Annotated in this window: 47 protein-coding genes, 1 tRNA gene and 2 pseudogenes (2 of these 50 only partly in view); 24 read left to right on the forward strand and 26 right to left on the reverse strand. The window is 42.2% G+C overall.

Going from position 1 to position 57671, the window contains the following annotated elements; translation table 11 throughout:
• Window positions 1–2121 carry the 3' portion of a T9SS type B sorting domain-containing protein gene (locus LRS05_RS04900; RefSeq protein ID WP_257867292.1) on the forward strand. It extends 1086 nt beyond the left edge of the window, so only the last 2121 of its 3207 coding nucleotides appear in the window; the start codon falls outside the window, past its left edge; it ends in the stop codon at window positions 2119–2121.
• Between the two features lie 292 nt (window positions 2122–2413).
• The gene (locus tag LRS05_RS04905; RefSeq protein ID WP_257867293.1) at window positions 2414–3745 is read left to right on the forward strand and encodes a sigma-54 dependent transcriptional regulator; all 1332 of its coding nucleotides are present in this window, start codon (window positions 2414–2416) and stop codon (window positions 3743–3745) included.
• Here LRS05_RS04905 and LRS05_RS04910 read toward each other — a convergent pair.
• The 3 genes from LRS05_RS04910 to LRS05_RS04920 all read right to left on the reverse strand — a co-directional run bounded on the left by LRS05_RS04910 (window position 3742) and on the right by LRS05_RS04920 (window position 7849).
• Window positions 3742–6132 (reverse strand): ATP-binding protein, encoded by a 2391-nt coding sequence (locus LRS05_RS04910; RefSeq protein ID WP_257867294.1) that lies wholly within the window; start codon window positions 6130–6132, stop codon window positions 3742–3744. The genes LRS05_RS04905 and LRS05_RS04910 overlap by 4 nt on opposite strands.
• Before the next feature lie 61 nt (window positions 6133–6193).
• A complete protein-coding gene (locus tag LRS05_RS04915; RefSeq protein ID WP_257867295.1) occupies window positions 6194–6535 on the reverse strand; it encodes a helix-turn-helix domain-containing protein in 342 nt (113 codons plus the stop codon).
• 171 nt (window positions 6536–6706) lie between these two features.
• Entirely contained in the window at window positions 6707–7849 is a 1143-nt protein-coding gene (locus LRS05_RS04920) for an acyl-CoA dehydrogenase (RefSeq protein WP_257867296.1), read from the reverse strand.
• A gap of 93 nt (window positions 7850–7942) precedes the next feature.
• Here LRS05_RS04920 and LRS05_RS04925 point away from each other — a divergent pair, with 93 nt between their 5' ends.
• Window positions 7943–9007: an anhydro-N-acetylmuramic acid kinase gene (locus LRS05_RS04925; protein ID WP_308224822.1), complete on the forward strand. Its 1065-nt coding sequence runs from the start codon at window positions 7943–7945 to the stop codon at window positions 9005–9007.
• On the opposite strand, the gene LRS05_RS04930 is transcribed toward LRS05_RS04925, so the two are convergent.
• Entirely contained in the window at window positions 9004–9675 is a 672-nt protein-coding gene (locus LRS05_RS04930) for a response regulator (protein WP_257867298.1), read from the reverse strand. The two genes, LRS05_RS04925 and LRS05_RS04930, sit on opposite strands and share 4 nt — an antisense overlap.
• Window positions 9676–9780: 105 nt before the next feature.
• On the opposite strand from LRS05_RS04930, the gene LRS05_RS04935 reads away from it, so the two are divergent.
• The 6 genes from LRS05_RS04935 (at window position 9781) to LRS05_RS04960 (ending at window position 15694) form a co-directional block, all read left to right on the forward strand.
• Entirely contained in the window at window positions 9781–10536 is a 756-nt protein-coding gene (locus LRS05_RS04935) for a LytTR family DNA-binding domain-containing protein (RefSeq protein WP_257867299.1), read from the forward strand.
• A 187-nt stretch (window positions 10537–10723) separates the two neighbouring features.
• Window positions 10724–10888 carry a hypothetical protein gene (locus LRS05_RS04940; protein WP_257867300.1) on the forward strand — a complete coding sequence of 55 codons (165 nt, stop codon included), beginning with the start codon at window positions 10724–10726 and terminating at the stop codon, window positions 10886–10888.
• Window positions 10889–10955: 67 nt separating this feature from the next.
• The gene (locus LRS05_RS04945) at window positions 10956–12998 is read left to right on the forward strand and encodes a tetratricopeptide repeat-containing sensor histidine kinase (protein ID WP_257867301.1); all 2043 of its coding nucleotides are present in this window, start codon (window positions 10956–10958) and stop codon (window positions 12996–12998) included.
• Between the two features lie 69 nt (window positions 12999–13067).
• Window positions 13068–14294, forward strand: coding sequence for a Glu/Leu/Phe/Val dehydrogenase dimerization domain-containing protein (locus LRS05_RS04950; RefSeq protein WP_257867302.1), 1227 nt, complete (start codon window positions 13068–13070; stop codon window positions 14292–14294).
• A 49-nt stretch (window positions 14295–14343) separates the two neighbouring features.
• On the forward strand, window positions 14344–15558 hold the full coding sequence (locus tag LRS05_RS04955) for a folylpolyglutamate synthase/dihydrofolate synthase family protein (protein ID WP_257867303.1): 1215 nt from the start codon (window positions 14344–14346) through the stop codon (window positions 15556–15558).
• A gap of 58 nt (window positions 15559–15616) precedes the next feature.
• A tRNA-Val gene (locus LRS05_RS04960) sits at window positions 15617–15694 on the forward strand.
• 303 nt (window positions 15695–15997) lie between these two features.
• Here the strand turns inward: LRS05_RS04960 and murF are convergent.
• Together murF and gldJ are read right to left on the reverse strand one after the other, a co-directional pair.
• Window positions 15998–17284 carry a UDP-N-acetylmuramoyl-tripeptide--D-alanyl-D-alanine ligase gene (murF, locus tag LRS05_RS04965; RefSeq protein ID WP_257867304.1) on the reverse strand — a complete coding sequence of 429 codons (1287 nt, stop codon included), beginning with the start codon at window positions 17282–17284 and terminating at the stop codon, window positions 15998–16000.
• A gap of 67 nt (window positions 17285–17351) precedes the next feature.
• Complete coding sequence (gldJ, locus tag LRS05_RS04970) at window positions 17352–19016, reverse strand: gliding motility lipoprotein GldJ (RefSeq protein WP_257867305.1); 1665 nt, start codon at window positions 19014–19016, stop codon at window positions 17352–17354.
• A 206-nt stretch (window positions 19017–19222) separates the two neighbouring features.
• On the opposite strand from gldJ, the gene porU reads away from it, so the two are divergent.
• From porU to LRS05_RS04995, 5 genes are all read left to right on the forward strand, one after another.
• Window positions 19223–23059 carry a type IX secretion system sortase PorU gene (gene porU / locus LRS05_RS04975; RefSeq protein ID WP_257867306.1) on the forward strand — a complete coding sequence of 1279 codons (3837 nt, stop codon included), beginning with the start codon at window positions 19223–19225 and terminating at the stop codon, window positions 23057–23059.
• Window positions 23060–23100: 41 nt separating this feature from the next.
• On the forward strand, window positions 23101–24282 hold the full coding sequence (gene porV, locus LRS05_RS04980; RefSeq protein WP_257867307.1) for a type IX secretion system outer membrane channel protein PorV: 1182 nt from the start codon (window positions 23101–23103) through the stop codon (window positions 24280–24282).
• 3 nt (window positions 24283–24285) lie between these two features.
• The gene (gene cdd, locus LRS05_RS04985) at window positions 24286–24768 is read left to right on the forward strand and encodes a cytidine deaminase (protein ID WP_257867308.1); all 483 of its coding nucleotides are present in this window, start codon (window positions 24286–24288) and stop codon (window positions 24766–24768) included.
• Window positions 24769–24962: 194 nt separating this feature from the next.
• Window positions 24963–25964, forward strand: coding sequence for a pyruvate dehydrogenase (acetyl-transferring) E1 component subunit alpha (gene pdhA, locus LRS05_RS04990; RefSeq protein ID WP_257867309.1), 1002 nt, complete (start codon window positions 24963–24965; stop codon window positions 25962–25964).
• Window positions 25965–25967: 3 nt separating this feature from the next.
• Complete coding sequence (locus LRS05_RS04995; protein ID WP_257867310.1) at window positions 25968–27653, forward strand: pyruvate dehydrogenase complex dihydrolipoamide acetyltransferase; 1686 nt, start codon at window positions 25968–25970, stop codon at window positions 27651–27653.
• A 64-nt stretch (window positions 27654–27717) separates the two neighbouring features.
• Here LRS05_RS04995 and gldA read toward each other — a convergent pair whose 3' ends face one another.
• From gldA to LRS05_RS05035, 8 genes are all read right to left on the reverse strand, one after another.
• Complete coding sequence (gene gldA / locus LRS05_RS05000) at window positions 27718–28617, reverse strand: gliding motility-associated ABC transporter ATP-binding subunit GldA (RefSeq protein WP_257867311.1); 900 nt, start codon at window positions 28615–28617, stop codon at window positions 27718–27720.
• A gap of 104 nt (window positions 28618–28721) precedes the next feature.
• Window positions 28722–29771: a tRNA preQ1(34) S-adenosylmethionine ribosyltransferase-isomerase QueA gene (gene queA, locus LRS05_RS05005; RefSeq protein ID WP_257867312.1), complete on the reverse strand. Its 1050-nt coding sequence runs from the start codon at window positions 29769–29771 to the stop codon at window positions 28722–28724.
• Between the two features lie 98 nt (window positions 29772–29869).
• A complete protein-coding gene (locus LRS05_RS05010) occupies window positions 29870–31114 on the reverse strand; it encodes a 3-phosphoshikimate 1-carboxyvinyltransferase (protein WP_257867313.1) in 1245 nt (414 codons plus the stop codon).
• Window positions 31115–31441, reverse strand: a complete 327-nt coding sequence (locus LRS05_RS05015) for a nucleotide pyrophosphohydrolase (RefSeq protein WP_257867314.1) — start codon at window positions 31439–31441, stop codon at window positions 31115–31117. It lies immediately after the preceding gene.
• Entirely contained in the window at window positions 31441–31893 is a 453-nt protein-coding gene (dtd, locus tag LRS05_RS05020; RefSeq protein ID WP_257867315.1) for a D-aminoacyl-tRNA deacylase, read from the reverse strand. Before dtd ends, LRS05_RS05015 begins: the two co-directional genes overlap by 1 nt.
• Window positions 31893–32861, reverse strand: coding sequence for a ribosome small subunit-dependent GTPase A (rsgA, locus tag LRS05_RS05025; RefSeq protein WP_257867316.1), 969 nt, complete (start codon window positions 32859–32861; stop codon window positions 31893–31895). Before rsgA ends, dtd begins: the two co-directional genes overlap by 1 nt.
• Window positions 32862–32877: 16 nt before the next feature.
• A complete protein-coding gene (locus LRS05_RS05030; RefSeq protein WP_257869234.1) occupies window positions 32878–33963 on the reverse strand; it encodes a bifunctional 3-deoxy-7-phosphoheptulonate synthase/chorismate mutase type II in 1086 nt (361 codons plus the stop codon).
• 79 nt (window positions 33964–34042) lie between these two features.
• A complete protein-coding gene (locus LRS05_RS05035; RefSeq protein WP_257867317.1) occupies window positions 34043–34774 on the reverse strand; it encodes an SIMPL domain-containing protein in 732 nt (243 codons plus the stop codon).
• Between the two features lie 86 nt (window positions 34775–34860).
• On the opposite strand from LRS05_RS05035, the gene kynU reads away from it, so the two are divergent.
• The 4 genes and pseudogenes from kynU (at window position 34861) to LRS05_RS17595 (ending at window position 38125) form a co-directional block, all read left to right on the forward strand.
• A complete protein-coding gene (kynU, locus tag LRS05_RS05040; protein WP_257867318.1) occupies window positions 34861–36138 on the forward strand; it encodes a kynureninase in 1278 nt (425 codons plus the stop codon).
• 77 nt (window positions 36139–36215) lie between these two features.
• A pseudogene (locus tag LRS05_RS05045) lies at window positions 36216–37302 on the forward strand (agmatinase family protein).
• A complete protein-coding gene (locus tag LRS05_RS05050) occupies window positions 37303–37944 on the forward strand; it encodes a zinc-dependent peptidase (RefSeq protein WP_257867319.1) in 642 nt (213 codons plus the stop codon).
• Between the two features lie 22 nt (window positions 37945–37966).
• On the forward strand, window positions 37967–38125 hold the full coding sequence (locus tag LRS05_RS17595; RefSeq protein ID WP_374707785.1) for a zinc-dependent peptidase: 159 nt from the start codon (window positions 37967–37969) through the stop codon (window positions 38123–38125).
• 47 nt (window positions 38126–38172) lie between these two features.
• Here the strand turns inward: LRS05_RS17595 and LRS05_RS05055 are convergent, their stop codons facing one another.
• The 6 genes from LRS05_RS05055 to LRS05_RS05080 form a co-directional block, all read right to left on the reverse strand.
• Window positions 38173–38676, reverse strand: coding sequence for a DinB family protein (locus LRS05_RS05055; protein ID WP_257867320.1), 504 nt, complete (start codon window positions 38674–38676; stop codon window positions 38173–38175).
• 41 nt (window positions 38677–38717) lie between these two features.
• The gene (locus tag LRS05_RS05060; RefSeq protein ID WP_257867321.1) at window positions 38718–39149 is read right to left on the reverse strand and encodes a VOC family protein; all 432 of its coding nucleotides are present in this window, start codon (window positions 39147–39149) and stop codon (window positions 38718–38720) included.
• Window positions 39150–39170: 21 nt separating this feature from the next.
• Window positions 39171–39704, reverse strand: coding sequence for an SRPBCC family protein (locus tag LRS05_RS05065; RefSeq protein ID WP_257867322.1), 534 nt, complete (start codon window positions 39702–39704; stop codon window positions 39171–39173).
• A 12-nt stretch (window positions 39705–39716) separates the two neighbouring features.
• Window positions 39717–40277 (reverse strand): dihydrofolate reductase family protein, encoded by a 561-nt coding sequence (locus LRS05_RS05070; RefSeq protein ID WP_257867323.1) that lies wholly within the window; start codon window positions 40275–40277, stop codon window positions 39717–39719.
• Window positions 40278–40294: 17 nt separating this feature from the next.
• Window positions 40295–40714, reverse strand: a complete 420-nt coding sequence (locus tag LRS05_RS05075; RefSeq protein ID WP_257867324.1) for a DoxX family protein — start codon at window positions 40712–40714, stop codon at window positions 40295–40297.
• Between the two features lie 78 nt (window positions 40715–40792).
• Window positions 40793–41296: a hypothetical protein gene (locus LRS05_RS05080; protein ID WP_257867325.1), complete on the reverse strand. Its 504-nt coding sequence runs from the start codon at window positions 41294–41296 to the stop codon at window positions 40793–40795.
• Between the two features lie 145 nt (window positions 41297–41441).
• On the opposite strand from LRS05_RS05080, the gene LRS05_RS05085 reads away from it, so the two are divergent.
• Entirely contained in the window at window positions 41442–42395 is a 954-nt protein-coding gene (locus LRS05_RS05085) for a GlxA family transcriptional regulator (protein WP_257867326.1), read from the forward strand.
• Between the two features lie 102 nt (window positions 42396–42497).
• Here the strand turns inward: LRS05_RS05085 and LRS05_RS05090 are convergent, their stop codons facing one another.
• On the reverse strand, window positions 42498–43196 hold the full coding sequence (locus LRS05_RS05090) for a response regulator transcription factor (protein ID WP_257867327.1): 699 nt from the start codon (window positions 43194–43196) through the stop codon (window positions 42498–42500).
• Window positions 43193–44536, reverse strand: a complete 1344-nt coding sequence (locus LRS05_RS05095; protein WP_257867328.1) for a sensor histidine kinase KdpD — start codon at window positions 44534–44536, stop codon at window positions 43193–43195. Before LRS05_RS05095 ends, LRS05_RS05090 begins: the two co-directional genes overlap by 4 nt.
• 257 nt (window positions 44537–44793) lie before the next feature.
• Between LRS05_RS05095 and LRS05_RS05100 the strand changes: the two genes are divergently transcribed.
• Complete coding sequence (locus tag LRS05_RS05100) at window positions 44794–46797, forward strand: outer membrane beta-barrel protein (RefSeq protein WP_257867329.1); 2004 nt, start codon at window positions 44794–44796, stop codon at window positions 46795–46797.
• 7 nt (window positions 46798–46804) lie between these two features.
• Window positions 46805–47191: an outer membrane beta-barrel family protein gene (locus tag LRS05_RS05105; RefSeq protein ID WP_257867330.1), complete on the forward strand. Its 387-nt coding sequence runs from the start codon at window positions 46805–46807 to the stop codon at window positions 47189–47191.
• Here LRS05_RS05105 and LRS05_RS05110 read toward each other — a convergent pair.
• Together LRS05_RS05110 and LRS05_RS05115 are read right to left on the reverse strand one after the other, a co-directional pair.
• Window positions 47188–47634, reverse strand: a complete 447-nt coding sequence (locus tag LRS05_RS05110) for a hypothetical protein (protein WP_257867331.1) — start codon at window positions 47632–47634, stop codon at window positions 47188–47190. The two genes, LRS05_RS05105 and LRS05_RS05110, sit on opposite strands and share 4 nt — an antisense overlap.
• Complete coding sequence (locus LRS05_RS05115) at window positions 47631–49871, reverse strand: TonB-dependent receptor (protein WP_257867332.1); 2241 nt, start codon at window positions 49869–49871, stop codon at window positions 47631–47633. Before LRS05_RS05115 ends, LRS05_RS05110 begins: the two co-directional genes overlap by 4 nt.
• 201 nt (window positions 49872–50072) lie before the next feature.
• Between LRS05_RS05115 and LRS05_RS05120 the strand changes: the two genes are divergently transcribed.
• The 3 genes and pseudogenes from LRS05_RS05120 (at window position 50073) to LRS05_RS05130 (ending at window position 55539) form a co-directional block, all read left to right on the forward strand.
• Window positions 50073–51137, forward strand: coding sequence for an efflux RND transporter periplasmic adaptor subunit (locus LRS05_RS05120; protein WP_257867333.1), 1065 nt, complete (start codon window positions 50073–50075; stop codon window positions 51135–51137).
• Window positions 51137–54215 (forward strand): annotated as a pseudogene (locus LRS05_RS05125) (efflux RND transporter permease subunit). Before LRS05_RS05120 ends, LRS05_RS05125 begins: the two are co-directional and overlap by 1 nt.
• Window position 54216: 1 nt before the next feature.
• The gene (locus tag LRS05_RS05130; RefSeq protein ID WP_257867334.1) at window positions 54217–55539 is read left to right on the forward strand and encodes a TolC family protein; all 1323 of its coding nucleotides are present in this window, start codon (window positions 54217–54219) and stop codon (window positions 55537–55539) included.
• Between the two features lie 102 nt (window positions 55540–55641).
• Here LRS05_RS05130 and LRS05_RS05135 read toward each other — a convergent pair whose 3' ends face one another.
• Together LRS05_RS05135 and rpe are read right to left on the reverse strand one after the other, a co-directional pair.
• Window positions 55642–57084: a glycoside hydrolase family 30 beta sandwich domain-containing protein gene (locus tag LRS05_RS05135; protein ID WP_257867335.1), complete on the reverse strand. Its 1443-nt coding sequence runs from the start codon at window positions 57082–57084 to the stop codon at window positions 55642–55644.
• Between the two features lie 9 nt (window positions 57085–57093).
• On the reverse strand, window positions 57094–57671 hold the 3' portion of the coding sequence (rpe, locus tag LRS05_RS05140; RefSeq protein WP_257867336.1) for a ribulose-phosphate 3-epimerase. It continues 85 nt past the right edge of the window; only the last 578 of its 663 coding nucleotides appear in the window; its start codon lies off the right edge, out of view — the gene reads right to left on this strand; it ends in the stop codon at window positions 57094–57096.

Below are 57671 nucleotides of genomic sequence, written 5' to 3' on the forward strand. Positions count from 1 at the left end.
GGGCGGACAGGTAATGTTACCGCTGAAATTGTGAATGATGATAAAGATGCAGAAGCAGCTGCCAGAAATAACGGTTGTTTTGCGGTATTGGGTAGAATCACTGTTAATGTGCCCGAAAGGGATATCATTGCAGCAAGAGTTTTAATTGCACCAGCTGAATATACTGCACCACTACCGCATATTGTTACTGGTTTCATTACAAATGGAAGGCTTATCCTTAATAATGTACCTATTGGCAGTTATGAGATTGAAATTACTGACCAATGCAATATCATACATATAGTTCAGGTAGAAGTTCCGCCATTTGTGCAGCGACCCTTTGCTGCCGAGTTTCGTCCTGATTGTGCATCAGGTAATGCTTCAGTTAAATTCTGGAGTAAAAATGCACCCCTTACAGAAGCTTCAGTCACGGCTGCCCCAGCGGCATTCCAACCAACATTACCTTATAATGCAACATCAGCAATAGATTCAGGAGAGTTATATCTTGACAACCTGCCGCAGGGTAATTATACATTTACCGGTAAAGATGGATGTGGTATTATTGAGGCGGTAAGTATTACAATTTCAGGGGTACACGACGATGCTAACTCTTTTACTTTTCTTCCATATTGTGGATCGTTTGACATTGACATGAATGATAATACGGCTCTTACAGGGGCTAAATACTGGCTTCAAAGACAAAATCCTACTACCGGCGCATGGGGTCATCCCGCCACAGGAAGTATGTATACCGAAGGAGAACTGCCATCAGATACAGATTCGCAGTCGCTTACAAATAATCAGATTACCCACAATTTCACGATAGACGGCGATTTTAGGATTGTGAGAAGTTTTGAAAGTTTTGGTAGCGGAGAGGATAAAAAGTTATGCCTGAAAACGCTTGGTGAATTTTCATATAGCATGGATCTCACCATAACAAATGCATACAGCCTTAGTTGTACCGGAAATCCGGATGATATACTTATCGTCGCTGAAAATGGGCTGGAACCCTACACCTATTCAATTACTTCTAAAGACGGACAGCCGTTTGCCATTAATAACGGCAATAATCCTGTTTTTAGCGGATTAGCACCCGGATCATATGATTTTATGGTTCATGATTCCTGTACAAACAACAGGCCGATATCACTAAACATTACTACACTGCCACCGTTAGTTGATGCGGTAAATGCTGATGATATTGTAATTTGTGCAGAAGGGCAAACGACTAATCAACCCTTTAATTTACGTATCAGAGACACACAAATTCTTAACGGGCAAAGTCCCGCATTATATACTGTAACTTATCATTTGTCTCAGGCCGATGCAGATAATAATATTAATTCACAGCCTGATGTCATAAATAACACAATAAACAATCAGCAAATTTTTGCAAGGGTTGTCCACAATTCAATCCCCATTTGTCACAAAGTTGTAGCTTTCCGTCTGAAGGTAAGTACACCACCGGTAATTGTAATGCCAACACAGTACTACATCTGCGGAGGCAACGGATCTGTGACACTTGAAGCAAATGCAGGTCATGATACATATGTATGGTCAACCGGGGCAACTACAAGGTCAATCACCGTAACAACGCCAGGAATATATACTCTTGATGTTACTGATAATGGTTGCAGTACGCAGCAAACTATTACGGTAAGTCCCTCGGAAAAGCCGTCGATAACTGAAATTGAAACTATTGATTGGACAGTTGATGACAACAGTATAACTATTGTAGCGGGTGGCGCCGGAAGTTACCTTTATTCGCTTGATGGAGGTCCGTTTCAGCGAAGTAATGTTTTTGAGAACCTGCCGATAGGTATGTATAAGGTAGCTGTAAAAGATGAATTTGGCTGCGGAGAGATTTCTGAAGATGTAGTGTTGCTGAACTACCCGAAATTTTTTACTCCAAACGGCGATGGCCAGAATGAAAAGTGGCGAATCAAATTTGCAACGTTTGAGCCAAATCTCCAAATTTATATTTTTGACAGATATGGAAAGCTTATTACAGGTTTTACCGGTGAAGGAGAGGGTTGGGATGGTACACTGAACGTTAAGCCATTGCCGTCAACTGACTATTGGTTTGTGGTTGAACGTGAAAGCGGAATAGTTTACAAAGGGCATTTTTCGCTTATCAGGTAGCGTGGAAATTTCTACACTATTTGTGGAAATCTACAATTTCATAGATTTTTAAGATTAAAGTTGTAATGTGTAAATATTTGATTTTAAAGTATTTACACGAATAAGGAATAACTAAAACATTTTGGCATATTTCTTTCATTATACTTAATACAAGCACACAGTAGTTAAAGTATATAGTAAGGTGATTTGAAGACACGTTCTTCAACTAAAAGGAGATGGAAACATCTCCTTTTGTTTTTATTAACAATTATACTGTTTTAAAAAATGTAAATTTGCAAATATCTCTTACCTGATGGCTATACGTATACTGGTTGTTGATGATGACACTGCTTTTTGTATAATGCTGAAGACCTTTTTACAAAAGAAAGGCTTTGAGGTTGTAAATGCTTTTACGGCTGCTGACGCGCAAAGAGAACTATCACAAAACTATTTTGATATTGTAATTACTGATATTCGCCTTCCCGATAGTGATGGCCTTGCCATACTACGGTATGTAAAAGAAAATTCTTTTGGTACACAGGTAATTTTAATGACAGGGTATACAGATATCAAAACTGCCGTGAATGCCATGAAACTAGGAGCCTATGAATATGTAGGCAAACCTATTAACCCGGATGAAATTCTGCATACTATTAACCAGGCTCTAAAAAAGCAGGAGACCGGTGAAAACAATTCAACACAAAAAGAAACTAAAGCTAAACCTATACAGCCATTTGTAAAAGGTGTCAGCCCTGATGCAAAGCAGCTTCAGGAACATATAAAGCTGGTGGCGCCAACCAATATGTCTGTGCTTATAATAGGTGACAGCGGCACAGGCAAAGAGCATATAGCACACTCCATACATTCTCAAAGCAAACGCAGCAGCCAGCCTTATGTAGCGGTTGACTGTGGGGCAATACCAAAAGAACTCGCTACGAGTGAATTTTTCGGACATATTAAGGGATCGTTTACAGGGGCAATTGGTGATAAGACAGGACATTTTGAGGCGGCCAATGGCGGTACTTTGTTTCTTGATGAAGTAGGTAATCTTTCTTATGAAGTGCAGGTACAGCTATTAAGGGCGCTTCAGGAACGTAAAATTAAACCTGTGGGCAGCAGCAATGAGATACAAGTTGATATACGGGTTGTGGCTGCAACCAATGAAGACCTTACTGAAGCCGTAAAGCGGGGAGATTTTAGGGAAGACCTATATCATAGGCTTAATGAATTTAATATTCGTGTGCCAAGGCTTGCCGACAGAAAGCAGGATATTATGGTATTTGCCAATCATTTTCTTGCTGTTGCTAATGCTGAACTTGAAAAAGAGGTTGAAGGTTTTAGCGAAGAGGTTACAACGCTTTTCAAAAATTATGAGTGGCCGGGCAACCTGCGTGAAATGAAGAATATCATTAAGCGTTCAGTACTGCTTGCAAAAGGCGATACCATTGCCATTGATGTCCTGCCGGCCGAAATGTCAGCTCAGCAAAACCAGCCCCTATATTCTTATAGTAAAAGTAATGAAGAGCAGGCTATCAAAGATGCGCTTGAAAAAGCTGACTATAACAAATCTAAAGCCGCTAAATTGTTGGATATTGACAGGAAAACGCTTTATAACAAGCTGAAACTCTATAACATCGACCTTTAAGCAGATTCTTTTTCCAGTTTTTCTATCAGGCTGAACATCTTGTCGCAAATATTTCTAACATAATCGACTAATTCTTCCCAATCCATGCTATGGGCTCCATCTTCAAGAGGCACCAGCATAGCTGCAATTTCATTAGCTTCAAGCTGCTTAAGCATGGGTATCATTTTATGGGCAATGGCACCAAGAAAATCCGCATCCTTTTTTTCTACAGCAGCAGATAGTGATGCACAGTTTTCTTTAGATGACGTAGTAAAGATTGTGAGGATATTGCGCAATGCATCTTTATCGTTATAAGTAAATTTTGATAGGCTTTCAAGATTATAACTGCTTTCATATTCGCTTTCAAATGTTGTGCTGCCAGCATTTCCATTTTTAGCTATAAGCTGTATAAGTTGCTCTATTTGTACCGGTTTAGGGTGATTTGCAGTAAAGCCTTTCGCCGTGAAATCTTCATCAGATAATTCGCGCCTTCCTGAAAGCGCAATTACAGGCAATGTATTTATTTTATCGTCATAATGTGCACGTATTTTTGACACGAGCTCAAATCCGTCCATTACAGGCATTTGTACATCAGTAAGAACAATATCATAATCGTCTTCTTCTAAAATCTTAAGTACAAGAGTTGAATTAGTTTCCGTTGCAACAGAAACAGGGTAATTGGCTAATAATTCTTTAATCAGGACAAGCTGTACAGGGTCATCGTCTACCGCTAAAATACGCTTATAAGGTACGGTTGTTTTCTCTGCCGGCTTTATTTGTGTATGGGCTTCAGCTTCCAGTGCTGTAGCAATTGCAGGAATCACTATTGTAAAAATAGATCCCTGTCCTTCTTCACTTTCAAGTGATATGCTTCCGCCTAATAATTCAATTATTCGTTTAGATATAGTAAGGCCTAATCCTGTGCCGCCAAATTTTTTCTCTATGCCGTCATGAGCCTGGGTAAATTCCAAGAAAACATCATCTTGCCGGCCTTTTGCAATACCGATGCCAGTATCAAGCACTGAAATATGGATTAATCCCTCCTGAATCCAGGCAGAAACTTCAACCGACCCTTCACTCGTAAATTTTAATGCATTGCTTACCAGGTTAGTGAGTATTTGGCGAAGACGGTATGGGTCAGATATAAAATTCCTGTCAAGTGAATCATCAACATCCCAACTTAGCTCAATATCTTTGTTTATGGCTAAGTGATTGAGCGCGTTGCAGGTTGATTCAATTAATTTCTTGCAATTGAATGGTTTTTGATCTATGGTTATCCGGTTATTCTCAAGTTTTGAGAAATCCATAAGGTCATTTACCAGGTTTTGTATGTAGCCTGCAGATTCCCTGATGTTGGTAAGATAATGTTGCTGCTTGCTGCTTACGCCAGATTCAACTAATAAATTCTGGAATCCGATAATACTGCCAAGTGGAGTTTGCAAATCGTGCGTTACTGTTGCCATAAGCATAGATTTGCTTCGCAAAAGCTGTTCATTTTCAGTATTAAGCACTTCAAGTTGCTTTCTGTATTTTTGATTGATGCCCAGATCTCGGATAATAAGTCCTGCAAAAATGATAAGCAGCAGCAAGGTGGCAGCTCCAATCCAAGCCATAGTCTTTACTGTGTTTGATACGGTTTGCTGTGCAGTAGCTATTTTGGCATATGAGTTTTTAATGAAGTCATTTTCAAGGGAAGACAAAATGGCTCTAAGCTGGTCTGAAATTATACGGTTCTCTTCAAGCAGTTTCTGTTCTTTGGCATAAAGCTGATATTTTAAGTTTTCATCTCTGGCCTGAAGCTTTACAAGCACCTTTTCAAAAGCCATTGCCAAAGAATCATTAGAAACAGGAAGCTTACTAAGAGAGTCGCGCTGTTGTGGTGTGAGGAGTGAATTTACAAGGGCATCCCATTGAAACTTCTTTGTTTGCCTTACGGGCTTAACTTTGCTTCGGATAGAATCTTTGGTGTTGAATATCCCGCTGATGGCGCTGCTGTAAAGATTTTTTGCGCTAAGTTCTTTCCTGAATTTATAAATTTCGGTAACGCTGTTTTTTTTACGGTTTATAAGAAAACGTATACTGTCAAACTTTGGCCGCTGTGCTTCCTCAGCTGTTTGTTCAACATAGCTTACATCAATATTTATCGAATCAAGAAGCCGTGTATAGGCAATATAATCATCTTTGTTAATAGTGAGCATCGCCTTTCTGGCTAACGCTTCAGATGCATATAAATCGGCAATGGCTTTACTTACGCGGAGAATTTTTTTATTGTCGGTAATTTCCTTTGATGGCGCAGCAATCTTTAAAATTTCGGTATATACAAACCAGACAGATGTAACAGCAATGGCAAATAAAAGTAAATAGCCTATAACTACTTTATATGTTATTGCCTTAGGTTTTTGCTGCATAGTATAAAGATAAGAAATCTAAACTTGCCAACGCAAAACAGGCAATTAAAGTATTGCGAAGTTATTCACTTTTCATCATAACGCGAAGGAAAGCTACCTCTTCTTTCAGATGCTGTATTTCTGCGCGCAGGCTGTCAACCAAAATATCATATACTTCTTTGTTAGACTGGCTGAAGCTATCGGGTTTCGCATTAATATCTGCTAGTCCCTCATTAAAAAGATAAGTAATATTAACCTCCAGGAGACGTGCAATTTTTAAAAGCTTCACAACATTTAGCCTGCGGTCATCTTTTTCCAGCCGGCCATAGTTACTTTGGGTAACGTCAAGCTGTACAGCCATGGCTTCCTGAGTAATTCCTTTTTCTTCCCTTAATTTTTTTATGCGCTGACCAATAATATTCATGGCGTAATTATTTTTTTGTAAAAGTATACAGAGTAATTATCGATTAAATAAAAACAACTATATATTCGATATATTACATATAACGCTCGATGAAATGCATAAAATGATTAATTAGTTATTTCTTAACCATAATAAGGCAATAAAAAAGCCGGCAACTTGGCCGGCTCAACTTTACTGGGCAATAATGCCTCTGGAAATTACTATTTTTTGTATTTCAGACGTACCTTCATATATCTGAGTAATTTTCGCATCACGCATCAGTCTTTCAACATGATATTCTTTTACATATCCATTGCCGCCGTGTATCTGTACAGCTTCAATAGTAGTGTCCATTGCAACCTGAGAAGCGAATAGTTTAGCCATAGCGCCACTCATGTCATAATTTTGGTGATTATCTTTATCCCATGCTGCCTTCATGCAAAGGTGGCGTGCAGCTTCAATATTTACAGCCATATCGGCAAGTTTAAAAGCAATAGCCTGGTGGTTGCATATCTCGGTGCCAAAAGCCTTACGTTCTTTAGAATACTTAAGGGCAAGCTCATAAGCGCCTGAAGCAATACCAAGAGCCTGTGAAGCAATACCAATGCGTCCGCCTGAAAGCGTTTTCATGGCAAATTTAAACCCGAAACCATCTTCGCCAATCCTGTTTTCTTTAGGTACTTTTACATCAGTAAACATTAGCGAATGTGTATCACTGCCGCGTATGCCAAGTTTTTGCTCTTTAGGCCCTATTTCAAAGCCAGGCATACCTTTTTCAACAATAAGTGCATTTATACCTTTGTGCCTTTTCTCAACATCTGTCTGTGCTATTACCAGGTAAACATCTGCAGTGCTGCCGTTGGTTATCCAGTTTTTAGTACCGTTAAGCAGGTAATGGTCGCCCTTATCTATTGCTGTAGTTTTTTGTGAAGTAGCATCACTTCCGGCTTCCGGCTCACTTAAGCAGAATGCACCGATTATTTCTCCGGTGGCAAGGCGTGTAAGGTATTTTTGTTTTTGCTCTTCAGTTCCGAAAGTTTGCAATCCCCAGCATACCAAAGAGTTGTTAACTGACATCACTACTGAAGCTGACGCATCAATTTTAGAAATTTCTTCCATGGCCAGCACATAAGATATTGTGTCAAGCCCGCTTCCGCCATATTTAGGGTCAACCATCATTCCCATAAACCCAAGCTCACCCATTTTTTTGATCTGCTCTTTCGGGAATTCCTGTTTTTCATCGCGTTCTAAGACACCCGGCAGCAATTCTGTCTGCGCAAAATCACGCGCCGCCTTTTGTATCATCAGGTGTTCTTCAGTAAGTGTAAAGTCCATTTTATCAGGATTAGTTTTTTTGATTTATTGCGTTCAAATGTAATTATTAATTGTGAACTTTTCAAAACCATTGCTTATTTTTAGCCCATGACAATGCAAAAGTATAATGTAGTAGGGGTGATGTCAGGCACGTCTCTTGACGGGGTTGACCTTGCACATGTAATTTTAAGCCATAATAATCGCAGATGGGATTTTGAGATAAAAGAAACCGAAACTATACCATATACCAGTTATTGGGTTGACAGGCTGAAAAAGGCAGTAGATTTTAATGATGCTCAATTAGAGGTACTTAATAATGAGTATACACAGTTATTAGGTGATATTATAAAGCAATTTTTAGCGAAGCATTCGCTTAAAGGTATAGATGCCGTATGTTCCCACGGTCACACGATTCTACACCAGCCGAATGAAGGCTTTACATTACAGATTGGTAACCAGCCCGAAATTGCAAGAATTACAGGTGTAAAAACTGTTTGCGATTTCCGTGTGCAGGATGTACAATTGGGAGGGCAGGGGGCACCTTTAGTACCAATTGGGGACAGGATTTTGTTCAATGCATATAATGCCTGCCTTAACCTTGGCGGATTTTCAAATATATCTTCTGAAAAGAACGGGGAAAGAGTGGCATATGATATTTGTCCTGTTAATACAGTGCTAAATCATTATGCAAATAAACTGGGCTATCAATATGATGAAGGTGGAAAAATTGCCGCATCTGCAGAAGTACATATTAAACTGCTTGAAAAACTGAACGGGCTTGAATTTTACATTATGCCATTCCCGAAATCACTTGGTTTTGAATTTGTAAAAGAAAAGGTTCTTCCATTAATTGACAGATATAACAGCAATCCGGCTGATGTACTGGCAACTTTTACAGAACATATAGCCATACAGATAAGCGATGTCATCAAATACAGCGATATAAAAAGTATTCTAATTACAGGTGGCGGCGCGTATAATGAGCACCTAATTAATAGGATGCGTAACATATTACCGGAAGTTTCTATAGAAATTCCGGATGATAAAACCATTCAGTTTAAAGAAGCGCTGATATTTGGCCTGCTCGGTGTGCTTAAAATTCGTGGGGAAGTAAATGTGCTGGCTAGCGTTACCGGGGCAAAACATAACCATAGCTCAGGTGTTATATACCTGCCTTAGAGAATCCCGATTTTTTTTATTGCCTCTACAAGTTCACTGTCATCACCGGCCTTCCCCTGCAGCAGCATATTTTTCATCTGCTCTTTGCGCTTTTCTATTGCGCTTAATGACAACGGAACATAATTGGGGATATTTATAGTTTGGATTCCTTCGCTCAGGCGCATCAGTATCTGCTTGTCATAATTATCAAGCTTATAGTTGTCAAACACTTTTTCCTTAAGTGATTTTACAATCTTGCTGCTTAAATAAGTGTCACCGCTAAATATTATTTTAAAAGCATTCAGGAATTCATCAATATCAATATCACTTTTGCACATGATTCCCTGAGGGTTAATTTCTTTAATCAGCCTGTCAACTAAAGATGACTCACTATGCATAGTAAGTATAATTACAATACAGTCAGGCATAATTTTACGGATAAGTAAGCCAAGATCAAACCCTGAAAATATATTTTTCTCGGCATAAGCAGGCAGGCTCAGGTCAAGGTAGGCAATATTAAACGGAGCTCTGTTATCATCCATTATAAGTTTATAAGCCTGCTCACAATCAAGGGCTTTGGTAAACTTTAATTCATAACCTTCAAATTCTTCATCAGAAAGTACATTTATATAACCATTAACCGTCATCGGGTGGTCATCGACGATTAAAATATTTAATTCTTCTCGCATTTTTCTTATTTCTAGGGGTTAACAAATTTATCAAAAATTACACTTCAACCACAAATATCACAATCCAAAATTTTTTATATTGCAAAAACCTTAAAGTCACTTTTAGTGCAATATTCCTACCTAATAATTGATGATGATGCGGAATATCCGGCACAAGTTCTCAGTTTGTTTGAGTCTTTTCCGGAATTTTTTTGCGTTGGCATTGCTACGGGTCATGAAGATGCAATAAATAAAATTTTAGACTTACAGCCAGATATTATAATCCTTGAGCCTCGGGGCAACCAAAGCAAAGACAGCCTGTCATTTTCTGTTATAACAGATTTACATCAATATATCGATAATTTACCGCACTTTATTATACATACAAATTCAACCAAGCTTGCGTATGATGCTATTAAAGCTGGTGCGGCGGACTATATACTTAAACCATTAGATTCAATAGAGTTGAGAAAAAGCCTGCTTAAGTTTAAAAAAGGTTTCACAAAATCTAAAACTGTAAGCATTTTAGATGATAATGGCAGTAATGAAACCATCTGCATAAAGTCATATAGTGATTATCAATTTGTACCGCTTAATGATATAATTTATCTTAAAGCAGATAATAATACAACCGATTTTTATTTGCACAACGGCAGAAAACTTACTGCTTATAAAACGTTAAAGCATTATGAGGCGAGTTTGCCCATGAATTTTTCAAGAATACATAATAGTTACATTGTAAATATTAATTTTATATCCCGAATTAATCTCGGTAAATCACTGTGTTATTTAAATAATAGTGATATTTCAATATCGTTTTCAAAAACATTTAAAGACAATATTGAAGCTATAATCAGAAGGATAGCACCAGGCAATATTTAAAATATGCATTTTACCCTTTAAATGCTATGAGTTACTCGCGTATTAACCCATCTTACTAAAATCTGTTAAAAATCCTCGCTCAGGTTTATTTTCTAACATAGATTTGCCTCAGAATCAAACACCAAAAATGTTTGTTTTTAGACCAAAATTTATTGAAGAAATAACATCTATTTTAAAAATTACACCCATGAAAAAAGCATTCCTTACTCTTGGACTTATCGCTGTGCTTAGCACTACTTTCGTTTCTTGTTCAGCTGATGACAGCGCAATGACAGAAACATCTGCAGATACTCTTACAGAAAACTTTGATAACGGAAACAAAGACCTTCCTAAGCCACCACAGAAACCATAATTAAGGTTTTTACATAAAATATATTATTTTTGAGGCGATAAGTTAAGTACTTATCGCCTCAAAAATTTTGAATATATCTGTAAAGGCATTTGTTTTATTCTGCTTTATCATAACCTTTGTCTCGTGTGAAAATAAAGTAGGTCAGGATTCAGGTTTAGGCAACCGGATTAACGAGCTTATTGACCGAAGCCAAAATGATTCATTAAACATTGGGGTAAGGCAAAAAATTCTTGATTCAGCTTATTCAGAGCTTGAAGACTATAAAAATGATACAGTAACGCGATACCTTTACAGAAGACTGTCTGCAGCGTACTATAATTTAGATTTGTACGGAAAAGCAGTTACATCAGCCAGGACTACATTAAACAGGGGTATTGAAGCTAAAGACAGCCTTAGTATGGCCCGGGCGTATTATTACCTGGCAGATGCTCATTACGGTAAAGGCCAGTTAGATAGTGCATTCACATATTATAGCCAGGCACAAAAATTATATACCGAGATTAACGATCTTGGCACTTTAGGCGAAGTCCTTTTATATAAAGCTTACATTTATTATGATCTAGGTGAATATGCCTTGTGTGAAACTGCTGCGGCAAGGGCATTGCCATTACTTCAGAATGAAAATAAAATTGTACACGTTTATAACTGTTATAATTTAATTGCTACATCTCTGGATGGTTTAAATGATAATCAGGAAGCTTTAAAATACTATGAGTTGGCACTAAGGCAGCTTGACGGTTTTAGAGCCGAAGGATATACAGACAATGACATTAATTTATATAAAGCCTCGTGTTACAATAATATGGGGGGTGTTTATGTCAAGATAAAGGCAAACTGGAGAGCTATCCAGCTTTATAACGAAGCGCTTACAACAAATAATTTAAAAGAAGAGGTGCCGGCATTATACGCTAAATTATTAAATAATTTAGCATATGCTAAGCTTAAAAACGGGGATGATTCGGATCTTCCTCAATTATTTTTCCGGTCTTTAAATCTAAGAAAAGAACTTAATAATAAGTCTGGTATTGTAGCAAGTAATATTTATTTGGGAGAATATTACATAGCGAAACGTGATACTGTAAAAGCTGTGAATTATCTGAAAGCTGCTTTTGCCGGAGCAACTGAAATTGAAAGTAATTCTGAAATACTTAGTTCGCTTGAATTGCTTTCTGCTATTGATCCAAAAAATGCAAACGACTATAACTCAAAAAGATTCGATATTCTTAAAAAACTCCAGATAAAGGCAGAACAAAACAAGGATAAATTTGCCAGGATTGAGTATGAAACCGATAAGCTTGAAATTGAGAAAGAAGAGCTTGCAAAAACTAACAATCTTATAATAGTAGTTTCTGCTGTGGCTTTATTGCTTATAGGAGCGATTTTTATGATATACTATTTAAATGCACGAAACAAAAAGCTTTTGTTAATACAGCAGCAACAGAAAGCGAATGAGGAGATTTACCAGCTGATGTTTGACCAGCAGCATAAAATTGATGAAGCACGCTCTGAAGAAAAAAACAGGATTGCAATGGAGCTGCATGACGGTATCCTGAATAATATATATGCGGTGCGTTTAAACCTTGAATTCATCAACAAAAAAACTGATGAGGAGTCTGTAACCAGGCGCAAAGAATTTATAAGGGAACTTCAAAATGTTGAGTCGGAAATACGCGGGGTCTCGCATGACCTTAGCCGCAATTCTGTTTTCCATGCTGAAAGAACTTTTAAAACGCTTCTTGAATTTATGATTAATTCCCAGAAGAACGCTGATGAAACTATATTTGAGACAAACATTGATGATTCCATAAACTGGGATAATTATAATAATGTTGTTAAGGCAAATATTTACCGGATTATTCAGGAAGCGATACAAAATATAAACAAGTACAGTAAAGCCAAACACGCAGCAATAACTGTATCTGAAGCTAATGGAAATATAGAGGTGGTAATTAAAGATGACGGTATAGGTTTCGATCCCGATAAGATTAAGGGAGGGGGTATAGGTTTGCGTAACCTGCGTAAAAGGGCAGCGGCACTTAATGGTTCAATCAATATTACTTCTCAGCCGGGTAATGGTGCTTCAGTAAAAGTTATCTTTCCGGCTGCATAACATCTGCATAATACATATTTCTCAGTTTTTTGTTTTTATATTTGTGCAGATTTCAACAAACACAACATAATGAAAGAATTATTAAAGAAATTCGAAAACAAACAACCTGAAATAGTATTCAATTGGAAAGACAGCGAAACAGAAGCTGAAGGCTGGACAGTAATAAATTCCCTTCGGGGAGGTGCAGCAGGCGGTGGTACCCGTATGCGCAAGGGGCTTGACATGAATGAAGTGCTATCGCTAGCCAAAACAATGGAAGTGAAATTTTCAGTTTCAGGGCCAGCTATCGGCGGTGCTAAATCAGGTATAAACTTTGACCCAAACGATCCCCGCAAAAGCGGTGTGCTGCAGCGTTGGTATAAAGCGGTTTCTCCTTTACTTAAAAGCTATTATGGAACAGGTGGCGACCTGAATGTTGATGAGATACATGAAGTAATCCCGATGACCGAAGAATGTGGTGTATGGCACCCGCAGGAAGGCGTGTTTACAGGCCATTTTAAGCCGAGTGAAGCTGACAAGATAAACCGTATTGGGCAGCTGCGCCAAGGGGTTGTAAAAGTTATTGAAAACCCTTCATTCTCACCTGATGTTCTAAGGAAATATACAGTTGCCGACATGATAACGGGTTATGGCGTTGCTGAAGCTGTAAGGCATTTTTACGATATTTACGGCGGTTCTGTTAAAGGTAAAAAAGCGATAGTGCAGGGCTTTGGTAATGTGGGCTCTGCAGCAGCATTTTATCTCGCCAAAATGGGAGCGAAGGTGGTCGGTATAATTGACCGTGAGGGTGGAGTGATTAACGAAAACGGTTTTAGTTTTGAAGAGATACGTCAATTTTTCCTGAATAAAGACGGCAACAAGCTTGTAGCTGATAATATGCTCCCTTTTGATAAGATAAATACTGAAATCTGGAATATAGGCGCTGAAATTTTTGCACCGTGTGCAGCTTCAAGACTTGTGACCAAGGATCAGGTAGACAGCATGGTGTCAGCCGGCCTTGAAGTAATCTCATGTGGCGCTAATGTGCCGTTTGCAGACAAGGAAATTTTCTTTGGCCCGATAATGGAAGCTACTGACAGCCAGGTAAGCCTTATCCCGGACTTTATCTCTAACTGCGGTATGGCCAGGGTTTTTGCTTACTTTATGGAAAAGAAAGTTCAAATGACAGATGAGGCTATATTCAATGACACATCTGAAATTATTAAAACAGCAATTGTAAATGTACATGCAAAGCATCCTGATAAAAAGGGAATAAGCCATGCAGCTTTTGAAATTGCACTTAAGCAATTGGTATAATTAGAATATTCAATAATTTTAATGGCAGATTTATCTGCCATTTTTATTTATGACCTATAAAGAAACACTTGACTGGATGTTCAGCCGCCTGCCAATGTACCAGCAGCAGGGAGCATCAGCCTATCGTAAAGACCTAACTAACATTAAGCTTTTGGCTGCACATCTCGGCAATCCTGAAAAACAGCTGAAATGCATACACATAGCAGGAACTAACGGTAAAGGGTCAACATCAAATATGCTGGCTTCAATTTTGCAGCAAGCAGGCTATAAAACCGGGCTATACACATCACCCCATCTTAAAGATTATCGTGAGCGTGTTCGTATTAATGGCGAAATGATTTCTGAAGATTATGTCACTGCATTTATTTCGCGGAATAAAGTTTTTTTTGAAGCGAATAATTTAAGTTTTTTTGAAATGACAGTTGGGCTGGCATTTCAATACTTTGCTGATGAAAATATTGACATTGCGATCATTGAAACAGGTATGGGGGGCAGGCTTGATGCTACAAATATTCTTACCCCGGTATTATCTGTAATTACAAACATAGGGTTTGACCATACTCAGTTTTTAGGGGACACACTGGAAAAAATTGCTGGGGAAAAAGCGGGAATAATCAAGCCCGGAGTACCGGTTGTAATAGGTGAATATGATGAAGAGACGGCAGCAGTCTTCAGGCAAAAGGCGGCTGAAACAAATTCATCGATATATTTTGCTTCTGACTGTGATTTTCCTGAATATGACAGTGACCTTAAAGGCGTTTACCAAAAGCACAACAAGCGTACGGTTTTAAAGGCTGTTGAGGTTTTGAAAGAAAGCTTAATTATAAACGAAGATGATATTATAAACGGCTTACTCAATGTTTCTGATAATACAGGATTTGCCGGGCGATGGCAAAAAATAAACGACAAACCTTTAGCTATTGCAGACACAGCGCATAACAGTCATGGGCTTATAGAAGTAGTGAGGCAAATTGAATTACAGCAATATAATAAGCTGCATATTGTTTTAGGTGTCGTAAATGATAAAGACCTTACGGATATCTTACCGCTTTTCCCTAAAAAGGCTCAATATTATTTTTGCAGGCCTGATGTTCCCCGCGGACTCGATGCTGAGATTTTAGCAGATAAAGCAAAAGCTTTCCACTTGCACGGCAATATATATGATTCAGTTACTGCGGCTTACCAAAAGGCAAGGAGCATAGCATCACCGGATGACTTTATTTATGTAGGCGGGAGTACTTTTGTAGTGGCAGAAATTTTATGATTTTTTAAATATTTATTTGCAGGAACCAAAAAGTAACTTATATTTGCACTCGCATTACGGGCGATTAGCTCAGCTGGTTCAGAGCACCTCGTTTACACCGAGGGGGTCGGGGGTTCGAACCCCTCATCGCCCACCACTAAAACTCTTCAGGAAACTGAAGAGTTTTTTGTTTTATATCAGGTTTATAATTTTTTACTCTTCCTTAAATTCACTACGCCACTTTTTACTTTAATATTCTTTGCTTATCCAAAAAGCGTTGGTGCAGAATAAGTTAAATGGTTAACAATTCTTTAACTAATTAAAATGTGTAATGTTACACAAAATGTTTGTATCTTTGCACCGTGTATTCAATATAACTTCATAGAAATAAATATAATCCCAGCGTCAGAGCGGATTTTAAATTAATTGAAGTTTTATCATATTTCCAAGTCTTCCTCAATTACTCCAAAATTTCCAAAACCCGCTCAAGCGCCATTCCGCGGGAGCCTTTAATTAGCAATGTACCATTAAGTGGTAATTTGCCTGCGCCGCTATCTTTAAAATCTTCAAATGTTTTGTAAAAGCTGAGGTTTGAAATTTCAGCATTGCTATTGAAAAAATCAGGACCAATAAAATGAAAATCGATTTCAGGCAGCGCTGCGGCTATACTCACAATATTTGCATGTTCCTTATGGCTTTCCTGCCCAAGTTCAAACATATCGCCTAAAACAGCTGTACGGGGATTATTGCTTAGGCCTTTCAAATTTTCAATAGCTGCTGCCATACTGCTGGGGTTGGCATTGTAGGCATCCAGAATTATTTGCCTGCCGGCGCTTTCAATTATTTGTGAGCGATTGTTTGCAGGTATATAGGCTTCAATCGCCACCTTAATTTTTTCAGGGCTTATTTTAAAATAGTAACCCATTGAAATGGCGGCGCTAATATTCCCGGCATTATACAGGCCTATGAGGTTTGATGTGACAGTTATACCCATAAAACTGATTTCAACCATGGGGTTAGCCAGAGCCTTTTCTATGTGAAGGTCACAATTATAATTTTTTGCTGAAAATGTAAAGCGGGGGAGATTTTTGGTCTTCTCATTTTGTATATCGTCATCAAGATTTACAAACGCCATATGCGTGTTTGCAGACAGGTAATCATATAGTTCGCTTTTGCCTTTTATTACACCCTCCGTACCGCCAAAGCCTTCAAGGTGAGCCTTGCCGAAGTTGGTTATGTAACCAAAGTTGGGTTCTGCTATTTCACATAATTCTGCAATTTCCTTTTGATGGTTAGCGCCCATTTCTACAATCCCGATTTCGGTGTCCTTTGTAAATGAAAGCAAGGTGAGAGGTACGCCGATATGGTTGTTTAAGTTGCCTAGAGTCGCCGTAGTGTTGTACCGGGTTGAAAGTACGGCATTAATAAGCTCTTTTGTGGTGGTTTTGCCATTACTGCCGGTTAGTGCTATCACAGGCAGGCCAAGCTGCCTTCTGTGGTGCCTGGCAAGCTCCTGCAGTGCTCTGAGACTGTCCTGCACAAGTATTGTCCGTTCATTGACATAGTGCTCTTTTTCATCAATTATTGCATAAGAAGCGCCTTTCTGTATTGCTTCTGCGGCAAACGTATTGGCGTTGAACTTATCGCCTTTAAGCGCAACAAACAGCGAGCCCGGCTTTATATTTCGTGTGTCGGTTGATATTCCGGTTGTGGTAATGAACAGTTTGTAAATCTCTTCGATATTCATGTGGCTGTAAAATAATAAAAGCCCTAAGATAGGGCTTTTATAGTGAAATTTATTTTGTGTGTCCCGATTAATTACGGGCTTTTTTCCTGCTGTTTTTAGGTCCTACTTTAGACATTGCACAACGGAAACCGATATAGTCTGTTGCCATATCCTGAGGGAAATACCTCCTTTGTGCCGGGTCAAGCCAGTAAGCCCTGTCTCTCCAAGAGCCGCCTTTGTAAACCCTTACGTTGTCATTAATAAGCGTAGTCCTTTTCTTTTTGTCATACTCCCTTACCATGCCGCCTACAGAGTCTTTTGCTACAAGGTGCTTAGGTGAGTCATACATCCTTTTTTGATTATTTTCGCCTTCCTCTTCAGTTGAGTTAGCATCAAAATAACGTGTAGATTCCCTGTCACCATCGCGGAAGTTACGGTTATCACTGCGGTTGTAGTTCTGGCGCAGGTATGTATCTTCTTTAGTAATTTGCGTCTGGGCAATCTGGCCAGGAAGGTTACGGTACTGTATCCTACCGTTGCTAAGCGTATCGTATTCAATTGTTTCAGCTGTAACAATTTCAGCCCTGCCATCATCACCAATTTTGTTTTTCATGTAAACGTTACCCCTGTAGTAGTTGAAGTCGTTACCTTCATCATCTACCATCGGGCGATATACGTCGGCCACCCATTCGGCTACGTTGCCGGCCATGTCATAAAGGCCGAAGTCGTTTGGTGGGTAAGACCTTGCAGGTGCAGTGATATCAGCATTGTCATCGCTCCATCCGGCAATTCCGCCGTAGTCACCTTTACCTTGCTTAAAGTTGGCAAGCTGGTCACCTTTCTGCTGCCTTCTTGATGAACGTGTGTATTGTCCTCTCCAAGGATATTTCTTATTTCCTTTGTACATGTTGTACTCACGGTTACCAACAAGTGCAAGCGCTGCATATTCCCATTCAGCTTCAGTAGGAAGCCTGTATTCAGGCGGTATAAGGCCAGATGTCCTTTGTGCATAAACGTTTTTAGCGTCTTCTTTGTTTGCCAGCTTGTTGCGTGGGCCTTTCAGTACAATTTCTTCATTGCCGCCATATGCTTTTGTAGGGCTTTCAAGGTAAGCTTCTGTGCTGAAAGTATTTTCTGCAGTTGCATCAAGAATTTTGGCATCCCTTTTAAGGTAACCTTCTTTTTCAAGAATTCCTTCAGTAACACGGTCAGTCCTCCATTTAGAGAATTCAACTGCCTGTATCCAGTTTACGCCAACAACCGGGTAATCGCCATAGGCTGGGTGCCTAAGGTAGTTATTGGTCATAGTTTCATTATAGCCAAGTGCGCTCCTCCATACAAGTGTATCTGGCAGTGCACCTACATATATGTTCTTATAGTTTTCTTCTGTTGGAGGGAAAACCCTTTTCAGCCAGTCAAGGTATTCCATGTACATAACATTGGTTACCTCGGTCTCATCCATATAAAAAGACTGTACGTGCTGCTGTGTAGGGGTATTGTTCCAGTCGTGCATAACATCATCCTGAACCCTGCCCATAGTAAATGTTCCGCCTTCCACTTCAACAAGCCCCGGGGCAGCTTCCTGCTGCTTATACTTAGAGTTGTGCTGGAATCCACCTTTCTTGTCATTAATTTTCCACCCTGTTGCACTAGAGGTATTGCCTCCGCCGCCTCTTTTGCTGCAACCGGTAAAACCAACTGCTACCGCAAGTGCAAGAAACAATTGTAAAGCCGTGATTCTGTTAATTTTCATACGTTCTCTGGGTAATAAATTTCGTGGCGCAATATAATAATTAACCATTAAACCGCAACACGTTTTTAAATTTTTTCAAAAAAATCAAAAATATTCATGGTTCTGTTTTTCAATAACGGGGCAATTAAAGTAATATTGCAGGTACACAAATAAATTATTTGCTGCCGTTTGTAATATATTAAGGTAAGGCGGCGTTTTGATGTTTGATGAAAAATTTTTTACTCATTATATGTATATCTTTTCTTACCCTGGTTAATGCCCAGCAGGGAGACATTACCCTTGAATGGAAAGACGGCTTTAAAACTTCGGTTGGGGAACAAAACTTTACTATTCCGGCATTTCAGGCCAAAAACATGTCCTTTAATTCCTATGTAGGGCAATTGCAGTATAAACTCAATCTGCCGGTTGCAGGTCAGGTTGATGAGGGGTCTCTTATACTGTCAAACATCACCTACCAAAACATTACCCGTGAACAGTTGGGTGATATAATGCCACAGCATATCCCTACTGCAATAAATGCTAAACTTAGCGCGGTCAGGTCACGTAATGACTGGTATGCGCTGCTTACGCTTTCACCTATAATAAAAGACGGAAACGCATACAGGCGTGTTATGTCGTTTACTTACACATTCTCAATGCTGGGCAGCAACGTGCCGCAGCGTACGGTAAATAATGTAAGTGCCGTTTCAAACTCTGTACTGGCAACGGGCGACTGGAAGCGTTTTTACGTAGAGCGCTCAGGTATATACAGAGTGTCGCGCAGCTTCTTGCAGCAAATAGGCGTAAATGTAAATGCCGACCCCCGCACTATAAAAATTTACGGCAACGGCGGCAGGATGCTGCCACTGCTTAATGCCACCCCATACCCTATGGACCTTGAGGAAAATGCTGTCACTTTTGTAGGGGAGGAAGACGGTGTTTTTAACGATGGCGATTATATACTATTTTATGCTGAAGGAGTAGATAACTGGAATGCCGAAAATGGTACGCATAACAACCTTTATGCCGACAGGTCTTATTACTATGTAACAGCCGGCGGAACACCCGGTAAGCGTATGGGGCAAATGATACAGCCTGCAAGCCCGCCAAATATAAATGTATCGGCTTTTGATTATTATGTTTACCATGAGCGCGACAGGGTAAATTTTGCAAGGCTTGGCAGAAAATGGTTTGGTGAAGAGTTTAATATTAATGATGAGCAGGAATTTAAATTTATCCTGCCTGACCTGGACTCACCCAATGTTTCTGTAAAAGTGAGCGCCGCCGCCAACTCTGCAGCTACTACAACCATGGATGTTAAGGTAAACGGCCAGCAGGCAGGCGTGCTGAGCTTTATCCCGCCCGCACAATACAGCGCAGGGAGAGAAAGCTTTTTTACAGGCACTGCGACAGTATCGGGCAGTGAGGCAGCAATTACTCTTAAATACAATAATGGCGGTGTGCCTTCGGCAAATGCATGGCTTGATTATATAGTGTTGCAATCAAAAAGGAAATTACGCGGAAATGGTACGCAATTCAGGTTCCGTTATAATGATGCTGCTAATAATATAGGTGTAATACAATACCAGTTTTCTTCTGCCGAAGGTATTGCAGAAGTATGGGATATAACAGATATATACAATGCAGGCAAAATAATTAATACAGGTAACCAGGGCAGCTTTAGTTTTAAAGGGCCTTTGGGAGAGGTGAGGCAATATATTACCTATGTGCCGGCAGATGTTTACACTCCGCAGCGTGAAGGAAATACCAATGTGGCCAACCAAAATCTTAAAGGGACAATTTTTAAAGGGCAGGGCAGCGCTTTTACCGATGTGGACTATCTTATAATTACCCCTGAATTTTTGCGTGGCCCGGCTGAAAAGCTTGCTGCATTCCACAAAACAGATTCCGGGCTTAAAGTAAAAGTAGTAAGCCTTGAGAATATTTACCAGGAATTTGGCGGGGGTAAGCAGGATATCGGGGCTATACGCAATTTTATCAAATACGTTTATAATAATGCTTCGTCAGTTGCCAACAGGGTAAAATATGTCAACCTGTTTGGTGATGCTTCGTTCGATTTTAAGAACAGGATTCCCAATAATACCAATATTGTGCCTACTTTCCATGGGTATGATCAAACAAACAATTTGAACTTTAGCGAAACAAGCACATTTATGTCAGATGACTTTTTTGTGCTGATGGATGCCAATGAAGGTGTGATGCCAATTGGCTCCGGAAGTGAAGGCCCCGATATAGCGGTGGGTCGTATGCTCGTAACAAACGTCGCTAATGCCAATGAAATGGTGAATAAGGTTTTTGAGTATAAAGCAGAAGAGTCTTACGGGCGCTGGCGAAATGAATATGTGGTGGTAAGTGACGATATTGATAATAGCTATGATGAAGATTTTGTAGATGTAATGGACAGCCTTGCCGATACACTGGTAAACAATCGCCCGTTTATAAACATGCGCAAGATTTATACGGATGCTTATGTACAGCAGGTAACTTCCGGCGGGGAGCGCTACCCTGAAGCAAAAGACCAAATTATCCGTTCACTTAATTATGGTACTCTGGTACTCAATTATCTTGGGCATGGTGGTGAAAACGGCATGGCAAGCGAGGCTATATTCGGTATTGCCGATGCGCAAAACCTTACTAATAAATATAAGTATCCGCTGTTTATTACAGCCACTTGTGACCTTACTAAGTTTGATAACCCTTACAGGCCTACAACAGGTGAATACCTGTATTGGAATACCAACGGAGGCGCTATATGCCTTATAACGACAACCCGAGCTATCTTTATAAATGATGCATTTAACTTTAATACAGATTTGTCTACAAGACTTTATTCTTTCAGTGGCGGGGATTACCCATCAATGGCCGAGGCTGTGCGGCTAACTAAGGCTCAAAACGGCGCTGCCGGGTTTAGGGTTGTAGCATTTGTGGGTGACCCTGCACTTAAGCTTACCATGCCCAAACCAAAGGTTGTCCTTACAGAGATAAACGGCCAGCCTGCGGGTAGTAGTACTACGGTGTTGCAGGCATTATCACAAGCTACAATGAAGGGGCAGGTAACAGATGAAAACGGTAATGTGCTGAGCGGTTACAACGGCGAGCTCGCGGTAAGTGTTTTTGATAAACCGGTACAGAGAACAACGTTGGGCAATGACCAGCCTACACCTATATATAACTTCTCTGTTTTAGGTGAAACCATTTTCAGGGGTAATGCAACGGTTACCAACGGGCAGTTTCAGTTTAGTTTTGTAGTGCCAAGGGATATACGCATACCTGTTGCGGCAGGGCGTGTAAGTTTCTATGCAAAAAGAAATGGCATCCTCGAAGACCAGGCAGGTTTTGACAATACTGTGCAGATAGGCGGGATTAATGCAAACGCCGCTGTTGACAACACGGGCCCACGGGTAAAGCTGTACATGAATGATACATCTTTCATATCAGGTGGTATAACTAATGAATCTCCTATCTTCCTGGCTTTCCTTGAAGATGAAAACGGTATAAACACTGCGAGTGGTATAGGGCATGATATTGTGGCTATACTTGATGGTGATGAGGCAAATCCTTACATTCTCAATGATTACTATGAAACTGAGATAGATGATTATACCCGTAGTAATATCCGCTATCCGTTTAGTAACCTGTCGCCGGGCCTGCATACCATAACTTTTAAAGCGTGGGATGTATATAATAACCTTGTGACAGCCGAAATACAATTTGTAGTGGTAGGTGATGAGAACATGCATATTGAAAAAGTCCTTAACTATCCTAACCCTTTTGTAAGTTATACCGAATTCTGGTTTACCCATAACAGGCCTTTTGAACCGCTTGATGTTCAGGTGCAGGTGTTTACGGTTACAGGCAAAGTAGTGAAGACTATCAACCAATCGGTTGTTACCGATGGTTTCCTAAGCCGTGATATACGCTGGGATGGGAAGGATGACTTCGGCGATAAGATAGGTAAAGGCGTCTATATTTATAAAATGACGGTAAGGTCATCCATTTCAGGTAAAACTGCCGAAAAGTACGAGAAACTTGTATTGCTATAATAAAACACTATATTTGTTACCCAAAAATTCTCAAAAAGAAAATGAATAAATTACTTGCTGTTGCATTGTGCCTGCTTGGGCTTAACTTGGTAAAGGCTCAAAATGAGAGAGTTATAACCACGGGTGTTCCGTTTTTACTGATTGCTGCCGATGCCCGCGCTGCCGGTATGGGAGACCAGGGGGTTGCTACATCTGCAGATACCTATTCACTGCAATGGAACCCTGCAAAATATGCATTTGCACTTGATAAGCAGGGCTTTTCAATCAACTATACGCCATACCTTACAGATATTGCCAATGACATTTCTCTTGGGCAGGTTACGTATTATAATCGATTTAATGAAAGAAGTGCGTTTGCCGCCAGCCTTCGTTATTTTGGCTTAGGTGATATTGAGCTGAGGCAGACGGGCGACCCTAATGAAGTGCCGGTAACTCGTAATCCTAATGAACTTGCGGTTGACCTTGCTTACGCACTTAAACTAAGTGAACGTTTCTCAATGTCGGTTGCAGGGCGCTACATCCGTTCCAACCTGCGTATACCTGAAGCAGCGGGGGGCGGAGATGCCAGTGCGGCAAGTTCGTTCGCTTTTGACGTAGCCGGTTTCTATCAAAGTGAAGAGATTGCTTATGATGATTTTAACGGACGCTGGAGGGCTGGCTTCAACTTCCAGAACTTAGGTCCAAAGATCAGCTACGACAATGACGAGCAGCTAAGTTCAAACTTCCTACCGGCCAATATGAGGCTTGGTGCGGGCTTCGACTTTATTTTTGATGAATACAATAAGATAGGTATTAACCTAGAGACAACTAAGTTGTTAGTCCCTACGCCTCAAAACCCGGATATTAACGGTGACGGCACAGTAACTAATGATGAATATACGCAAGCAAATAAAGAATATCGCGACATCAACTGGGTTTCAGGTGTCTTCCAGTCGTTTGGTGATGCGCCTGACGGTTTCAGCGAAGAGCTTAAAGAATTTACCTATGCAGTGGGCGCAGAGTACATGTACCAGGACTCATTTGCCTTCAGGCTTGGTTATTTCAACGAGAGCGAAATGAAAGGGGCAAGGAAATTCTTTTCACTGGGTGCCGGCTTCCGTTACACAATTGTAAAGGTTGACGTATCTTACCTTTTCTCTGCAAGCCAGGTGAGAAACCCGCTTGAGAATACACTTCGCTTCTCGCTTACTTTCAACTTCGGCGACAAATACGACGAATATTAATAGATGGAGAACATCACCGTAACAACTTCTTTCAGCAGCTACAATACAGTTTCAGAGCTCCCGCAGGATGCTCAGCAACTTATGGCAAAAGCTGTTGAGACAAGGAAGAATGCCTACGCACCTTATTCAAAATTCAGGGTAGGGGCTGCGCTTCTGCTTGATAACGGTAAAGTAGTGGTAGGTTCAAATCAGGAAAATGCCGCATATCCGTCAGGCTTGTGTGCTGAAAGGGTTGCAGTATTCCAGGCCGGGGCAATCTACCCAGATGCAAAGATCCTAATACTTGCAATATCTGCCGCTGCAGATGAGAAAGTTGTGTCAGAACCAATCCCGCCGTGTGGCGCATGCAGGCAGGCAATAGCCGAATATGAATTCAGGCAGGACTCACCCATAGAAATTTACTTCATGGGTCAGGAAGGAAAAATATTAAAGTCAGATTCCCTTAAAAACCTGCTTCCGCTGGTGTTTGACAGGAATTTTTTATAGTACAGGAAAAAGGGATTATTATTAATCCCTTTTTTGATAATTATATCGTTTTCGTTCATAAAAATTATTAAAATCGAAAGGGTTATTTTTCGCTAATTAGCAGGAAGTCTTTATTTTTGCAATTCGCAATTAAAGAGTATGCATTTTTGCGTCTCTAAATAATCCGGGATTTACCATAGCAAACATATTTTAGCATGAAAGAAATTACAAAAGAGGTCTATCTGAAATGGTATAAAGACATGCAGTTTTGGAGAAAGTTTGAAGACAAGCTTGCCGCTTTATACATACAACAGAAAGTAAGGGGCTTTCTTCACCTGTACAATGGCCAGGAAGCAGTCCTTGCGGGTGCGCTGCATGCCATGGACCTTTCTAAAGATAAAATGATTACAGCTTACCGTAACCACGTGCAGCCAATAGGTATGGGTGTAGACCCGCGCAAGGTAATGGCAGAGCTTTTGGGTAAAGCTACAGGTACCTCAAAGGGACTTGGCGGCTCTATGCACATCTTCTCAAAAGAGCACGGTTTCTATGGCGGCCACGGTATTGTAGGTGCGCAGATTCCGGTTGGTGCAGGTATTGCCTTTGCCGATAAATATTTTAACACAGGTGGTGTAACGCTTACGTATTTTGGTGACGGCGCTGCACGCCAGGGTTCACTGCACGAAGCCTTCAACATGGCTATGCTGTGGAAACTTCCTGTAGTGTTTATTGTTGAGAACAATGGTTACGCCATGGGTACATCAGTTGAGCGTACTGCTAACCATACTGATATATGGAAACTTGGCCTTGGCTATGAGATGCCTTGCGGCCCGGTTGACGGCATGAACCCTATAAAAGTTGCCGAAGCAATGCACGAAGCAATGGAAAGGGCGAGAAGGGGCGAAGGCCCAACCTTCCTTGAAATGAAAACGTACCGTTACCGCGGGCATTCTATGAGTGATGCCCAACACTACCGTACAAAAGAAGAAGTAGAAGAGTACAGGAAGATTGACCCAATCACCCAGGTGCTTGACATAATAAAAGAAAACAACTATGCAACTGATGCAGAGATTGAAGCTATTGACCAAAGGGTAAAAGACCTTGTGGACGAATGCGAGAAATTTGCTGAAGAGTCACCATACCCAGATATGAGCGTGATGTATGACGTTGTTTACGAGCAGGAAAATTATCCGTTTTTACCACATAAACTACAATAAAACATGGCAAAGATTATAACAATGCCGCGCCTTAGCGATACCATGACTGAAGGTACTGTAGCTACGTGGCTTAAAAAAGTGGGTGATAAAGTAAACGAAGGCGACATACTTGCAGAGATTGAAACTGACAAGGCCACTATGGAGTTTGAAGCTTTTGATGCAGGTACACTGCTTTATATTGGTATTCAGGAAGGGGAGACTGCTGCGGTTGACTCAGTTCTTGCCATTATAGGTAAAGAAGGAGAAGATTATAAAGCGCTTCTTGAAGGCAAAGGCAGTGACGCTGTTGAAGCTGATAAAAAAGAAGAATCTAAGAAAGAAGAAAGTAAACCGGAAGCTAAAGAAGAGAAATCTGAAGAAAAACCGGCTGAAGATAAAAAAGCTGCACCGGCTTCATTACCTGACGGCGTGAAGGTGGTGACCATGCCGCGCCTTAGCGATACTATGACCGAAGGTACTGTGGCTACATGGCTTAAGAAAGTTGGCGATAAAGTAAGCGAAGGTGACATCCTTGCTGAAATTGAAACCGACAAAGCTACCATGGAGTTTGAATCATTCAACTCGGGTACACTGCTTTACATCGGTATACAGGAAGGGCAGTCGGCCCCGGTTGACAGCGTTCTTGCCATTATTGGCCCTGAAGGGACAGATGTAAGTGGCATTGCTGAAAATTATGGTAAAGACGGCGCTCCTGCTGAAAGCAAAGGTGAAGCTAAGTCTGACGATAAGATTAAGGAGCCTAAAGCAGAAGCTAAAGAAGAAAGTAAAGACGCTGCTCCTGCAAACAATGATGGCGGACGCGTATTTGCTTCACCACTTGCCCGCAAAATTGCTAAAGACAAAGGCGTAAATATCAATGATGTGAAAGGCTCAGGCGAGAACGGCCGCATCATTAAAAAAGATATCGAGAACTATACACCTGCTGCAGCCACACAACAGGCTACTGCCACTGCAAGCGCTGAAGCTCCAACCAAAGCCGCTGCACCGGTATATGTACCGCAGGGTGAAGTTGCTACTGAAGAGGTGAAGAACAACCAGATGCGTAAAACCATTGCGCGCCGTTTGGCTGAATCGAAATACAGTGCACCGGAATACAGCCTTACGATTGAGCTTGACATGGATAATGCCATTGCAAGCCGTAATGTGATTAACGCTGTGCCGGATACTAAAGTTTCGTTTAACGATATGGTGATCAAGGCAAGCGCTATGGCGCTACGCAAGCATCCGCAGATAAATACGCAGTGGAAAGACGATGTTACTATTTATAATAAGCACATAAGCATTGGTGTTGCCGTAGCAGTTGAAGACGGCCTTGTTGTACCTGTACTTAAATTTACTGATAACATGAGCCTGACACAGATTGGCGCATCAGTAAAAGACCTTGCAGGCAAGGCGCGTAATAAAAAGCTTACTCCGGCAGAGATGGACGGCAGTACATTCACTGTATCTAACCTGGGTATGTTCGGTATACAGGAGTTTACTTCGATTATCAACCAGCCAAACTCGGCAATACTTTCGGTAGGCGCTATTATACAGAAGCCGGTTGTGAAGAACGGGCAGATTGTTGTAGGCAATACCATGACAGTAACGCTTACCTGCGACCACCGTACGGTTGACGGCGCTACAGGTGCACAGTTCCTGCAAACGCTAAAACAATATATTGAAAATCCGGTGACAATGCTGGCATAATCCGCAACGTCATTTCAATAAAAACCCGCATCATTAGGTGCGGGTTTATTTTTTATCTCAGGATTTATTTCTTCTTGGTCATCTCGCGGAACACTGCTTCAAGGTTTTTGTTTTTTTGGTTTAGCTGCAGGGTTTTCAGTCCGTTCTGCTGGGCAAAATCAAACAGGGCAGGGCGCATGTCCTTCGTGGTGCTGAATGTTAGCTCCCAAGTTAGGTCATGAACGTTCACCGCATTTACCAAATCAGGTAGTTGACTAAGTAATTGCTCTTCCACACGCAGGTCAAATTCAACCTCAATTACCTGCTCTTTATCAGCGGTAATATTTTTAAGTTTTTTATCGGTAACAATCTTTCCGTTGTTTATGATTATGATACGGTCGCAAATCGCTTCTACCTCTTGCATAATGTGCGTGGAAAGAAAAACCGTTTTGTTCTTGCCAATGTTACGGATTAGGTCGCGTATTTCGACAATTTGGTTAGGATCTAGGCCGGTGGTAGGCTCATCCAGTATAAGCACTTCAGGGTCGTGTAAAAGCGCCGTAGCGAGCCCTACACGCTGGCGATAACCTTTAGATAGTTCACCGATTTTTTTGTGTGCTTCCGGCGTAAGGCCTGTAAGCTGAATTACCTCATCAATACGCTGCTTGCCAACTTTATAAATGTCTGCATTAAAGGCAAGATACTCACGTACGTACAAATCCAGGTACAGCGGGTTATGCTCAGGCAGATAGCCAACAGACTTCTGCACATTCTTTTGCGCCGATGACACATCATGCCCGTTTACCTCGGCAGTACCTTCATCGGTATTGAGGAATGTTGTAAGGATTTTCATCAATGTAGATTTACCGGCGCCGTTGGGGCCTAGGAATCCGACAATTTCGCCCTTATTTACAGAAAATGAAACAGCATCAAGCGCTTTTTGGGCGCCATAGCTTTTTGAAATATCCTTAACTTCAATAGACATGATAGCTTATTTTGAACAAAAATAACGAGAAAAGGGGAATGTTCGTGTACGTACAATAAAAAAGCGGCTTATAATTAGCCGCTTTAAATATTGCTATATGGGATTTACAAAATCAACATCGCATCACCGTAAGAGTAGAAACGGTAGCCTTCTTTAATCGCTTCGTCATAGGCTTTACGCATAAGGTCATGGCCCATAAATGCCGATATCATCATCAGCAGGGTTGACTTCGGTGTATGGAAGTTGGTAACCATACAGTCAGCCACGCTAAAATCATATGGCGGAAAGATGAACTTGTTAGTCCAGCCTACATAAGGGTTAAGCGTTTTGTTTGAAGACACTGAACTTTCCATGGCGCGCATGGTTGTAGTTCCTATAGCGCAAACACGTTTTTTACCAAGTTTCGCTTTATTAACAACATCACAGGCCTGTTGTGTAATGATAAGCTCCTCGCTGTCCATTTTATGTTTTGAAAGGTCTTCCACCTCAACCGGATTGAATGTGCCAAGGCCAACATGCAGTGTAATTTCAGCAAAGTCTATACCTTTTATCTCAAGCCTTTTCAGCAGGTGCTTAGAGAAATGGAGGCCGGCAGTTGGTGCAGCTACAGCGCCCTCTTCTTTAGCATAAATTGTCTGATAACGTTCGGCATCTTCAGGAACCACTTCACGGTTTATGTACTTAGGGATAGGTGTTTCCCCTAATTCGTTCAGTTTCTTGCGGAATTCATCATACGAACCATCATACAGGAAACGAAGCGTACGGCCGCGAGATGTAGTATTATCAATAACTTCAGCCACAAGAGAATCATCATCCCCAAAATACAGCTTATTTCCAATCCGTATTTTACGGGCAGGGTCAACCAGTACATCCCAAAGGCGCTGCTCGCTGTTCAATTCCCTTAATAGGAAAACTTCAATCCTCGCGCCGGTCTTTTCTTTGTTGCCATAAAGGCGTGCAGGGAAAACCCTGGTATTATTGAGTACCATAACATCACCTTCATCAAAATACTCAATGATGTCTTTAAAAAGTTTGTGCTCTATTGTGTTATCCTTCCTGTTTACTACCATAAGGCGGGCTTCGTCCCTGTTTTCAACAGGATATTCAGCAAGAAGTTCTTTAGGCAGGTTAAAATTGAAGTTTGATAATTTCATGTTTATAAGGTGATTGCCGATTTGCGTCAACCGGCTGCAAATATACTATCGTGAAACAGGCGTTGTCAAGTGTTTTGCAATATATTTATATAAACGGCTTATGTCGTTTCAGTTACAAACCCCAATACCTGCAAATCTTCCCAAAAATTCGGGTAAGATTTTGATACCACGTCTGCATCTTTTATTATAATCGGAGCTTTAACAGCAAGTGGGGCAAACGCCATGGCCATACGGTGATCGTTGTAAGTTTCGATAGCAATATTTTCACTAATTTCTGCGCTAGTACTTAAAATAAGGCTGTTGCCTGTTATTGACACCTCGGCACCGCATTTTTCAAGTTCAGTTTTTAATGCCGAAAGCCTGTCGGTTTCTTTGATTTTGAGGGTGTGTAACCCGGATAAATGGCAGCCTATCCCCATTCCGAAACAGGTAATTGCTATTGTCTGAGCGATGTCAGGAGTGTTGTTAAGATCTAGATGTAGCGTATCGGGTTTTGGGTTTGATGCTTTGGTGAGGATGACGGTGTTTCCGGTAAAAGTTGTTTCCACACCAAAAGCTTCATAGATTGTTGCTACAGCGCTGTCGCCCTGCAAGCTGTTCGCCCTGAATGATGCCAGCTTTACTGATGTGCCGATATCCGAAAGTGCTATGATAGAATAATAATAAGATGCCGAACTCCAGTCGCTTTCAATTATGATTTCAGATTGATGATTTAAGATTTCAGATTTAGGGGAAATTATAATTTTCTTTCCTGAAAAATTTACGGTGAAACCCAATTCACGCAAAAGGTTTACAGTCATTTCCAGGTACGGGCGCGACGTGATTTCACCATCAAGCTGTAATTCTAAACCATTTTTAAGTTTTGGAGCTATTAGCAGCAATGCCGTTATATATTGGCTGCTTACATTAGCATTGATGCTGATTTTGCCGCCTTCCAGCCTTTTGCCTTTTATTTTTAACGGAGGATAACCTTCGAGACCCGAATATTCTATTTCGGCACCCAAAGCTCTGAGCGCATCAACCAAAACACCTATTGGGCGTTCCTGCATCCTCTGTGAGCCGGAGATTGTAACTTCCCGGCCTTCCCGCTGCGCAAAGTAAGCGGTAAAAAAACGCATGGCCGTACCTGCATGATGTACATCAATAAAATCAGAATCAGATAATAATGCCGCTCTCATCACGGCGCTATCATCTGATTCTGATGCATTTTTTATTTTGATGGAAGGGTATGAAGGGTATAGGGCCTGCAACAGCAATAGGCGGTTTGTTTCGCTCTTGGAGCCGCTTATAGCAATCGATTTACCTGAAATCAAGCCATTCGGAAGGCTTACCCTTAAATTCATTTATTTTAGTTTTTCGTTGTTGTGGTGGCGGTCATGGTCACGCTTGCTTTTCAGGGCCATCTTTTTGTCAAAAGCCTCCTGAAGGTTAACACCAGTCTGGTTGGCCAGGCACAGTACTACGAAAACTACATCGGCAAGCTCTTCCCCCAAGTCTTTGTTTTTGTCGCTTTCCTTTTCACTCTGTTCGCCATATCTGCGGGCAATGATGCGGGCAACTTCACCAACTTCTTCCGTAAGCTGGGCCATGTTGGTAAGTTCGTTAAAATAGCGCACACCGTGCTCATTTATCCAGCTGTCTACCTCAAGCTGGGCATTTTGTATGTTCATTACTCTTTATTTTTAGTATCGATAATTATTGTTACGGGTCCGTCATTTAATAAGGCCATTTTCATATCGGCGCCAAACTCACCGGTTTGTATTGGCTTGCCTAAGTCTTTCTCAATTCTCTTTATAAAAACCTCATAAATTGGAACTGCCACCTTCGGCCCGGCGGCTTTTATGTATGATGGTCGGTTGCCTTTTTTGGTTTGGGCGTGAAGTGTGAACTGGCTTACAACAATAATATCACCATCAACATCCTGCACAGATAAATTCATGACGCCGGCATCATCGCTAAAAATACGCAGCTTTACAATTTTAGCGGAAAGCCATTCAATGTCTTCTTGCGTATCTGCTTCTTCAATTCCCAACAAAATCAAAAGCCCTTTGCCAATTTTTGATTTTACCTTACCGTTGATGGTGACAGATGCTTCGGTTACACGTTGTATTACAGCCCGCATTATATAGGGTCATTAGTTTTTTCATCACCGTAAATATCGGTACGGTAGTGTTCGTCTTCACCTTCAAGAATCTGCAGGTAACTTCGGTATCGCGACCATGCAATTTCATCATTCTCCAGTGCTTCTTTCACGGCGCAGTGTGGCTCTTCTTTATGCAGGCAGTTATTGAATTTACATTGGTCTTTCAATGCAAAGAATTCAGGGAAGTAATCGCCAACCTCATCTTTTTCCATATCTACCACGCCAAAGCCGCGTATACCGGGCGTATCAATAATTTTCGCGCCAAAGTCAAGGTCAAACATTTCCGCAAAAGTGGTGGTGTGTTGTCCCTGAGAATGCTGCTCAGAAATCTCTTTAGTTTTAAGATTTAGGTCAGGCTGGAGTGCGTTTACCAGGGTAGACTTACCCACACCCGAATGGCCAGAGAACATGCACACATTACCTTTCATTTCCTCGATAAGCTTGTCTATTCCTTTATGTTCTGTCGATGATATCCGCAGGCATTTATAACCAATCCTGTCATAGATGAACTGCAGGTACAGCTGTTCATCAAGCATAGTATCATCAAACGTATCAATCTTATTGAAAACTAAGATTGCCTCAATGCCATATGCTTCAGCTGTTACAAGAAACCTGTCGATGAAACTTGTTGTGGTAGGAGGGTTGTTTATTGTTACCAGTAAAAAAAGCTTGTCAATATTACTGGCAATGATATGCACCTGCTTAGAGAGGTTTACCGATTTACGGATGATATAATTCTTCCGCTCATGTATTTTTGTAATAACGCCGGTTATGGCATCGCTCTTCTCGTCAAGTTCAAAATCTACTATATCACCCACCGCAACAGGATTAGTGCTCTTGATGCCTTTCATCCTGAATTTTCCCTTGATGCGGCAGTCATATACTTCGCCCTCTTCCGTTTTTACAGTGTACCAGCTCCCGGTAGATTTATAAACAAGTCCTGTCATACGGTAAAGATAGTCATTACTCCTTATTGATAATTTGCTCCTGATGGTTAATGCTCTCCTGGTGGATTGCCCTGAAAAGCTTAAGTATAAAATCTTCACCTAAATTTTGTGCCTGGCCTTCGCGTTGCATTTTTTCGAGGATAGATTTCCAGCGGTTGGTTTGCAAAACCGTAACATTGCAGTCTTTTTTAAGCCGGCCTATCTCATCGGCAATCTGCATCCGTTTTGCAAGAAGTTCAATTAGCTGGGTATCCTGTACATCAATTTGCCTCCGAAGTTTTTCCAGTTCACTGTTAAAGGCTTCTGTCTCATTAGTCTGCTCACGCAGTACTAGTTTATCCATTATTTCTGCAAGCCTTGCAGGAGTCACCTGCTGCGCCGCATCACTCCAGGCTGCATCAGGCTCAGGGTGTGTTTCAATCATCAGGCCGTCATAATTCAGGTCAAGAGCCTGCTGAGATACCTGCTGAATAAGTTCGCGCCTGCCCGTAATATGGCTGGGGTCACAAAAAATCGGCAGGTGCGGAAAACGCTGGTGCAACTCAATCGGCAGTTGCCATTCAGGCTCATTGCGATATTTGGTTTTTTCGTAAGTTGAAAAACCGCGGTGTATCACGCCAAGTTTTTTAATTCCGGCGTTGTAAAGCCTCTCCAGGCCGCCAATCCATAACGCGAGGTCGGGGTTTACAGGGTTTTTAAGCAATACAATTTTATCAGTATTAGCAAGCGCATCGGCTATTTCCTGAACCACGAAGGGATTTACGGTGGTCCGCGCGCCTATCCATAATACATCAATATCATGCTCAAGCGCCAGTTTTATATGGTTGGCATTGGCTACCTCAACTGCCATTAGCATACCCGTTTCGGCTTTCGCTTTTTGCAGCCATTTCAGGCCTATGGCTCCAACACCTTCAAAACCGCCGGGGCGGGTACGTGGTTTCCATATTCCTGCACGGAAAATTTTTATACCTGCAGCTTTAAGCTGCCGGGCAGTTTCAAGCACCTGCTCTTCGGTTTCGGCACTGCACGGGCCTGCAATAATCAATGGCCTATGCTGATGCAGGTCATCAAGCCATCGGCGTAATGTAGTGTCATTTTCCATATTTATCATCAGCACAAATTTACAGCAATAAATTTGTGGCGGGCAATAAATTTGGGTTGATAAGTTATATCAGCACATCTTAGTTGGCTTGGTAGGCCAGCTTAACAGTGATATTGGCAGTTTTCTTTTTAGATGAAGTATTAAATGAGCCGCCCCATGAATATTCTTCAGATGAGTTCTGGGCAATAATCTGGAAAACGCCCATTTCGCTTTTCTTGAGGCTTCCAAGAGATGAGCCTGCATTTTCTGCAATGCTTTCTGCCCTGGCGTGTGCATCTTTTGTAGCTTCAGCAATCATTTTTATCTTTAGTTCGGCCAGTTTTGTATAATAATATTCAGGAGGTGTCGAGTAAAACTCGACGCCTGAATTTATTAGTTGTGTGACCTCACGTGATATGTTTTCTACCTTGTCAACTTCTTTTGACTCTATCGTCACAGTCTGCGAAAGCGAAAATCCGCTAAAGGTTTGCTGCCTTACGCTGCCGTTCTCGCCATACTCATAGTTAAATTCTTTGTTTATTGACACAGCCGAAAAAACAATTTCTTCCGGCTTGATTCCTTTTGAAGTAAGATATTGTTTTATTACCTCACGGTCCTGGTCAAGTGCCGAGTATGCGTCTTTCAGGGCATAGCTCTTGCGCGTAAAAGACCCGCTCCATACAATAAGGTCAGATACAAAATCCTGCTTGCCCAAACCTGTAACACTAATAGTGTCATTTGCCTGGTTGCGATTTTTAAAAGCATTTGAAAACAAATATGCTGCAATTACAACGGCAAGTGCAGCAACAATGGTGTGGGTTAGGTATTTCATGACATTTTTATTGTAAAAATACATTTTTCAGCATAACGTGGTACTGCCATATTTAGTATTTTTACCCACACAACAAACAAACAGACATGGAATTTCAAAATACGCGCGAGTTTGCAAAGCAGCTCGATGCACAGGATAAACTGGCTAAATACCGTGATGAATTCATTTTTCCGCACGTAAATGGCAAGCAGGTAATCTATTTTACCGGCAACTCCCTCGGGCTTCAGCCGAAGCGTACCAAAGCTTATGTAGATGAGGTAATGAACGATTGGGCAAAGCTGGCGGTAGAGGGCCACTTTTATGCTGACAAGCCCTGGTGGGACTACCATGAGCGTTTCTGCAACCCGCTAAGTAAGATTGTTGGCGCACTGCCAAGCGAAGTGACCGTAATGAACACGCTTACGGTAAACCTGCACCTGCTAATGGTGACATTTTACCAGCCGACGGATAAAAAGTACAAGATTATATGTGAGGAAAAAGCTTTCCCGAGCGACCAGTACATGCTGAAAACTCAGGTTAAATTCCACGGATATGACCCTGCCGATGCTATTGTTGAAATAAAGCGCCGCGAAGGGGAGCACAACATACGCCTTGAAGATGTACTGGCAAAGATTGACGAAGTTGGCGATGAACTCGCCCTGGTGCTTATGGGCGGCGTAAACTACTATACGGGCCAGGTTTTCGATATGAAAACTATTACTAAAGCCGGGCAGGACAAAGGCGCATATGTGGGCTGGGACCTTGCCCATGCCGCCGGAAATATAAAACTGGAGCTGCATGAATGGAATGTAGATTTTGCCGCCTGGTGCAGTTATAAATACATGAATTCAGGGCCTGGGAATGCATCAGGAGCTTTTGTGCACGAAATGCACCATAACGATTTAGACCTTCCACGCTTTGCCGGATGGTGGGGGCACAACAAAGAGCGCCGTTTTTTAATGGAGCCTAATTTTGACCCCGTGCGTGGCGCTAATGGGTGGCAGTTGAGCAACCTCCCGATATTATCACTTGCGCCTTACCTTGCATCAGTAGAAATGTTTGATGAGGTTGGCATGGATGCTCTTATCAAAAAACGCGATTGCATTACCTCTTACCTTGAATTCATATTGCATGAAATAGATAAGGAAGTTGACAGTACATTTGAAATCATCACACCATCGAACCCTGAAGAAAGAGCCTGCCAGCTTTCGGTGTTCCTCCATGGCGAAGGCCGCCCGCTTTTTGAATGGTTGATGAAAAACGGGGTGATAACCGACTGGCGCGAACCCAACGTAATCCGCCTGGCGCCTGTGCCTTTATATTCTTCTTATGAAGATATGTATGAATTTGGGCAGAAGCTGAAAGAGGGAATTCTAGCTACATAGTTAATTTGTGGATTTGTGAATTCGTTAATTTGAAGTTACTCATGCCGAATAAACGAATTACAAATCAACGCATCAACATAAAAATGAAAGACGAAAAAATACAGAATTTTGACCCTAGCCAGCCGGGCCTTGCCGATGCGAGCATATTCGGGTTGCCGTTTACCGCTGAAGAAAGTGAAATCATAATAATCCCTGTACCCTGGGAAGTGACCGTGAGCTACGGAGCGGGCGCCAGTGAAGGGCCGGAAGCAGTGCTTGAAGCATCTTTCCAGGTTGACCTGCACCACCAGGAATTCCCTGAGCTTTGGAAATTGGGCATGTATCTTGACACAACAGACCAAACTGAAGAATGGGCATCAAAAAGCGCAAAGTACAAAGCTATGGCGCAGCCCATAATAGAGGCTTTGGAAAGAGGCCATAAAATCGAAGAAGACCTCGTGCTAAAGCGTGATCTTGATACCATAAATGAAATTTGCCGCGAATTTATTGATGAGGTAAAAGAGCGTACACAATACTGGATAGCTCAAGGTAAGAAAGTAGTGCTTCTTGGCGGAGACCACAGTACGCCTCTGGGCTATTACGAAGCTCTTGCTGAACATCATGACAACTTTGGCCTGCTTCACCTTGACGCCCACATGGATTTCAGGATTGCCTATGAAGGGTTTTACCTATTCGCATGCATCTATAATGTACAACGCGCTGCAACTGCCGCAAATAACCAACATTGTGCAGGTAGGTATACGCGATTTTTGTAAAGAAGAAGTTGAAGTGGTAGAATCGCAGGGCAGCCGCGTAAAAATATATACAGATCGCGACCTTAAGGCTGAAAGTTTTGATGGAATAACCTGGAAACAGCAATGCGAAAATATCATAGCACAGCTTCCGCAGAAAGTGTGCATCAGCTTTGATATTGACGGCATGTACCCGTGGTACTGCCCTAACACAGGTACGCCGGTACCGGGCGGATTTTCATTTGAGCAGGCAGCCTACCTTTTTTCAAAACTGGCAGAATCAGGTAAAGAAATCATTGGTTTTGACCTTGTTGAAGTTGCACCGGGCGATGATGACTGGGATGGCAACGTGGGCGCACGCATGCTTTTCCATATGTGCGGTGTGCTGGCTAAAAACAATGGCATGCCTACAGGCGAGGCTATCAGGTTTTAAATGGATGCCCTGATTGTAATTGTGACGCTTATACTGGTGCTGTTTTTATTGATATGTTTTATCATATTCATATTTTCAGCAATAGTTGAGCCGGCATTTATTATGGCTACAGGGAGGCCGGCCTACGTGCATCTTTATCCTTTTCCTAAAAGGCTTGAGCCGGGCCTTGACGCCATTCTGATGCGGGATTTTCGTTTCTACAGAAACCTTACACCCCGCCGCAAGAAATATTTCAGGCACCGGGTGGCCAGCTTTATGGAAAATTATCAATTTGCCGGCCGCGAAGGAATGGTGGTTACAGATGATATTAAACTTAAGATAGCTGCAACTGCTGTGATGCTTTCTTTCGGGATGCGCAATTACCTGCACGATGGCTTTTCAACTATACTGTTGTATCCTGACATATTTCTTTCTGCAAACGGTGTAGATTACCACAAAGGTGAATTTAACCCGATGGCAGGGGTTGTAGTTTTTTCATGGAAGCATTTTCAGGAAGGTATGCAATATGACAATGACAACCTGAATCTTGGCCTGCATGAGTTTGCACATGTAATGCATTTTGATGCCGTACGCAGGAGCAGGAGTACTACGGGAGCTATATATGTAGATATGTTCAGGGGAGATAATAGCTTACGCAAATAACACTACAAACAGAGAGCGCCTTATAGCATCAGGCTACCTTCGTGATTATGCCTACACCAACCAGTTTGAATTTCTGGCGGTAGTATTGGAGCACTTTTTTGAGACCCCGACAGAATTTAAACAAAGATTCCCTGAATTATATGGTATGGTAAAAAGGATGATCAACTTCAGGGAAGGGTAGTCAGTTTTCAGTCACAGTAATCAACTGGACACTGCGACTGAGACTGCCTACTTAACATTGCTACGAATATTTTTAATCTGCCTGTTATGCCTTTGGTTGTGGTATGCCAGGAAATGCACCAGTTCAAGTTTAGTAACACCTTTTAAGGGATGGCCGTCTTCCAGTGGCGGAACAGTTTCTAAATTCGTATTAATAGCGGCTTCAACCGCGATTTTCTTTACGTCTTTTAATGATTCAATCAAATCCTGCTTATCAAATTGTTTATCTTCAGGTACAATATATTCCGGAGACTGCATCTTGATATCCATATTGCCCATTAGCTCTTTAAACTCGTCTACCTGCTGGCCGGCAGGCCTGTTTGCCGGTTCAGCCGGAGCATTGAAGAGTTTGTCAAGCCCTGCAAGCGACAAGTAAATGTGCCTTGCAACCTGCGCCGCGGTCCAGCTACCTGCAAACGGAACTTTGTTAAGTTCTTCCTGATTGAATGATTCTATCAGCGCTGCTGTATTGTCGAGCGCTGAGCCTAACTCGTTTACAATTTCTTTTGACATAGTTTATAAAATTAAGGCAGGTTTTTAGCCTGCCATATTACTTAGCTTTCCTGCTGCCTGCGTTTTTCGTCATAACTTATCATCCACGAAATGCCGAACTTATCTGTAAGATGGCCGAAATAGTCACCCCAGAACATGTCATCCATAGGCATTTCTATCTTAGCACCGTCAGACAATGCGTTAAAAATCCGGTCGGCATCTTCCCGGCTGTCAACACTCACACACAACGATACAGCTGAACCGAATGTAACCTGCGGCATAGATGCAGGCACATCTGTACCCATTAGCATAGAGCTGCCCACAGGAAGCGCAACATGCATTACATGGTTTTGTTCCACTTCAGGCATGTCTTCACAACCCGGAGTGTCTTTAAAGCGCATAAGCATAGGGAAGTCGCCGCCAAAAATTGATTTGTAAAAATTAAAGGCTTCTTCGGTGTTGCCGTTAAAATTCAGGTACGGATTGATAAACATAACTATTCGTTTTTAGATTGATTATTTTTCAAGTTTCTTTTTAAGGTTTTCAAGGCTTTCCTGCATATCGCCGGCAAGCATATTCTCCATCAGCGGGTTCATGACATTTAAAGGCCACGCACTGTCATCGCCCACCATACCCCATGTTACTTTTGTCGTATTAGCATCAATAGCCTCTGTGGTAAAATAAGCTTTCATGCTGCTTTCCATCGGGCGTTTAAAACGTAAGTCAACATCAACTCTTTGGTTGGGCACAATCGCTGTAATTTCCTGTTCGCCTGCACCAACATCGTCATTGCCATCCCAGGCATTTTTAAACCCGACTGTACCATCTGTCCCTTCAAACGTTTGCTTTTTGTTCATGTCTGCCATGTTCCATTTGCTGTAATAGTCCTGGTTTTTCAGGTGGCTCACATAGTTAAATACTTCGCCGGCAGGCTTGTTAATTGTTACTTCAGCTTTAGTTGCGAAGTCTTTAGGTATAAAGATGGCAATGATGAGCAATAAGGCGATTATGCCAGCCAGAATCAATAAAATTTTCTTTAGAATTTTCATTTGTACGTTAGTTTATAGTGTAGAATAATGCAATACTGTAATGCCGCAACTAAAGGTTTTAGCTTCAATAAGCTTCAACTTTTGCGGAGACTCAATCAGGCTGAAAATAGGCATGCCTGTGCCGAGTATAGTTGGGTTTATAAAAAGATAAAATTCATCTATCAGCCCTTCTCTAATGAGTGATGACACAAACTCTCCGCCACCATAGGCCATAATATTTCCGCCGTTACTGTTTTTCAGCTCATTTACATTAGCTACGAGCTCATTTGCAATACGTGTCCTTTCCCATGGGCTGCTGCTCATGCTACGGCTAAACACTACTTTAGGGGTCTGCGTAAATTTCTCTGAGCCGTTGGTGGCAGCGTCAGGCTCTTTGGCGCGTTCTTCCCAGGTCGGGATAAAGCCTTCTGCAAGTTTACGGCCCAGTAAAATTGTGTCTACCGGCCTTGTGATTTCGCTTACATAAGCATTTATATCATCCCCCCAATTCCATTCTATCCAGTCCATTGCACCCTGCGGCCCGGCTATGAAGCCATCGACAGATATCTGTACCTGAAGCTTAAGTTTTCTCATTTTACCACTGTTGTTGTTTAAACATTATGTCCCTGAGTTTTGAATATAAATGAATCTACCGAGTATTTGCCGCTGCCCAATACAAATACCGGCAGGCATAATACCAGAAATATGAAAGCAACCTGCTTTACATCAAACGGGTCGGCGGCGTGTGCTACAAAATACGCAACAACCATTGTAATAAACGGCGGAATGATGGAAAGACGCGTCAGGAAACCCAATACAAGGAAAATTCCACAGAAAAATTCAGCAAAAATGACAAGGTTGAATGAAAGTTCTGATCCTATGCCAATTATGTCGCCAAACATAGGCAGTATTTTGTCATAATTTACCAGTTTGCCATAGCCGTAATGGATGAACATCCCTCCGAAAATAAGCCTTAAGAAAAGTGCGGCAACATCTGTATTAAGCGATGCCGGATTTAATAGTTTTTTCATGATATGATTGGTTTTAAGGTTAAAGTTTCAAATGAATGTCAACCGGTTCTTAGGTTGGAATTGTTATCCTGATTTCAATTACATATATTTCATTGCGTCATAGCCCAGCAGCCTGCGCCATAATGCTATCTGGCCAATTATGCTTGCTTCACGGTAAATCATAAAGTACAGCATTTCAAAATACGTAAACTTCATGTCGGGGCCCATGTCCAGCATCTTGTCAAGAGTTTCAGCATCAGCATTCACAATAGCTTCTCGCATTGCTGGGGTAATTTTTTCCCAATCGGCTATGTACTGATCCAACGCTGGATATGTCAAGTTCTCTTTAATACCCTGCATATCTTTAAACAAATCATTTGCCTGCTGCCTACCAATACCTTTGCCTAACAGCTCTGCCATCTCATAACGCTGCTGCACCATACTGCCGGCCAGCCATGCTATGTGGTTGGCTTTTGTTTCAAACCGACTGTGGGCATCGGTATCATTAATGCCTTCCAGGGCATTTTTGAACAGGCCGGTTTGCATATCATACATCGCTGCCAGCGCATATACCCGGCTGTCTTTGACTTTTATATTTTCCATAATTACATTGTTAAAATTACTACTTTTTCTTAATGAAACCCTTATACAAAGTTAAGTCAAGCGTTATGTGGTAATGGTGTTATAAAAAGTCAACCTTAGGGGGTATTCAGGACAAATTATTATATTTGGGTATAAACTAATCGAGATGAAAGTCGGGATAATATTATCTAAAGGGCACAGGCTATTGAGTGTTGCAGCTATCCTGGATGTTTTTGAAACTGCTAATGCAATGACCGATAGCCAAAAGTTTGAAATAACACTTCTCAGGCTGAAAGGCCATGAAGCTGAAGGATTCGAGGGTTATCAGCAGAAGGATTTGAACGGTAGCGAGCAATATGACCTGTTATTATTACCTGCTTTCAGGCAGGATGGAGTACCAAAAGCGCTTATGGAAAATAAAGCCTGGATACCGCTGCTGCAACAGCAATATAAAAATGGTGCTGCATTGGGTAGTTTTTGCACAGGCGCATTCCTTTTGGCTTCAACGGGGCTGCTTGACGGTAAGGCTGCAACCACACATATAAATGCCGAACCTGCTTTTGTAAAGGCTTTCCCAAATGTTAAGGTTCATGCTGAAGCTGTGGTGACAGCACAAGACAGGATATACACCAGCGGCGGCGCTACGAATACTTTCCACCTGCTTATGTATCTGCTTGAAATTTATGGCAGTAAAGACCTTGCCATACGGGCTGCAAAGGTTTTTTCTGTTGACCTTGACCGCAGCCGCCAGGATTATTTCGGGACATTTATGCCGGAGCAGGACCATGGTGACGACCTTGTAAAAAAAGCCCAGGAGGAGATTAAAAAGAACTTCAGTAAAGCCACCACTATTGAGGAAATTATTAATGATGTTCCTTCGAGCCGGCGAAACCTGGTACGCCGCTTTAAGCAGGTAACGGGGTTAACGCCTATTGAATATCTTCAGAAAACGCGTATAGAAGCCGCTAAGCAGCTTTTAGAAAAATCACGATACAGCATAGCTGAAGTAATGTTTGAGAGCGGCTACAATGACCTGAAGACGTTCCGCTCCCTGTTTAAGCGTAATGTAGGCATGACGCCTAAAGACTACCGGGAGAAGTTTAGCGGGCAGGCTATTTAAATCGATTTTTCGATTGTTAGATTTTTCGACTACAAGACTTCATAATCACTTATTCGAACGTTACATATCGAAAATGTCGAAAAATCGAAAAATCGAAGCTGTCTAAACAGTAAATTCCAAACCCACACCCCTGAAGCTTTGCAATGAAATAGAAGTGTCTTCGCTAAAATATTTGCGTATGCGGCTTATGAAGACGTCCATGCTGCGCCCAGAGAAGAAATCATCGCTGCCCCAAATCTCTTCAAGTATCTCTTCGCGTTTTATTATGCGGTTGCGGTTATTGTACAGGTATGTAATTACACGGGCTTCTTTTTCGGTAAGGCGATGCAGTGTACCATTGCAGGAAAGTGTATAATTGGCCGGGTCAAAAGTATAACAGCCAATATTTATTTTGGCGGATGGTTCAGCCATTTCTGCAAGGAGTGCAGCAGTGGTTTTCTGCGTCCTTTTTAAAATATTTTTTATACGGAGAATAAGCTCATCGGCTTCAAAAGGCTTTACAACATAATCATCAGCGCCAAGTTTCAGCCCTTTGATTTTGTCTTCCTTCAGCCCTTTAGCAGTGAGGAAAACAACCGGTACTTCGGGGTCATTCGCTATGATGTTTTCAGCTAAGGTAAAGCCATCCATCTCCGGCATCATTACATCAAACACACATATGTCGGGCTGTGCATCAGAAAACAGCTTCATCGCTTCTGCGCCGTCTTTCGCCCATGTTACCCTGAACCCGGAAATCTCAAGATATTGTTTCAGGATGCTGGCGTAGTCAAAATCGTCTTCTGCTAAAAGTATATGCTTCATACCAGTGGTAGATTTATATTAAATAATGCACCTTTTCCATCTTCGCTTATTACATTAATGTCTCCCCCGTATGCTTTAATAACCTGGCATACATAATACAAGCCAAGGCCCAGCCCTTTAGTATTATGTATATTTCCTTTCTCAATGCGGTAAAATTTGTCAAAAATGGCTTTCTGTTCTTTTTGGGGGATACCCGGCCCGTTATCTTTTACTGATAATCTTGCAGTCCTACTGTCAGATATAGTTTTTACTGTAATTTCATCCGCACCGTATTTCACGGCATTGTCAAGCAAGTTGTTAAGTATGGTGCTGAGGTGGAACCTGTCAATAAGCAGTATAGCATCATTCTTTTCATAACGTATTGTGACCCCGGGGTGTGAAAGCCTGAAATCATTAATAATGCTGCTTATATCATTATACCCAAGTGATTCAATAGTAGCGCTGGCAAGATCTGGCGACAACGATGCCTGTGTTACCTGGCTGAAAAGTTTTTGCATACGGCTATTCTGCCTGTTTATAATGGCGAGTGAGTTGTCAAACTGCTCGTGAGATAGCTCAATATCATCCCGCTGCAGTGTTTTTACAGCAATGTCAAGCGCGGCAAGCGGTGTCTGGAACTCATGGGTAATATTATTTACAAAGTCGGTTTTTACATCGGCAATCCGCTTCTGCTGTATCAGGCTTTTAATGGAATAATAGAAAAGCAACACTACAAATACCACTAACAGTACCGAAAATATAAGCAGACCTGCCATTTTTATAATCACTTTTTCTTCCCAGTCGGCTATGCTATAGTAACGTTCTGTTATCACTTCAAAATCATATCCTTCAATTGTACCGTCTTTCAGTATATCGCTGGTGTTGCCCCGCCAGTGTGACTGTGACGCCTGTATCTCGGGGTTTTTCTCAGCGTTGTTAGTAAACAGCAGCAGTTTGCCGCTGCATAAGGTATCCAGGCAGGGGCTTTGTACCACAGCGCTCACCACATAATTGCTGTATGTAACTTCATAATCTTCAAAAATCTTTTTGCGGGAAATAAAGTTTGACATAACCCCAGACAGTGAGTCACTTGTCTCTTCTATCAGCACTTTATAATCTTCCTGCTTTACCTCGCCATCTTTATATTTTTTGATGAACTCGCCGGTCTTTTTCATCCACGCTCCGTTAATAGAGTCGAGTTTTCCGGTGGTTTCCAGTTTCAGCAGCTGCTGTGTTATCACGGCTTTGGCATCGCGCGAATACAGCTGGTAAGTATTGTAAATAAAATACCCCTGTATGCACGCCAGCGCTACAACAGTTATGATACAAGATATAATAAGGAAAAGTATTTTCTGCTTCATGGCTATGTACTCCTAATCAGCAAAACTAATTTTTTTTGCAGATATGTTGTCATCCAAAACCTTCCGTTAACCCATCATTAACCAACATAGTGGGATTGTGCCGAGATTTTCAACGGGATTGCAGTTCAGCTAAGTGGCTAAGCACCTCAGGAGCTAAGCAGCTAAATTGCCATTAACCTGTCATTAACCTACAGTTAACCAACCTACCGGTTTTGTTTTCAGAGATTTGCCTCAACAAAACAATCATCAATCAAAAAATGAAATCATCAATCACTACTTTATTACTGTTGTTAGTTAGTTTGTCAGCCACGGCCCAATCATCCGTACTGACAGGCCGTGTGAAAGACGCTGCAAACGGACCGATACCCTTTGCAGACGTCTCTCTCCTGGCGGCGGCTGACTCTACCCGCGCCCATATGTCTGACGAAAACGGTTATTTTGAGCTAAAGGGTTTTAAAGACGGCAATTACACTTTAAAGGTGAGCGCGCTTGGCTTTAAAGATTTCACTAAAGCAATTGTTTTAAAGGGTAAAACGGATGTTGGAGATATTGTTCTCGAAGAATCATCGCAGCTGCTTGAAGAAGTAACCATAAATGCAAAACGCCCCATTGTACGCCGTAAGATAGACAGGCTGGAATTTGATGTTGAAAACTCAACACTTTCCTCTGAAAACGGATGGGAGATCTTAAAGAAGACTCCGGGCATAAACTCTGCCGGAAATGGTTTATCAATCCGTGGCAGCAGTAACGTTATGATTCTAATCAATGACAAACGTGTGTACTTTACAGGGCAGGAGCTACAACAGTTCCTTGAAAACACTCCCGGAGACCAGATAAAATCTATAGAGGTGATAACCAACCCGCCGGCAAAATATGAAGCGCAGGGAACATCAATCATCAATATTAAGATGAGGAAAAACTTCATGAAAGGCTACAAAGGTTCAGTGTCAGCGGCATATGTGCAATCTACTTACCCTAAGGGCGTTGTCTTTACCAGCCAAAATTACAGAAACGATAAATTCTCGGTTTACGGCAGCTATATGTACGGCTCGGGCACTTATCTTGAATTGGGCGAAAGCAGGCGGGAATACTTAAATAGCGCAGGCGGCCTGGAGTCGGTATGGCGCGGGCAAAATGATGCCAACTTTCAGGCCACGCAGCAAAACAGCTATAACTTCAATATGCAGTTTGAGCCGGACAGCCTTAATACTTTCAATATTGGTGCAAACGGCTTCTTCAGCCTGAAAAGCACAGCCGAAATTGACCATATCAACAGGATTTATGATGGTAATGGCAACCTCGACTCACTTTACACCAGCCGTAACCGAAGGAGCTACCCGTATAAAACCAACACCATTAACGGCTTTTATGAGCATAAGTTTACAGATAAAACTAATATCAATATTTCCGGCGATTACTCATGGTACTATAATTATGAAGGGCAGGATATCACGGCCGATTTTATGCTGCCGGATGCAGCCCCTTATCGCAGGGAGCGAATAAACAGTGATGATGACAGGCGCATCAGCCTCCTTTCGCTACAAGCCGACTTCGTGACACGCAAAGACAGTTCGGGTTTTGAAGGAGGCATTCGTTTCGGAAGGGTTACGGCTGATACCCAGCTGGTTTTTAGAGACAGTGATGGCGGCGATCTTGTATATAACCCTAATCTTTCAAACGAATTTTTGTATGATGAGAACATTTTTGCTGCCTATGCCGGTTATGACATGGAACTGGATAAGTGGAACCTGAAAGCAGGGTTGCGCGGCGAATATACCAGCCTCGAGGGCAATTCTGTAACAACAAACGAAGTAAATACACAAGAGTATTTTAAGCTGTTCCCAACTGCCTATGCATTATATAAAGCTAATGACAGCCACCATATCGGGCTTTCGTACGGCAAACGTATTGTGAGGCCGCAGTATAGCTGGCTAAGCCCGTTCCGTGCATACAGTAATCCTTATGTGTATTCAACCGGCGACCCGCGCCTGCAGCCAACAATTGCACATAACTTCAGCCTGCTGTATACCCTGAAGCAAAAGTTCAACTTTGACCTGTATTACAGGCATGAGGTTGACCCCGCGCTACAGGTTCAATATCAAGACTATGCTACCACGACGCTTATACGCAAATACACGAATATTGAAGATAATAACAGTGTAGGGCTTGATTTTAATACCAACCTGCAGCTTTTCACCTGGTGGGAAATGGGCCTTTCTGCAAACGCAGGTTATTTCAGGAATACTTTCCAGGGGGTATGACGGCGGCATGTATAAGCTGGACAGATTTACGTATTTTGGAAATACCGATAACCGCTTTATACTTACCAAAGCGAAAGACCTTACTATAAATGCATCATATTATTACGTGAGCAAGAGCGTAAGTGGAGTTATGGAGTTTGACCCTTACTCAAACCTGAGCCTGAGCATACGCAAGACATTTTTTAAGGGTGATGGTGAAGTTACGCTTATTGGTGATGACCTGCTGAAAAGCCTTAAATATAAAACAACCATGCAGTACGGCAATCAATATGTATATGACAACAGTTATGGTGACTCACGAAGCATACGAATACAATTCAGGTATCGCTTTGGCAACCAGAAGCTTGAAGGAGCCCGTGAACGCCAAAAAACCGAAGAACAAAACAGGCTTTAAAGCTTGCTGATTATGTGGGCCAGCTGCTCCGGCTTCAATAGGCCGGAGTAGGTTTGGATAACGCTGTAGTCAGGCGCAAGAAAAACCCAGCAAGGGTAGCTCTGTGATAGGCATAATTCAGCAGCCAGCTTGTTTACACCTCCTGTACCGTTAGGTATAAATTGGTAAACTTTATTGCCAAACGTGATTGTTTTTCTGCTTTCTGCATCAAGCTCAAGGTAGTACACAGAACCATTGAAGATATTTTTCAGCCGTTCATCTTTTTGAATCTTCTTGTCCTGTAATTTGCAAACACTGCACCATTGGGTATAAATCTTCACGACTACGGGCCTAGGCTCCGCAATCATTTTCAGCTGAAGTTCTTCAAATTTGGTTACGTGTTGTGCATGGCTACTCAAAGTAAACACCAGGAAAAGTAATATGAAAGCAATTTTTTTCATCATAACAGGTTGTAGCGAACGCCGATAAATATCCTGCGCCCCTGCAAAGATGCATAATTATACGTAGTGTCAAACGTGTAGCCGTTAGGGTTACTTACGGGGTCATCAGCAGTTTTATCAAACGGATCAAATGGCCGCATTAAGGGGTCTTTCGGGGTAAAGTCGAAGATATTTTTCATGCCACCGTAAAACTCAAGCCCATAAGCAAACTTCTTGGTAAATTGTACGTTGGCAATGGCAAACCATGGTGAGTATTCCGGGCGGTAATCGTGTGGCAGGATGGGCAAACGCATGGGGCCATACCAGTTACCGGTAAGGTCAACACTATAATTGTTTGGCAATTGGTAACTAGCCACAAATGTTCCTGACCATTCTGGAGCGTGCAGCTGTACCTGCCGTTCCAGGCCTGCACCGCGGTCTTCCATCTGGTACACATCCATATACGTTGTGCCTGCATGTATCTTCAACGGAAAATCAAATGCTATCTCCGCATTAAGAGATACGCCTCGTGACACGGCATGGCCTTTCAGGTTATCATAAATAATCTTATTTGGGTCGCTGTCAAAATCACCTACAATCTTATTGGTGAAGTAAGAATAAAACCCTGTAAAATCAAGATTAGCAATGAAATTATCCGTTGGTATCTTCAGTACATAGTTTAGGTTAAGGTTGTAGGAACGCTCTGGGTCAAGCGCCTCGGCAATCACAACTTCACGTGCGCCGGTAAGTGCTGCATGGTCTTCGGTAAATAAGTTAACTACGCGGAAACCTGTACCGAAACTGCCCCTGAACGTATTGTTTACATTAGGCGAATACTTGTAAGCAAGCCGCGGCGAATGAACGCTGCCATGGTCGTTGTCGTGATCGTAGCGGTAGCCTGCAAGCAGTTTGTGCTTTTCAGTAATTGTCCATTCATCCTGAATGAAAATACCCGGCAGTGTTTTTTTGGAGGGATTGTTACCTCCTTCAATATCAGCGGTTGCAGGAGTATTGTCATCGTATAAGGTATAACGCAGCGCAGCCCCAAGCAAAAAATTATGGCTTTCGCCAAACTGTTTATCCCAATACGTTTGTATGAAACCCACTTGCTGATTGGCCATGTAGGGTGTAGTGCCGTAAACCGAATTCTGGTCATGCCAGTTGTAAGAGAACTGCGTGAAAATACGCTCACTCACCGGCAGCTGGTACAGCCCTATAAGTTCAGCCCGGCGGGTGTAAATACTTTCACCGTAAATGCTGTCGCTTCCGCGGAAGGCAGGTGTCCAATTCATCTCGCCGCCCCAGCGGTCTTCATACACATATCGGCCTGCTATGCTTGCAATGCGCCCGTCTTTCCTGTCAAAATTCCATTTATTGAAAACGGAAACCCTGTCCTGCAAAGTAACATCGGTAAAATTGTCGTTGTTGTTGTCAATGCGCGAACTGTAGTTGAAGTAGTTGACCCCAAACAATCCTGTTGCTTTACCGGCCGTGAATTTCATTGCAGTATCAAAATTGAGCTCACCCCAGCTTGTCATGAAGAAGTCGGCCGAAAACACAGGCGCTTTCAGCGGATTTTTGGTAATAACGTTGATGATGCCGCCCATAGCCTCGCTGCCGTAAAGTGAAGAGCCCGGGCCTTTCACTACTTCAATTCGTTCCACTATACTGTTCGGTATTCCGTTAAGCCCGTAAACTGTTGAGAGCGCACTGACTATAGGCATTCCGTCAATAAGAATCATGGTATAGGGCCCTTCCATTCCGTTGATGTGGATGTCGCCCGTATTGCAAACACTACAGTTAAGCTGTGGCTGCACGCCGTTGATCATACCCATCGCTTCAAATAAAGTTGCTGTCGGATTCTTTTTAAAAAGTTTAGGGGTAATAATTTCAACGGGTATTGGGCTTTCAGACCGGGTCATCTCTTTCATGGTACCTGTAACAACAACTTCTTCAAGTTCTGTACCTTCTTCCTGCATCTTAAAGTTTAAGTTAGCCATTTTTCCTGCCACCACAGTTATTTTTTGCCTGTTTGTTTGTAAACCTACAGATGTCACAATAATTTCATACACGCCCGCTTGCAATTGTTTGATGATAAACTCTCCATCTTCGTCTGTTGCAGTTGTTATACCAGACGGGACTACAATAACAGTAGCGGCAGGAACAGGCCGGCCATTCTCGGTAACTCTTCCGGCAATTGATCCTTCCTGCGCAAATGACAATGCTGAAATTAATAAAAACGAAGCAATAATTTTGTACATCTAAATTTATAAAGGTATTATTAAAAATTAAAATTTAGACAAAGCTAAAAATAAATTTATATATTTAAAATATTAATGATCAATTATGAATAACTGTAGTAAGTTAATTCTGTCAAATTCTCTGTTAAAACTTAATTGCTCTTTATTCAAGGAATGATATTTGAGTTAGCTTTGTAAATCGAAAATTTGACATCGCCTTTCATGAAGATAAAATATATTGTTTACGCACTTATAATCATTGGTATCGGAGCTCTTGTTTACTATAGGATAGGTAAGAATAAAGAAGAAAAAGGAGAAGGTAAAGGTGACGGTAAGCGCCCGCCAATGGCCGTGAGCGGAATAGTTGTGGCCCCGCAGGAGTTTGAGAACATGCTTTCACTTTCCGGTTCAATTGAAGCCAATGAGCAAATAGAGCTGCGCAGCGAGGTTTCAGGGATTGCAGAGAAAATTTATTTTCAGGAAGGTTCACAGGTGTCAAAAGGCCAGGTGCTTGTGAAAATAAACGACGTAGAACTCCGTGCATCTTTGGGCGAGGTGAGAACGAGGATGACATTAGCCTCAGAAAATGCCCGCCGTGCCAAATTGCTTTTAGAAAAAGAAGCCATTAGCCGCGAAGAATATGACATTGCCTCGGCGGACTATAAAACGGCTCAGGCACAGGTTCAGCTGGTAAATGCACAATTGGCTAAAACAACGCTGCGCGCCCCATTTAGCGGTATAATTGGCCTTCGAAATATATCACCAGGGACTTTTGTAACACCCGAAACGCTTATAACTACACTTGTGAACAGCAGCCAGGTTAAGATAACTTTTTCCATTCCGGAAAAGTATGCCACACAGATAAAAACAAATTCCAACATAACATTTACTGTTGCCGGCGCAACCGAAAAATTTACCGCAAAAGTATACGCGCTCGAGCCTGCGGTTGAGGTAGCTACCCGTACACTGCGTGTTCGTGCCGTGGCTCAAAACCCGGGTGGTAAGCTTATTCCGGGGACTTTTGCTGACGTAGCCCTTCCGCTTGAGAAGATAGATGATGCTTTCCTTATCCCGACTGAGGCGATTGTCCCGGTGCAAAATGGCAAAAAAGTTTTCATTTCTGAAAACGGCAAAGCAAAAGAAGTTATGGTGCAGACCGGTACGCGTACCGATAAAGATATTGTGGTGCTTGAGGGGCTTAAACAGGGCGATACGGTATTGACAACCGGTGTGTTAACCCTGAAGAACGATGCGCCTGTAAAGGTGAAAGTAACAGCTAAAAAGTAATGAGTCTATCTACTACAAGTATAAAACGCCCCGTTCTCACCATCGTGATGAACATTGCCATTATCCTCTTCGGGATTATCGGCTATACATTCCTTGGTGTGCGGGAATTCCCGTCAATTGACCCTGCACAGATTTCGGTGCGGACAAATTATGCGGGCGCGAATTCGGATATTATTGAATCGCAGATAACCGAGCCGCTTGAGAAGGCCATCAACTCTATTGACGGTATCCGCAACATCACATCATCTTCAAACCAGGGTTCGAGCAACATCACTATTGAATTTAACCTTGAGAAAAATTTAGAGGAAGCTGCAAATGACGTCCGTGACAAAGTATCACAGGCGGTACGCAGTCTTCCACAGGATATTGATGCACCGCCGGTAGTAAGTAAGGCAGATGCAGATAGTGAGCCTATAATTACCATGACGGTGCAGAGCGCTACGCGTAATCCGCTGGAGTTGAGTGACTATGCCGAAAATGTGATTGCTGAAAGGCTTCAGACAATTCCCGGGGTTTCGAGCGTGCAAATCTGGGGGGCAAAAACGCTATGCGATGAGGCTATGGCTTGACCCGGTAAAGCTTGCCTCTTATGGTGTAACCGTAGCTGAGGTCAGGCAGGCGCTTGACCGCCAGAATGTGGAGCTGCCAACAGGGAAACTGGTTGGGGCTAATACCGAGCTTACTGTTAAAACAATGGGCAACCTGAGCACTGAAGAGCAGTTCAATAATATTATTGTAAAATCTGAAGGTGAGAAGATTGTAAAGCTTAGCGATGTGGGCCGCGCCGCGCTTGAGGCAGAAAACCTTGAAACCAAAATGACCAACAATGGCAACATCCTTGTTGGCCTTGCCATCATCCCACAGCCGGGTACCAATTATATTGAAATTGCCGATGCATTTTATGAGCAGTACGATAAAATGAAAAAAGAGCTTCCTGAAGACCTGGAGCTTAATATCGCGATTGATAATACCACCTTCATCAAGAAATCGGTACATGAAGTTGTTGAAACACTTGCAATATCAATAGTGCTGGTTACCCTTATTATCTACTTGTTTTTCAGGGATTGGGCCATAGCGCTCCGCCCGCTGCTTGATATACCGGTTTCGCTCATCGCTACATTCTTTATCATGTACATCTTCGGGTTCTCTATTAACGTGCTTACACTTCTGGCTATAGTGCTTGCAACGGGGCTCGTGGTTGATGATGGTATTGTAGTAACAGAGAACATCTTCAAAAAAGTAGAAGAAGGAATGACACCGATACAGGCGGCAATGAAGGGAGCAAACGAGATATTCTTTGCGGTTATCTCTATTTCGGTAACGCTTGCGGCTGTGTTCCTTCCTGTGATATTCCTTGAAGGATTTGTAGGGCGGCTGTTCCGGGAGTTTGGGGTGGTCATTGCCTCGGCAGTACTAATTTCAGCCTTTGTGTCGCTTACGCTCACCCCGATGCTTAACGCCTACCTGATGAAGGGTGACGTACATAAAAAATCAAAGTTCTATAATTTCACTGAGCCGTATTTCGAAAAGATGAACAAAGGCTATGCCGGTTCGCTTACCAATTTTATGAAGCGCAAGTGGCTAAGTTTTCCAATCCTGATTTTATGTATAGGCCTTATTGCTTTGTTCTACTCAACCCTTCAAAAGGAAACCGCGCCATATGATGACCGTAGTTTTGTCGGCATGAACATTACAGCGCCCGAAGGAGCCAGTTATGACTACATGGATAGGTTTATGCAGGAGATTACGCAGCTTATCAATGATTCTATCCCTGAGAAAAAAGTAAGCCTTGTGATTACTTCGCCGGGGTTTGGTTCGGCATCGGTAAACAGCGGCCGGGTTCGTATTGCCTTGGTTGAGCCCGGTGAAAGGGAACGTTCACAAAAAGAAATTGCCGCTGACCTAACAAAATGGACCAAGCGCTATCCTGAAGCGCGTACTTCAGTGTCAGAGCAGCCTACCATTGCAGTAAACAGGCGTGGAGGTATGCCGATACAATATGTAATACAGGCGCCTAACTTTGAAAAATTGCAGGAAAAAATTCCTGTGTTTATGGATGAAATCAGTAAAGACCCGACTTTCGCCATGACAGATGTGAACCTGAAATTCAATAAGCCTGAAATAAATGTGACAATTGACAGGGAAAAGGCGCAAAGCATGGGTGTCTCCTTGCTTGATGTGGCCCAGACATTACAGATGTCACTTAGCGGCCAGCGTTTCGGTTACTTCATGATGAACGGTAAACAATACCAAGTGATGGGCCAGTTTGAAGATGAAGACCGCGATACCCCGCTTGACCTTACATCGGTTTATGTAAAAAGCAATATTGGCCAGCTAATACAGTTAGACAACCTTGTAAGTGTAAAAGAGCAAAGCAGCCCGCCGCAACTGTATCACCACAACAGGTTCATGTCGGCAACCGTTTCGGCGGCTCTTGCACCGGGAATGAGTATTTCTGACGGTATTGAAGCAATGGAACGCGCCAAAGAAAAAGTGCTTGACGATACTTTCAACACTGATCTTTCCGGTGAATCACGTGACTACGTAGAGAGTAGCAGCAATACACTTTTTGCGTTCGGCCTGGCGCTCCTATTAATATACCTGATACTGGCAGCCCAGTTTGAAAGTTTTATTGATCCGTTCATAATAATACTTACCGTACCAATGGCCGTTGCAGGTGCTCTGTTGTCGTTGTGGCTGTTTGGGCAAACGTGGAATATTTTCAGCCAGATAGGTACTATTATGCTTATCGGCCTTGTAACGAAGAACGGTATTTTGATAGTGGAATTTGCCAACCAGCTTCGGGAAGAGGGCAAATCAAAATACGATGCCATAATGGAAGCCGCCGAGTCGCGCCTGCGCCCGATATTGATGACGAGCCTTGCCATTGCATTGGGAGCTTTGCCTATTGCTATGTCGCTGGGAGCCGCATCAACCAGCCGTATCGGTATGGGTGTGGTGATTGTAGGCGGTACGGTTTTCTCGCTGGTGCTAACCCTTTTCATAATTCCGGCAATTTACTATATGTGGTCGCGCCCTAAAAAGCACCGCCCTGAATTTGATAATCTTGAAGACTAATATGAGGTTTTTTTTAGCGATTATAACTATATTATTTACGCTTGGCACAAATGCGCAGGACACCGTTGTGAAGCCTGCGTATCCGCTCCTTACTGTTGAAGAGGCTGTGACCATAGCGCTTGAGAACAATTATGACATCCGCCTGAGCCGTAATGACCTGAAAATTGATGAGCAGAATGTAAGCCTTGCAAATGCGGGGCTGCTGCCCAACGTGTCGGGAACGTTTAGCCGGAATAACTCCATACAAAACTCAACACAGATAAGGGCTGATGGTACGCAACAGGAACTTGATAACGCACGCAACAACCAGATGAACTACGGCGTAAACCTGGGTTGGACTATTTTTGACGGCTTCCGGATGTTTGCACGCTACGACCAGCTCAAGGAATTGAGAAAGCAGGGCGATCAGGAATTGAAGCTGACTATTCTCACGCGTATAAGTGATGTAATGACAACCTATTATGACCTCGTGCAGCAGCAACAATTATTGAAGGCACTCGACACAGCTATCGTAATTTCAAAACAGCGCGTAACCCTGGCCGATAACCGTTTCAAAATCGGGAAGGCTGCAAAACTTGAACTGCTAAACGCGCAGGTTGACCTGAATACAGACCAGACCAATTACCTTCGCCAGGCAGAATCTTACGAGAATACAAAAACCTTTTTGAACGAACTGATGGCGCGCGACCTGATGACAAAGTTTGTAGTGGTTGACTCGGTAATAACCGATGACAAACTGAAACTGGTTGACCTGATGAATACCGCACAAGGCCAAAATCCGCAAATACAAATTGCAGTCATCAATAAGAAGGTAGCCGAGCTCAACCTGAAGCAAGTACGCGGGTTGCGCTATCCGGAGATAGGGGTAAGCACCGGTTATATCTTTACCGAAAGCGAAAACAGCCTCGGGTTTGCAAGGGAAAACAGCGGCCAGGGGTGGAGCTATGGTCTTTCGGCAAATATCAACATCTTCAACGGCTTCCTGCAGGCACGTAATGAACGAATTGCAAAGCTGCAGATAGATAATAGCGGCATTTTTATTGAGCAGCAAACTAAAGCTGTAAATTCACGCCTTATGGCGTCATTCCAAACGTACCTTACAAATCTTGAGCTAGTGAACCTCGAAAAGAAAAATGAGGAAATCGCAAAACAAAACCTCGACATTACAATGGAGAAATACCGCATAGGAACCATCACACAGATTGAGGTCCGCACAGCACAGCTCAACTACATAAACGCTATAGCCCGTAATGCCACTGCACAATACAATGCAAAAATTAGCGAAGTATCATTGAAGGAACTGGCAGGTAATATACAGTTTTAATTTAGATAAGGTCTTCCGGGTCGAGAAATCTCTTCAACTATGATAAATATAGATTTCTCCAATTCGCTGCGCTTCGGTCGACATGGAATATCACTCTTGCCATTAAAACACCAGCGTCTGTATTGAGTGCGCCGGGCTTTCAACTTTTGTAGCTTTCCCCTGAATCCAAAGATTGTACTCAACCTTTTCATTACCCTTATTCATTACAATAACGGCTACTTTACCATCAGTATTAATAAAAGCAGTTGCTTCAAGCGCACTTCGGCTTGGTGAGCAGGCTATACGTTTTGCACCCGGACGCACGAATTTCGAGATGTGCCCTATATAATAATAACTGTTAGTAAACATCAATTCACCGGTTTTGGTATTGCCATGAACAGGTGCAAAGCAAAGATTCTTCACGTGGTTAGGCCCGCCGGTCTCGTCAAGCAGGATGTTCCAGTCAGTCCACGCTACAAGCCCGTTGTTGAAGTCATTGATCATATTTGTACCGTACATCTCGCCAAGCTTCCAGTCGTTAATGCGGTTAATGTCGAATTTCTCCTTGCAGCCTTCCGTAAAGATAAGATTGGTATTCGGGTAGGCTTCATGTACCAGTTTAACGTTGTCAAACATATTCTCTCCGCCGCTCCAGTTCTCATACCAGTGAAAACCGATACCCCACACATATTTTGCAGCTTCAGGGTCGTCAAGCATTGTGCTGGTGCGCTGGTAAAGCATGTCGCGGTTATGGTCCCACGCAATGATTTTCTTGTTGCCGTAACCTGCTTTCTTCATTGTTGGACCAAGATAGTTTTTCAGGAAATCACGTTCCTCCTCGCCAGTGTAAATGCATGACTCCCATACCTGCGTAGCCATAGGCTCATTTTGTATGGATATGCCCCAAATTGGAATTCCCTCTTTCTCGTAAGCGTTAATAAACTTCGTATAATAATTAGCCCAGCTTTGGTAGAACTCCGGCTTTAGTTTACCACCCTTCAGCATGCTGCCGTTTGTCTTCATAAACGCAGGCGGGCTCCAGGGTGAAGCGTACATGGTAAGCTTATCACCCGCAGCTGTAATTGCTTTTTTAATGAGCGGTATGCGGAACTGCTTATCGTGGTCAACCCTGAAGGTTTTTAAATCTTTGTCGCCCTCTTCAACATAGGTATAACTTCCGCTGGCAAAATCACTACTGTGAATAGTAGTGCGCGCCAGCGTATAGCCGATGCCCTTGTTTGCATCATAATAAGCATCCAGAAACTGCTGCTGCGCTTTAGGAGAAAGCTTGGCAAACGTTTCGGCAGACGCATCTGTAATCGCGCCACCTATGCCCATCACGGTCTGGAATGTCTGGCCCGGGTTTACGAAGATGGAAACCTCACCTTCAGTCGGCTGGCTGTAGGGCGCGAAGGAGAGGGTGGATGCAGCAGGTGAAATACGTAGCTGCGTGTTTTCGGCAGTGGTGTAAACCGTAACTTTTTTCCCGTCAGGATTGTATTGTTTTTTATTCTGTGCGAAAAGCACAGTGCCTGAAAGCAGTAGGATTAGTGATATTTTCTTCATATAAATGATTTAAAAAGAAGTCAGCTTTTTCAATGATGCAATAGTCTCGGTGGGGTTACTTGCACTAAAAACAAAATTGCCTGCAACCAGTACATCGGCTCCGGCTTCAACAAGTTTTACGGCATTTTTATCACTTACGCCGCCGTCAATCTCAATAAGGGTTGAAGCCTCATGACGGTTGATGATTTCTTTCAGCTTCTTTATTTTATCATATGTGTTTTCAATGAACGATTGCCCGCCAAATCCCGGGTTAACGCTCATAAGGCAAACCACATCAATATCTTTAATAATGTCTTCCAAAAGTGAAACATTAGTGTGCGGATTTATAGCAACACCCCCTTTCATACCCTCGGCTTTTATTGCCTGAAGCGTGCGGTGCAAGTGGGTACAGGCCTCATAGTGTACAGTAAGGTTGTTGGCGCCAAGCTGGGCAAAAGTTTTTATATACTGGTCGGGGTTTACTATCATCAGGTGAACATCAATAGTCTTCTTTGCGTGGCGTGTAATGGCTTGTAAAACCGGCATCCCGAAAGATATGTTGGGCACAAAAACGCCATCCATAATGTCAATGTGAAACCAGTCGGCAT

Origin of the sequence: Flavobacterium sp. J372 (assembly GCF_024699965.1) — a bacterium.
Classification (GTDB): domain Bacteria; phylum Bacteroidota; class Bacteroidia; order Flavobacteriales; family Flavobacteriaceae; genus Flavobacterium.

Excerpts from the sequence above, each read along its gene's own strand:
- LRS05_RS05075 (WP_257867324.1), bottom strand. The coding sequence starts at position 40,714 with ATGAAAAAACTATTAAATCCGGCATCGCTTAATACAGATGTTGCCGCA.
- LRS05_RS05015 (WP_257867314.1), bottom strand. The coding sequence starts at position 31,441 with ATGAACATACAAAATGCCCAGCTTGAGGTAGACAGCTGGATAAATGAG.
- LRS05_RS04940 (WP_257867300.1), top strand. The coding sequence starts at position 10,724 with ATGAAAAAAGCATTCCTTACTCTTGGACTTATCGCTGTGCTTAGCACT.
- LRS05_RS05010 (WP_257867313.1), bottom strand. The coding sequence starts at position 31,114 with ATGAATTTAAGGGTAAGCCTTCCGAATGGCTTGATTTCAGGTAAATCG.
- LRS05_RS04920 (WP_257867296.1), bottom strand. The coding sequence starts at position 7,849 with ATGGACTTTACACTTACTGAAGAACACCTGATGATACAAAAGGCGGCG.
- kynU (WP_257867318.1), top strand. The coding sequence starts at position 34,861 with ATGGAATTTCAAAATACGCGCGAGTTTGCAAAGCAGCTCGATGCACAG.
- LRS05_RS05135 (WP_257867335.1), bottom strand. The coding sequence starts at position 57,084 with ATGAAGAAAATATCACTAATCCTACTGCTTTCAGGCACTGTGCTTTTC.
- LRS05_RS05130 (WP_257867334.1), top strand. The coding sequence starts at position 54,217 with ATGAGGTTTTTTTTAGCGATTATAACTATATTATTTACGCTTGGCACA.
- LRS05_RS04955 (WP_257867303.1), top strand. The coding sequence starts at position 14,344 with ATGACCTATAAAGAAACACTTGACTGGATGTTCAGCCGCCTGCCAATG.
- LRS05_RS05095 (WP_257867328.1), bottom strand. The coding sequence starts at position 44,536 with ATGAAGCAGAAAATACTTTTCCTTATTATATCTTGTATCATAACTGTT.
- LRS05_RS04930 (WP_257867298.1), bottom strand. The coding sequence starts at position 9,675 with ATGCGAGAAGAATTAAATATTTTAATCGTCGATGACCACCCGATGACG.
- LRS05_RS05120 (WP_257867333.1), top strand. The coding sequence starts at position 50,073 with ATGAAGATAAAATATATTGTTTACGCACTTATAATCATTGGTATCGGA.
- LRS05_RS05065 (WP_257867322.1), bottom strand. The coding sequence starts at position 39,704 with ATGAAAATTCTAAAGAAAATTTTATTGATTCTGGCTGGCATAATCGCC.
- LRS05_RS05100 (WP_257867329.1), top strand. The coding sequence starts at position 44,794 with ATGAAATCATCAATCACTACTTTATTACTGTTGTTAGTTAGTTTGTCA.
- LRS05_RS05085 (WP_257867326.1), top strand. The coding sequence starts at position 41,442 with ATGAAAGTCGGGATAATATTATCTAAAGGGCACAGGCTATTGAGTGTT.
- LRS05_RS05110 (WP_257867331.1), bottom strand. The coding sequence starts at position 47,634 with ATGATGAAAAAAATTGCTTTCATATTACTTTTCCTGGTGTTTACTTTG.
- LRS05_RS04905 (WP_257867293.1), top strand. The coding sequence starts at position 2,414 with ATGGCTATACGTATACTGGTTGTTGATGATGACACTGCTTTTTGTATA.
- LRS05_RS05090 (WP_257867327.1), bottom strand. The coding sequence starts at position 43,196 with ATGAAGCATATACTTTTAGCAGAAGACGATTTTGACTACGCCAGCATC.
- LRS05_RS04915 (WP_257867295.1), bottom strand. The coding sequence starts at position 6,535 with ATGAATATTATTGGTCAGCGCATAAAAAAATTAAGGGAAGAAAAAGGA.
- queA (WP_257867312.1), bottom strand. The coding sequence starts at position 29,771 with ATGAAATTATCAAACTTCAATTTTAACCTGCCTAAAGAACTTCTTGCT.
- LRS05_RS05035 (WP_257867317.1), bottom strand. The coding sequence starts at position 34,774 with ATGAAATACCTAACCCACACCATTGTTGCTGCACTTGCCGTTGTAATT.
- LRS05_RS04910 (WP_257867294.1), bottom strand. The coding sequence starts at position 6,132 with ATGCAGCAAAAACCTAAGGCAATAACATATAAAGTAGTTATAGGCTAT.
- LRS05_RS05105 (WP_257867330.1), top strand. The coding sequence starts at position 46,805 with ATGTATAAGCTGGACAGATTTACGTATTTTGGAAATACCGATAACCGC.
- rsgA (WP_257867316.1), bottom strand. The coding sequence starts at position 32,861 with ATGACAGGACTTGTTTATAAATCTACCGGGAGCTGGTACACTGTAAAA.
- LRS05_RS04925 (WP_308224822.1), top strand. The coding sequence starts at position 7,943 with ATGCAAAAGTATAATGTAGTAGGGGTGATGTCAGGCACGTCTCTTGAC.
- dtd (WP_257867315.1), bottom strand. The coding sequence starts at position 31,893 with ATGCGGGCTGTAATACAACGTGTAACCGAAGCATCTGTCACCATCAAC.
- gldA (WP_257867311.1), bottom strand. The coding sequence starts at position 28,617 with ATGTCTATTGAAGTTAAGGATATTTCAAAAAGCTATGGCGCCCAAAAA.
- LRS05_RS05030 (WP_257869234.1), bottom strand. The coding sequence starts at position 33,963 with ATGGAAAATGACACTACATTACGCCGATGGCTTGATGACCTGCATCAG.
- LRS05_RS04950 (WP_257867302.1), top strand. The coding sequence starts at position 13,068 with ATGAAAGAATTATTAAAGAAATTCGAAAACAAACAACCTGAAATAGTA.
- gldJ (WP_257867305.1), bottom strand. The coding sequence starts at position 19,016 with ATGAAAATTAACAGAATCACGGCTTTACAATTGTTTCTTGCACTTGCG.
- LRS05_RS05115 (WP_257867332.1), bottom strand. The coding sequence starts at position 49,871 with ATGTACAAAATTATTGCTTCGTTTTTATTAATTTCAGCATTGTCATTT.
- cdd (WP_257867308.1), top strand. The coding sequence starts at position 24,286 with ATGGAGAACATCACCGTAACAACTTCTTTCAGCAGCTACAATACAGTT.
- LRS05_RS05050 (WP_257867319.1), top strand. The coding sequence starts at position 37,303 with ATGGATGCCCTGATTGTAATTGTGACGCTTATACTGGTGCTGTTTTTA.
- murF (WP_257867304.1), bottom strand. The coding sequence starts at position 17,284 with ATGAATATCGAAGAGATTTACAAACTGTTCATTACCACAACCGGAATA.
- LRS05_RS05080 (WP_257867325.1), bottom strand. The coding sequence starts at position 41,296 with ATGGAAAATATAAAAGTCAAAGACAGCCGGGTATATGCGCTGGCAGCG.
- LRS05_RS05060 (WP_257867321.1), bottom strand. The coding sequence starts at position 39,149 with ATGTTTATCAATCCGTACCTGAATTTTAACGGCAACACCGAAGAAGCC.
- porU (WP_257867306.1), top strand. The coding sequence starts at position 19,223 with ATGAAAAATTTTTTACTCATTATATGTATATCTTTTCTTACCCTGGTT.
- LRS05_RS04995 (WP_257867310.1), top strand. The coding sequence starts at position 25,968 with ATGGCAAAGATTATAACAATGCCGCGCCTTAGCGATACCATGACTGAA.
- LRS05_RS05055 (WP_257867320.1), bottom strand. The coding sequence starts at position 38,676 with ATGTCAAAAGAAATTGTAAACGAGTTAGGCTCAGCGCTCGACAATACA.
- pdhA (WP_257867309.1), top strand. The coding sequence starts at position 24,963 with ATGAAAGAAATTACAAAAGAGGTCTATCTGAAATGGTATAAAGACATG.
- porV (WP_257867307.1), top strand. The coding sequence starts at position 23,101 with ATGAATAAATTACTTGCTGTTGCATTGTGCCTGCTTGGGCTTAACTTG.
- LRS05_RS05070 (WP_257867323.1), bottom strand. The coding sequence starts at position 40,277 with ATGAGAAAACTTAAGCTTCAGGTACAGATATCTGTCGATGGCTTCATA.